The 57,671-nt window shown below is 70.1% G+C and carries 41 protein-coding genes (2 of these 41 cut by a window edge); 27 read left to right on the plus strand and 14 right to left on the minus strand.

Annotated features, from left to right (window positions below; genetic code table 11):
* Both IE136_RS29450 and IE136_RS29455 read left to right on the plus strand, forming a co-directional pair.
* Positions 1–192, plus strand: partial view of a M23 family metallopeptidase gene (locus IE136_RS29450; RefSeq protein ID WP_158991302.1) — the 3' portion only. 591 nt of this gene lie to the left of the window's left edge; only the last 192 of its 783 coding nucleotides appear in the window; its start codon lies beyond the left edge, outside the window; the stop codon is at positions 190–192.
* 188 nt (positions 193–380) lie between these two features.
* Positions 381–1,064, plus strand: a complete 684-nt coding sequence (locus tag IE136_RS29455; RefSeq protein ID WP_158991305.1) for a GntR family transcriptional regulator — start codon at positions 381–383, stop codon at positions 1,062–1,064.
* A 177-nt stretch (positions 1,065–1,241) separates the two neighbouring features.
* Here IE136_RS29455 and IE136_RS29460 read toward each other — a convergent pair whose 3' ends face one another.
* A complete protein-coding gene (locus IE136_RS29460; RefSeq protein WP_158991307.1) occupies positions 1,242–1,523 on the minus strand; it encodes an HPr family phosphocarrier protein in 282 nt (93 codons plus the stop codon).
* Positions 1,524–1,707: 184 nt separating this feature from the next.
* Here IE136_RS29460 and IE136_RS29465 point away from each other — a divergent pair, with 184 nt between their 5' ends.
* The 7 genes from IE136_RS29465 to IE136_RS29495 all read left to right on the plus strand — a co-directional run bounded on the left by IE136_RS29465 (position 1,708) and on the right by IE136_RS29495 (position 12,499).
* Entirely contained in the window at positions 1,708–4,644 is a 2,937-nt protein-coding gene (locus tag IE136_RS29465; protein ID WP_189601838.1) for a bifunctional acetate--CoA ligase family protein/GNAT family N-acetyltransferase, read from the plus strand.
* A gap of 55 nt (positions 4,645–4,699) precedes the next feature.
* Positions 4,700–5,284 (plus strand): DUF5998 family protein, encoded by a 585-nt coding sequence (locus IE136_RS29470; protein ID WP_158991310.1) that lies wholly within the window; start codon positions 4,700–4,702, stop codon positions 5,282–5,284.
* Positions 5,284–6,486 (plus strand): alkaline phosphatase family protein, encoded by a 1,203-nt coding sequence (locus IE136_RS29475; protein ID WP_158991313.1) that lies wholly within the window; start codon positions 5,284–5,286, stop codon positions 6,484–6,486. The genes IE136_RS29470 and IE136_RS29475 overlap by 1 nt, the downstream gene beginning before the upstream one ends.
* A 97-nt stretch (positions 6,487–6,583) precedes the next feature.
* Positions 6,584–7,231, plus strand: coding sequence for a thymidine kinase (locus IE136_RS29480; protein ID WP_158991316.1), 648 nt, complete (start codon positions 6,584–6,586; stop codon positions 7,229–7,231).
* Between the two features lie 157 nt (positions 7,232–7,388).
* On the plus strand, positions 7,389–10,079 hold the full coding sequence (locus IE136_RS29485; protein WP_229819265.1) for a YfhO family protein: 2,691 nt from the start codon (positions 7,389–7,391) through the stop codon (positions 10,077–10,079).
* A 114-nt stretch (positions 10,080–10,193) separates the two neighbouring features.
* Positions 10,194–11,159, plus strand: coding sequence for a glycosyltransferase family 2 protein (locus IE136_RS29490; RefSeq protein WP_158991318.1), 966 nt, complete (start codon positions 10,194–10,196; stop codon positions 11,157–11,159).
* 2 nt (positions 11,160–11,161) lie between these two features.
* Positions 11,162–12,499, plus strand: coding sequence for a polysialyltransferase family glycosyltransferase (locus IE136_RS29495; protein ID WP_158991320.1), 1,338 nt, complete (start codon positions 11,162–11,164; stop codon positions 12,497–12,499).
* Positions 12,500–12,520: 21 nt separating this feature from the next.
* On the opposite strand, the gene IE136_RS29500 is transcribed toward IE136_RS29495, so the two are convergent.
* A complete protein-coding gene (locus IE136_RS29500) occupies positions 12,521–13,294 on the minus strand; it encodes a VOC family protein (protein WP_158991323.1) in 774 nt (257 codons plus the stop codon).
* A 346-nt stretch (positions 13,295–13,640) separates the two neighbouring features.
* Between IE136_RS29500 and IE136_RS29505 the strand changes: the two genes are divergently transcribed.
* The gene (locus tag IE136_RS29505) at positions 13,641–14,468 is read left to right on the plus strand and encodes a sulfurtransferase (RefSeq protein ID WP_189601839.1); all 828 of its coding nucleotides are present in this window, start codon (positions 13,641–13,643) and stop codon (positions 14,466–14,468) included.
* A gap of 93 nt (positions 14,469–14,561) precedes the next feature.
* On the opposite strand, the gene sepH is transcribed toward IE136_RS29505, so the two are convergent.
* The 3 genes from sepH to IE136_RS29520 all read right to left on the minus strand — a co-directional run bounded on the left by sepH (position 14,562) and on the right by IE136_RS29520 (position 19,160).
* Positions 14,562–15,629, minus strand: coding sequence for a septation protein SepH (gene sepH, locus IE136_RS29510; RefSeq protein ID WP_158991328.1), 1,068 nt, complete (start codon positions 15,627–15,629; stop codon positions 14,562–14,564).
* Between the two features lie 998 nt (positions 15,630–16,627).
* Positions 16,628–17,959, minus strand: a complete 1,332-nt coding sequence (locus tag IE136_RS29515) for a D-arabinono-1,4-lactone oxidase (RefSeq protein ID WP_158991332.1) — start codon at positions 17,957–17,959, stop codon at positions 16,628–16,630.
* The gene (locus IE136_RS29520) at positions 17,907–19,160 is read right to left on the minus strand and encodes an MFS transporter (protein WP_158991334.1); all 1,254 of its coding nucleotides are present in this window, start codon (positions 19,158–19,160) and stop codon (positions 17,907–17,909) included. The genes IE136_RS29515 and IE136_RS29520 overlap by 53 nt, the downstream gene beginning before the upstream one ends.
* Positions 19,161–19,308: 148 nt before the next feature.
* Here IE136_RS29520 and IE136_RS29525 point away from each other — a divergent pair, with 148 nt between their 5' ends.
* The gene (locus tag IE136_RS29525) at positions 19,309–20,436 is read left to right on the plus strand and encodes a ferrochelatase (RefSeq protein ID WP_189601840.1); all 1,128 of its coding nucleotides are present in this window, start codon (positions 19,309–19,311) and stop codon (positions 20,434–20,436) included.
* A 30-nt stretch (positions 20,437–20,466) separates the two neighbouring features.
* Entirely contained in the window at positions 20,467–21,300 is an 834-nt protein-coding gene (locus tag IE136_RS29530; protein ID WP_189601861.1) for an inositol monophosphatase family protein, read from the plus strand.
* Between the two features lie 108 nt (positions 21,301–21,408).
* Here the strand turns inward: IE136_RS29530 and IE136_RS29535 are convergent, their stop codons facing one another.
* Complete coding sequence (locus IE136_RS29535; RefSeq protein WP_189601841.1) at positions 21,409–21,582, minus strand: hypothetical protein; 174 nt, start codon at positions 21,580–21,582, stop codon at positions 21,409–21,411.
* Positions 21,583–21,942: 360 nt separating this feature from the next.
* Here IE136_RS29535 and IE136_RS29540 point away from each other — a divergent pair, with 360 nt between their 5' ends.
* The 4 genes from IE136_RS29540 to IE136_RS29555 all read left to right on the plus strand — a co-directional run bounded on the left by IE136_RS29540 (position 21,943) and on the right by IE136_RS29555 (position 25,529).
* Positions 21,943–22,596: a response regulator transcription factor gene (locus tag IE136_RS29540; protein ID WP_158991339.1), complete on the plus strand. Its 654-nt coding sequence runs from the start codon at positions 21,943–21,945 to the stop codon at positions 22,594–22,596.
* A 7-nt stretch (positions 22,597–22,603) separates the two neighbouring features.
* Positions 22,604–23,839 (plus strand): sensor histidine kinase, encoded by a 1,236-nt coding sequence (locus IE136_RS29545; RefSeq protein WP_158991342.1) that lies wholly within the window; start codon positions 22,604–22,606, stop codon positions 23,837–23,839.
* 394 nt (positions 23,840–24,233) lie between these two features.
* Positions 24,234–24,530 carry a DUF4193 domain-containing protein gene (locus IE136_RS29550; protein ID WP_003955561.1) on the plus strand — a complete coding sequence of 99 codons (297 nt, stop codon included), beginning with the start codon at positions 24,234–24,236 and terminating at the stop codon, positions 24,528–24,530.
* A gap of 12 nt (positions 24,531–24,542) precedes the next feature.
* Positions 24,543–25,529 (plus strand): hypothetical protein, encoded by a 987-nt coding sequence (locus IE136_RS29555; RefSeq protein WP_158991345.1) that lies wholly within the window; start codon positions 24,543–24,545, stop codon positions 25,527–25,529.
* Here IE136_RS29555 and IE136_RS29560 read toward each other — a convergent pair.
* On the minus strand, positions 25,526–26,065 hold the full coding sequence (locus IE136_RS29560; RefSeq protein ID WP_158991348.1) for a DUF3093 domain-containing protein: 540 nt from the start codon (positions 26,063–26,065) through the stop codon (positions 25,526–25,528). The two genes, IE136_RS29555 and IE136_RS29560, sit on opposite strands and share 4 nt — an antisense overlap.
* 58 nt (positions 26,066–26,123) lie before the next feature.
* Between IE136_RS29560 and IE136_RS29565 the strand changes: the two genes are divergently transcribed.
* The 8 genes from IE136_RS29565 (at position 26,124) to IE136_RS29600 (ending at position 33,693) form a co-directional block, all read left to right on the plus strand.
* Positions 26,124–26,708: a PaaI family thioesterase gene (locus IE136_RS29565; protein ID WP_189601842.1), complete on the plus strand. Its 585-nt coding sequence runs from the start codon at positions 26,124–26,126 to the stop codon at positions 26,706–26,708.
* Positions 26,708–27,229 (plus strand): dUTP diphosphatase, encoded by a 522-nt coding sequence (gene dut / locus IE136_RS29570; protein ID WP_158991353.1) that lies wholly within the window; start codon positions 26,708–26,710, stop codon positions 27,227–27,229. The genes IE136_RS29565 and dut overlap by 1 nt, the downstream gene beginning before the upstream one ends.
* Position 27,230: 1 nt before the next feature.
* Positions 27,231–27,992, plus strand: a complete 762-nt coding sequence (locus tag IE136_RS29575; RefSeq protein ID WP_158991356.1) for a DUF3710 domain-containing protein — start codon at positions 27,231–27,233, stop codon at positions 27,990–27,992.
* Positions 27,993–28,321: 329 nt separating this feature from the next.
* Positions 28,322–28,990: an ABC transporter ATP-binding protein gene (locus IE136_RS29580; RefSeq protein ID WP_229819290.1), complete on the plus strand. Its 669-nt coding sequence runs from the start codon at positions 28,322–28,324 to the stop codon at positions 28,988–28,990.
* Positions 28,991–29,116: 126 nt separating this feature from the next.
* Positions 29,117–31,666: an ATP-binding protein gene (locus IE136_RS29585; RefSeq protein ID WP_189601843.1), complete on the plus strand. Its 2,550-nt coding sequence runs from the start codon at positions 29,117–29,119 to the stop codon at positions 31,664–31,666.
* 91 nt (positions 31,667–31,757) lie between these two features.
* Entirely contained in the window at positions 31,758–32,444 is a 687-nt protein-coding gene (locus tag IE136_RS29590) for a response regulator (protein ID WP_189601844.1), read from the plus strand.
* 115 nt (positions 32,445–32,559) lie between these two features.
* Positions 32,560–32,958, plus strand: coding sequence for an OB-fold nucleic acid binding domain-containing protein (locus tag IE136_RS29595; RefSeq protein WP_189601845.1), 399 nt, complete (start codon positions 32,560–32,562; stop codon positions 32,956–32,958).
* 3 nt (positions 32,959–32,961) lie between these two features.
* A complete protein-coding gene (locus IE136_RS29600; RefSeq protein WP_158991370.1) occupies positions 32,962–33,693 on the plus strand; it encodes a DUF3159 domain-containing protein in 732 nt (243 codons plus the stop codon).
* A 96-nt stretch (positions 33,694–33,789) separates the two neighbouring features.
* Here IE136_RS29600 and IE136_RS29605 read toward each other — a convergent pair whose 3' ends face one another.
* Both IE136_RS29605 and IE136_RS29610 read right to left on the minus strand, forming a co-directional pair.
* A complete protein-coding gene (locus IE136_RS29605; protein ID WP_158991372.1) occupies positions 33,790–34,473 on the minus strand; it encodes a potassium channel family protein in 684 nt (227 codons plus the stop codon).
* Positions 34,473–35,141, minus strand: a complete 669-nt coding sequence (locus IE136_RS29610) for a potassium channel family protein (RefSeq protein ID WP_158991375.1) — start codon at positions 35,139–35,141, stop codon at positions 34,473–34,475. Before IE136_RS29610 ends, IE136_RS29605 begins: the two co-directional genes overlap by 1 nt.
* A 236-nt stretch (positions 35,142–35,377) precedes the next feature.
* On the opposite strand from IE136_RS29610, the gene IE136_RS29615 reads away from it, so the two are divergent.
* Both IE136_RS29615 and IE136_RS29620 read left to right on the plus strand, forming a co-directional pair.
* A complete protein-coding gene (locus IE136_RS29615) occupies positions 35,378–37,429 on the plus strand; it encodes an APC family permease (protein ID WP_158991377.1) in 2,052 nt (683 codons plus the stop codon).
* 57 nt (positions 37,430–37,486) lie between these two features.
* Entirely contained in the window at positions 37,487–38,815 is a 1,329-nt protein-coding gene (locus IE136_RS29620) for a class I SAM-dependent RNA methyltransferase (RefSeq protein ID WP_189601846.1), read from the plus strand.
* A gap of 283 nt (positions 38,816–39,098) precedes the next feature.
* Here IE136_RS29620 and IE136_RS36060 read toward each other — a convergent pair whose 3' ends face one another.
* Both IE136_RS36060 and IE136_RS29630 read right to left on the minus strand, forming a co-directional pair.
* On the minus strand, positions 39,099–40,094 hold the full coding sequence (locus tag IE136_RS36060; RefSeq protein WP_229819268.1) for a hypothetical protein: 996 nt from the start codon (positions 40,092–40,094) through the stop codon (positions 39,099–39,101).
* Between the two features lie 658 nt (positions 40,095–40,752).
* A complete protein-coding gene (locus IE136_RS29630; RefSeq protein WP_189601847.1) occupies positions 40,753–46,059 on the minus strand; it encodes a sacsin N-terminal ATP-binding-like domain-containing protein in 5,307 nt (1,768 codons plus the stop codon).
* Between the two features lie 415 nt (positions 46,060–46,474).
* Here IE136_RS29630 and IE136_RS36065 point away from each other — a divergent pair, with 415 nt between their 5' ends.
* Positions 46,475–46,795, plus strand: coding sequence for a hypothetical protein (locus IE136_RS36065; protein WP_229819270.1), 321 nt, complete (start codon positions 46,475–46,477; stop codon positions 46,793–46,795).
* 34 nt (positions 46,796–46,829) lie between these two features.
* Here the strand turns inward: IE136_RS36065 and mads8 are convergent, their stop codons facing one another.
* The 3 genes in view from mads8 to mads6 are tightly spaced (each overlapping or abutting the next) and all read right to left on the minus strand, a layout consistent with a single transcriptional unit that may run on beyond the window.
* A complete protein-coding gene (mads8, locus tag IE136_RS29640) occupies positions 46,830–52,436 on the minus strand; it encodes a methylation-associated defense system ATP-binding protein MAD8 (protein WP_189601848.1) in 5,607 nt (1,868 codons plus the stop codon).
* A complete protein-coding gene (gene mads7 / locus IE136_RS29645; protein ID WP_189601849.1) occupies positions 52,436–54,100 on the minus strand; it encodes a methylation-associated defense system protein MAD7 in 1,665 nt (554 codons plus the stop codon). The genes mads8 and mads7 overlap by 1 nt, the downstream gene beginning before the upstream one ends.
* Positions 54,091–57,671, minus strand: partial view of a methylation-associated defense system protein kinase MAD6 gene (gene mads6 / locus IE136_RS29650; protein WP_189601850.1) — the 3' portion only. 745 nt of this gene lie beyond the right edge of the window; 3,581 of the gene's 4,326 nt are visible here — the last part of the coding sequence; its start codon lies off the right edge, out of view; the stop codon is at positions 54,091–54,093. Before mads6 ends, mads7 begins: the two co-directional genes overlap by 10 nt.

Genomic DNA, 57,671 nt, shown 5'->3' on the forward strand with positions numbered 1-57,671 from the left:
CAGTACGGCCACCTGTCGTCCATCAGCGTCTCGGTCGGCCAGTCCGTCACGCCGGGCCAGCAGATCGGCATCTCCGGCTCCACCGGCAACTCGACCGGCCCGCACCTCCACTTCGAGGCCCGCACGAGCGCCGAGTACGGCTCCGACATCAACCCGGTCGCGTACCTGCGCGCCCGCGGCGTGAACGTCTGACCGACGCCCCGCATACGTTCAGAAAAGCCCCGGCTCGTACAGAGCCGGGGCTTTTCGCTGGCCAAAAGATATCCATGGATCGCCGGTAGCCATCGGAAATTCCGCCCTGCTGCAATAGAGTCACCGAAGAGTCGACGAGCAGACGTCAATCGGATGGGTTTTCGCGCGGATCAAGGCGGAGGTCGAACATGCGCATTCCCGCGCACTCGGTATGCACGGCGATCCGGGACGACATCGTCTCCGGCGTCTTCGAGCGCGGCAGCCGGCTGACGGAGGAGCAGCTGGCACGCCGTTACGGAGTCTCCCGCGTCCCCGTCCGCGAGGCGCTGCGCACCCTGGAGTCCGAGGGCTTCGTGACCACCCGCCGGCACGCGGGTGCCCAGGTCGCCGAGCCCACCGAGCAGGAGGCGGCGGACCTGCTGGACGTACGGGCGCTCCTTGAGCCGCTCGGCGCCGCCCGCGCCGCCCAGCGGCGTACCGAGGCCCATCTCAAGGTGCTGCGTGGCCTGGTCAGGCTGGGACAGGAGCGGGCACGGCGTGGGCAGGGCGAGGATCTGCGCTCGCTGGGCGGCTGGTTCCACGAGACGCTGGCCCAGGCCTCCGGCAGCCCGGCGCTCACCGCGCTGCTCACCCAGCTGCGGCACAAGATCGCCTGGATGTACGCGGTCGAGCCCGCCGCCCAGCCCGTGGAGACGTGGGCTGAGCACGGAGCGATCGTGGACGCCGTGGCGCGCGGCGACGCCGAGAGGGCGCGCGCGCTGACGGCGCTGCACGCCGAGCGTTCCCTGGTCCTCCATCGGCTGAAGCGGCCTGAGGGGGGACGTGTGAGGGTTTCGCAACATGTCGTAAACACCGCGGGCGCCCGGAATTAACGGCAGGGCCGTATACAAAGAGAAGTGAATTCGGTGGGTGCATTCGTGCTGCCCGGAATCTGTTCTGCCCGAATTCGGTGCGGGGGAATCATTCCGAAAAGGAAGACGCCGCAGCCGCCGTGATTCTTCGGCGGGTGCGGCGTCTTCGGAATTCTCGGTCGGACGGTCTCGCGGGGATCAGACGGTCTCGGGAAGCTCGTCGAGCCCCTCGGCAACCAGCTTCGCCAGGCGGTCCAGGGCGGCCTCGGCGCCCTCCGCTTCCGAAGCGAGCACGATCTCCTCGCCGCCCTGCGCGCCCAGGCCGAGCACCGCGAGCATCGACGCGGCGTTCACCGGGTTGCCATCGGCCTTCGCGATCGTCATGGGGACGCCGGAAGCCGTGGCCGCACGGACGAAGATGGAGGCGGGGCGGGCGTGCAGGCCCTCGGCCCAGCCGACGTTGACGCGGCGCTCAGCCATGGTGTTGCCCTTCAAGTCTTAGCGGGTTGTCTAGACCAGTCTCTCACGGGTTGAAGAGGTGCTCGTACCCACCTTCGGTCCCGGCGGGACGGCGTGCGGCCTTCCTACCTTGCCCGTACCGTGCGTGGCGCGCACGCCACGCACGACCGGTGCCACTGTCGTACCCCGGCCGTAGGCTTGCCCCATGCAGAGCGCGTCGGAACAGACGGCACAGCCGGAACACGCATACCCCGACCACTGGGAAGCGGACGTGGTCCTCCGTGACGGCGGTACCGCGCGCATCAGGCCCATCACCGCCGATGACGCCGACCGACTGGTCAGCTTCTACGAGCAGGTCTCGGACGAGTCGAAGTACTACCGTTTCTTCGCCCCCTACCCGCGTCTCTCCGCCAAGGACGTCCACCGCTTCACCCATCACGACTTCGTGGACAGGGTGGGGCTCGCGGCGACCATCGGCGGGGAGTTCATCGCGACCGTGCGGTACGACCGCATCAACGCCCAGGGCCTGCCCGCCTCGGCGCCGGCCGACGAGGCCGAGGTGGCCTTCCTGGTCCAGGACGCCCACCAGGGGCGGGGGGTGGCCTCCGCGCTCCTCGAACACATCGCGGCGGTGGCGCGGGAGCGGGACATCAGACGGTTCGCGGCGGAGGTGCTGCCCGCCAACACGAAAATGATCAAGGTATTCACGGACGCCGGGTACACCCAGAAGCGCAGCTTCGAGGACGGCTCCGTACGGCTCCACCTCGACCTGGAGCCGACGGACCGCTCACTCGCCGTCCAGCGGGCGCGGGAACAGCGGGCCGAGGCGCGCTCCGTGCAGCGGCTCCTCGCGCCGCGCTCGGTCGCCGTGATCGGAGCCGGGCGGACCCCCGGCGGCGTCGGCAGGACGGTCCTGCGCAACCTCCTCGACGCCGGATACACCGGACGGACGTACGCGGTGAACCGCGCCTTGGCGGAGGGGACGGCCTCGCTCGACGGGGTGCCCGCCTTCCGCTCGGTGGGGGCCATCGGCGAACCGGTGGACCTGGCGGTCGTGGCCGTGCCCGCCGAACGGGTGCCGGAGGCGGTCGCCGACTGCGGTGAACACGGGGTGCGGGGCCTGGTCGTCCTCTCCGCCGGCTACGCGGAGAGCGGGGCGGAGGGCAGGGAACGGCAGCGCGAACTGGTGCGGCAGGCCCGTTCGTACGGGATGCGGATCATCGGCCCGAACGCCTTCGGGATCATCAACACCACGTCCGGCGTCCGGCTGAACGCCTCGCTCGCCCCGCAGATGCCGACGGCCGGACGGATCGGGCTCTTCACCCAGTCCGGCGCGATCGGCATCGCGCTCCTCGCCGGGCTGCACCGCAGGGGCGCCGGTCTCTCCTCCTTCATCTCGGCCGGCAACCGGGCGGACGTCTCCGGGAACGACCTGCTGCAGCACTGGTACGACGACCCCGAGACGGACGTCGTACTGCTGTACCTGGAGTCGATAGGCAACCCCCGCAAGTTCACCCGGCTGGCCCGGCGCACGGCCGCGGTCAAGCCGGTCGTGGTCGTCAAGGGGGCGCGGCACAGCGGGAGCGCGCCACCCGGACACCGGGTCCCGGTCACCCGGATCCCGCACGCCACCGTCTCCGCGCTGCTCCGGCAGGCCGGGGTCATCCGCGTCGACACGGTCACCGAACTGGTCGACGCGGGCCTGCTCCTCGCCGGCCAGCCGCTGCCGGCCGGGCCGAGGATCGCGATCCTCGGCAACTCCGAGTCGCTCGGGCTGCTGACGTACGACGCCTGTCTCACGGAGGGGCTGCGGCCGCTCCGGCCGCTCGACCTGACGACGGGGGCGAGCCCGGCGGACTTCCGGGCCGCGCTGGCGGCGGCGCTCGTGGACGACGCCTGCGACGCGGTCGTCGTGACGGCGATCCCCTGGGTGGGGGAGAACGGCGCCGTCGAATCCGGCGACGGCGAGGCCCTCGCGGCCTTCCTCCGCGAAGCGGTCGCCTCCACCCCGCCCCCGGCGAAGCCGGTGGTCGTGGTCCACGTCGAGATGGGTGGCCTCGCGGAGGCCCTCTCCGCGGCCACCAGCACCCGCCCGACGCCGCCGCCGGCGCCGCCCGCCCCCGCCCGGCCGGGCCTCGGCGCGCCCGGGCCGACGAGCGGGCCCGCTCCGGCCAGTACTCCCGCGGAGCCCTCCGACCAGGCCGGGGCCCCCGGGGGCGCCCGCGGCGAGTCGGAGCTCGGGCGCTCCGAGGCGGCGCCGGGCGCCGGCGGGGGCAACATTCCGGCCTATCCCGCCGCCGAGCGGGCCGTGCGGGCGCTTGCCGAGGCCGTGCGGTACGGGCAGTGGCGGCGGCAGGCGGCGGAGCCCGGGCGGGTGCCGGAGTACGACGACATCGACGAGGGCGGGGCCGCCGACCAGATCGAGCGGTCGCTCGGCGAGGACGTGGACGCCCGGGGCGTCACCCTCGGCGCCGACGCGGCCGGCGAACTCCTCGCCCGGTACGGGATCACCGTGCTGCCCACCCTCCCCGCCCCGTCACCCGACAGCGCCGTCACGGCCGCCGCCCGCCTCGGCTACCCCGTCGCCCTGAAGACGACCGCGCCCCACCTGCGCCACCGGCCCGACCTCGGAGGAGTACGGCTCGACCTGGCCACGGAGGAACAACTCCGCACCGCCTACGCCGAACTGACCGACACGCTCGGCAAGCCCGAGGAGCTCCAGCCGGTCGTCCAGGCCATGGTGCCGCGCGGCGTCGACACCGTCGTCCGCTCGGCCATCGATCCGGCCGTCGGGGCCGTGCTCTCCTTCGGCCTCGCCGGAGCCGCCTCCGAACTGCTCGGCGACATGTCCCACCGGCTGGTCCCGGCCACCGACCGGGACGCCGCCGAGCTCGTACGGTCCATCCGCACCGCCCCCCTCCTCTTCGGCTGGCGCGGCTCGGCGCCCGTCGACACACCGGCCCTGGAGGAACTGCTGCTGCGGGTCTCCCGGCTCGTCGACGACCATCCGGAGGTCGTCGCCATCACCCTGGAACCCGTCGTCGTCGCGCCCCAGGGCCTCTCCGTCCTCGGCGCCACCGTCCGTCTCGCGCCGCCGCCGCCCCGCACGGACCTCGGCCCACGCCGGCTGCCGAGCTACTGACGCCCCCCGACCAAGCGGCCAGGAGCGCCCCCTCCGACGGATTAGGATGGAGTCCATGGCGAAGACCGGTACGACGACCCAGGGGCTGCGCGCGGCGATCGAGCGCAGCGGCTACTACCCGGCCCTCGTGGCCGAGGCGGTGGAGGCCGCCGTCGGTGGCGAGGCGATCGCGTCGTACCTCGTGCACCAGGAGACCACGTTCGACTCCAACGAGGTCCGCCGTCACGTCACGGTCCTGGTCCTGACGGCCAACCGCTTCATCGTCAGCCACACCGACGAGCAGGCCGCCGACACCAGCTCCCCGACGCCCTACGCCACGACCTCCACGGAGTCGGTCAAGCTCGACCGGATCTCCTCGGTCGTCGTCAGCCGCGTCGTCGCCAACCCGGAGTCCTACACGCCCGGCACCCTGCCCCGCGAGGTCGTCCTCACCATCGGCTGGGGCGCCGTCTCGCGCATCGACCTGGAGCCCGCCGCCTGCGGCGACCCGAACTGCGACGCCGACCACGGCTACACCGGCAACGCCACCGCCGACGACCTCAGCCTGCGCGTCAGCGACGCCGGCGACGGCCCGGACACGGTCCGGCAGACCCTGGCGTTCGCGCAGTCGCTCTCCGAAGCCACCGCGGCGACCCGCTGATGGTCCAGCCCACCACCGTCACCGGCTGGCCCGACGAACCGCTTCCGCTCGCCCTCGACACCGCGCCCGTCCCCGAGTACGGCTCCGGCTCCCTGGCCGACCTCCTGCCGACGCTCGTCGCCGGCCAGGGCGCGGCCGGATGCGACGCCCGGATCGCCGAGCTCACCCCCGCCGACCGGAACTGCGTCTTCCTGATCGACGGCCTGGGCTGGGAGCAGATCAAGGCCCACCCGGACGAGGCGCCGTACCTCACCTCGCTCCTCGCCTCCTCGCGGGGCGGCACGGGCCGGCCGATCACCGCCGGATTCCCCGCCACCACCGCGACCTCGCTCGCCTCGGTCGGCACGGGCCGGGTCCCCGGCGCGCACGGCCTGCCCGGCTACACCGTCCGCAACCCGGAGACCGGCGAGCTGATGAACCAGCTCCGCTGGAAGCCGTGGACGCCGCCCCAGGTCTGGCAGCCGTACCCCACCGTCTTCCAGCTCGCGCACGAGGCCGGGATTCATACCTCCCAGGTGTCCTCGCCGATCTTCCAGGACACCCCGCTCACCAAGATCGCCCTGAGCGGCGGAACGTTTCACGGCCGGCTCTCCGGCGAGGAACGCATGGACTTCTCCGCCGAGCAGCTCGCCGCCGGCGACCGGTCGCTGGTCTACACGTACTACAGCGAGCTCGACGGCGCGGGCCACCGCTTCGGCATCGACTCCGACGCCTGGCGCGGCCAGCTGATGTTCGTCGACCGGCTCGTCCAGCGCCTCGCCGAGCAACTGCCGCCCCGCTCCGCCCTGTACGTCACCGCCGACCACGGCATGGTGGACATCCCCTTCGACGAGCAGTCCCGGATCGACTTCGACGAGGACTGGGAGCTCCGCGCCGGGGTCGCGCTCCTCGGCGGCGAGGGCCGCGCCCGTCATGTCTACGCCGTGCCGGGCGCCGAGACCGACGTCCTGACGTGCTGGCGCGAGGTGCTCGGCGAGCAGTTCTGGGTGGCCAGCCGCGACGAGGCGCTCGCCCTCGGCTGGTTCGGTGACGAGGTCGACGAGCGGGTGTACGGCAGGATCGGTGACGTCGTCGCGGCGGCCCACGACGACGTCGTCATCACCGCGTCGGTCAACGAGCCGCACGAGTCGGCGATGGTCGGCATGCACGGCTCGATGACCCCCGCGGAGCAGTTTGTCCCGCTCCTCGAAGTCCGTTCCTGACCGTCCGACCGTCCGCTCGTCCTGGCCGATCGCTCGTTCTGATCTTCCGCGCGCTCCTCGACCTCTGCCTTCCGACCTGAAAGGTCCGCGACCTCCCATGCCCGAGCTGGTGTTCTTCTCCGGAACGATGGACTGCGGAAAGAGCACCCTCGCTCTTCAGATCGAGCACAACCGGTCCGCCCGCGGGCTGCAGGGCATGATCTTCACGCGGGACGACCGTGCGGGGGTGGGCAAGCTGTCCTCCCGCCTCGGCCTGGTCACGGACGCCGTGGAGGCGGCGGAGGGCTTCGACTTCTACGCGTACCTCGTCGGGCACCTGTCGAAGGGCGGCCGCTGCGACTACGTCATCGCGGACGAGGCACAGTTCCTCTCGCCCGAGCAGATCGACCAGCTCGCCCGGGTCGTCGACGACCTCGAGCTCGACGTCTTCGCCTTCGGGATCACGACGGACTTCCGCTCCAAGCTCTTCCCCGGCTCCCAGCGGCTCGTGGAACTCGCCGACCGAGTCGAGGTCCTCCAGGTCGAGGCGCTGTGCTGGTGCGGAGCCCGTGCGACCCACAACGCGCGCACCGTCGGCGGAGAGATGGTCGTCGAGGGCGCGCAGGTCGTGGTCGGCGACGTGGACGCGGGCGACGAGATCGGCTACGAAGTGCTCTGCCGCCGCCACCACCGACGCCGTATGACGGCCGCCACCGCCCGCGCGGCGGCTCTCTCTCCCGACGTACTCCCGGTCACCCCGATGTGACCTGGTGTTCAGGCGCCTCGTGTTCACCTCGGCGGAACCCGGGGACCTCCTGCTGATCGGATGCGAGTCGCCCGGCTGGGCTGTCATTGCCGTCGGCCCGTGACGTGACCACCGGGCCTCCGCGCATCCGCGCGCCGCGCGACACCCCGGAGGACGTGTGCCCCCTGCTGCCGAGACCGTGCCCGACCGGGGCGAAGGCGCGCGGACCGCGAAGCCCGACGAACACGACGACCCGAAGCCCGACGAACACGACGACGCGAACCCCGAAGGCGCAGGAGCGGACCGGCCGGACCGGGCGGGCCGGGAGCTCGCGCGGCTCCGGCACAGCGCGCGACTGCGCGCCGCCTCCGGGGCAGCCTTCCTGAGCTGCCTCGTGCTCTGCCTCGGCGGGGCGCTGGCCGGCAGTCATCCCTTCGGGCCCACCACCCGCAACATCGTCGACCTCGGCCAGCAGTACCTCCCCTTCCACGCCTACTGGCGCAGCCTGCTGCTCGGCGACGCCGACGGCGATCTGTTCCTCAACTGGAGCTCGGGCTTCGGCTCGAACTTCCTGGGCGACTACGGCACGTACCTGAGCAGCCCGTTCGACCTGATGGTCGTGCTCTTCCCGGCCGACCGGATCGAACTCGCCCTCTACGTCATCACCGCCGCCAAGATCACCGCCGCGGGCGGCGCGATGGCCGCCCTGCTCCTGACCCTGCGCCGCGGCCCCTGGCCGGTGGCCGCCGTCCTGGGAGCGGCGTACGCGCTGTGCGGCTGGACCCTTAACTACGGCGCCACCGTGCCGATGTGGCTCGACGGTCTGCTGGCCTTCCCGCTGCTGTGTCTGGTCGGCGAGTGGGCCAGGGCCGGGCGCCGCCCGGTGCTCGGCCCGCTGGTCGTGGCGGTGGCCTGGTACGCCAACTTCTACACGGCCTACATGGCGACCGTCGGCGCGGCCGTCGTCCTCGTGGTCCGGCTGCTGACGGCCGACGACGCCGGGCGCCGGCGCCTGGCCGGACTGCTGCGCGCCGCCCGGGCGGTCCTCGTGGGCATCGGTCTCGCGGCGCCGCTCGTCGTGGTGATCTTCCTGGCCACCCGGGTCGCGGACCCCACCCCCGAGGTGGCGTTCACCGCCGTCGCCTGGACGGAGGTCTTCGCCCGGCTGCTTCCGGCCACGGCGAGCGTGGCCAGCCCCGCCCTCTTCATCGGCACCCCCGCCCTCGCGCTCGCACTGACCCTGCCCTTCAACGGCGCGGTGGCCCCGCGCGTCCGCGCCGCCTGGACCGCCGCCGTCTGCCTGGTCGCGCTCTCGATGCAGTGGGAGCCCACCCATCTGCTCTGGCACGCCGGGGCCTCGCCCAACGGCATTCCGTACCGTCAGACCTTCGTGCTCTGCGGCCTGTTGCTGATGGCGGCCTGGCTGTCCACCGCCCAGGGGCTGCCCCGGGCACCCGCTCTGCTCGCCGCCGGGGCCCTCCTCGCCGCGATGACGTACGCGGCCCGGGGCAGTGCCGTCGTCGACCGCTGGACCTACCCCGCCTTCGCGGCCGCGCTGACCCTCGCCGTGCTCGCCGCGGCGGCCGTGCTCCTCGCCCGCCGCTGCACCGGGCGTCTCGCGGTCGGCGCGCGGGCCCTGCCCGCCGCGGCCGTGACCCTCCTCGTCGTCGCCCAGGCCGGCGAGACCGCTGTCACGGCGGGCAGGATCGAGGAACAGCAGCTCGGCAAGGTCGCCTGGGCCCCGCGACTCGGACCCTGGCACGAGGACATGGCGAGAGCCACCGCGCGCGAGGACGCCTGGCCGCGCCACCGGACGGACCCCGGCGAGGTGTCGGGCGGCAACGACGTCCTGCTGGTCGGCGGGCAGGGCGCCGACTACTACTCCAGCCTGACCTCGGACACGTACTCCCGTACGCTCTCCGCCCTCGGCTTCGGCTTCTACGCCAAGGGCCGCCACCCCGTCGGCCTCGACCACCCCGTCACCGACGCGCTCTTCTCGATCGGGACCCGGATGCGGTCCCGGCCCTCCGCGCCCGTACGGACCGACGAGCCGCCCGAGGCCACGATCACCACCACCCGGTCCGCCGTGCCGCCGCTCGTCACCGTCCGCCCGGACCTACGGCTGCCCGCGAGCGGCGTCCGCTTCGGCGACTCCGCCTTCGCCAACCAGGAACTTCTGCTCGGCACCCAGGTGTACGCGACACCGGCCGGACTCCGCCGCACGGACGGCCCCGGGAGCGCCACCACGCTGACGGCCTCCTGCCCCGCCGACGCCGGACTCTGGCTCTGGGCCCCGGGATTCAAGGGGACGGCGGCCCTGGCGGGCCGCCCGACCGTGGACTTCGCGGGCGGCCTGCCGTCGGTCCAGGGCCCCATGCGGTCGCTCGGCACCGTCCCGGCGTCCGGCTCCGTACGGATCGAGGTACGCGCCGCCGAGGGCACCCCGGCCCTTCCCAGGCAGCCGGTCGGCTGCCTGGTCCAGGAGAAGCTGGACACGGCGGTACGACGGCTGACGGCGACCGGCGCCACCGCCGTACGGACCACCGGCCACACCCTCACCGCCGAACTCCCGGCCGGAAGCACCGGAACCGCCGTCATCGCCGTCCCCCGGATCTCCGGCTGGAGCTGCGCCGCCGGTGACGCGCCGCACGCTCCCGCCCAGCGGCACCTCGGCCTCCTGGCCGTCCCCCTCGACGGCGAGACGACCACGGTCAGCTGCGCCTTCCGGCCCCCGGGACTGCGGCTCGGCGGCGCCGTCGGCGCCCTCGCGCTGCTCTGTCTGGCGGCGATCGGATTCCGGCACCGGTTTCTCCGCAGGACGACAAGAATTCATCCGCAGTGCACATCGGGCTCGTCCGACGGGAATTGACGATCGATACGCTGCCCCCCTGACCGGCTTTCGTCCGTGTGAACGCTCGGGCGCCACGATCGCTCATAGGCCCGAGCGATCGATTGATCGACTGTGTGAGTGTTGGGATTCCGTGTGCCGAAACTGTCCGTCATCGTGCCTCTCCACAATGTCGGGATCTATGCCCCCGACACCATGCGCAGCCTCGCGAACAACGCGGACCCGGACTTCGAGTTCCTGCTGATCGACGACTGCTCCACGGACGACACACCCTATGTCCTCGACCGCTGGCAGAGCCGGATCCCGAACGCCGCCGTGATCCGCCACGAGACGAACCTCGGGGTGGCCCAGGCGCGCAACACCGGTCTGGACGCCGCGACCGGGGACTACGTCACCTTCCTCGACGGCGACGACTGGTACGCCCCCGGCCACCTGCGGGCCATGGTCGACTCCATCGAGACACTCGGCTGCGACTTCGCCCGTACCGACCATGTGCAGTCGACCGGCAGGTCGCGCAGTATTCGCTACGCGCCCGCCAAAAAGCGCGACGCCGTGATGGATCCGCGGGACGGAATCGCCCCCGCGAGCATGGTGACGATGGTGGACTATCCCTTCGTCCCCTTCGGGATCTACAGCGGCCGCCTTTTCGAGAACGGCGCCTCCCGATTCGAGACGAGATTGCGCACCGCCGAGGACCGGCTCTGGATCTGGCGGCTCCATCTGAAAGCCACCACATTCGCGGCTCTCAGCCTTCACGGCGTCTTCTACCGGCGGGGTGTCACCACGTCTCTCACCCAGATCACCGACCATCGCCAGCTCGACTTCATTCCGTCCTACGACCTTCTCCTCGAAGAGGTGGCGAAAGACGCCGAGGCCGACCGCTTCCTGCCGAAGGCGGTCCGCACCTACTGCGCCATGATCGCCTTTCACATGGGGAAGGCCGACCAGTACGAGCCGGCCGTGACGAAGCGGCTCAGGCAGAACGTGACCGACGCCCTGCGCCGCATGCCGCAGCAGGTGCTCGACGAGACCCTGGCGACGATGGACAGCGCCCGCGCCACGCTGCTCCGGAGCCTGCGCGCCACCGGAAGGACCGCCTGACCATGAACCCGCATCCGCGTATCCCGACGCAGATCTTCCAGGTGTCGACGCTGTACGGAGCGGCCACCCTGGCGGCGGCGCTCGACGCCGGCCGGTTCGGCGCCCCCGAGGACGCCCGACGCATCCTGCTGGTGGCGAACAACGCCGAGATCCCGGAGACGGCGCTGCGGCTCGACGAGATGACCGGATACGGCCGGATCGCCGCCCGCTTCGACGAGGCGATCGACTGGAACGAGGCCATCCACCCCCACCACCCGAGCTCCTGGGCGCCCCGCCCCGAGGAGGCGCCGCTGTGGCAGCGGGTGTTCCGCACGGCGTGGGGCCTGGGCGGCGCACCGGTGGAGCTGATCGTCGAATCCATCCAGGTCAACCCCGCCAAGGCGCTCGCCGCCGTCTTCGCCGAGAGTTCCGTCCAGCTGTATGCCGACGGGCTCATGAGCTACGGGCCGACGCGCGCCGAGCTGCCGCAGTCGATCGCCTGCCGCATCCATCGGCTGCTCCATCTCGACCTGGTGCCGGGGCTGCGTCCGCTGCTCCTGTCCGAGTACGGCGTCGAACCCGAACTCGTACCCGACGCCGCCTTCCGGACCGTGCTCGCGGAGATCGCGGAGGACGCCGAAGGCGACCACGGACTGGCGGACGCGGTCGCGGCCGCCCCGACCGCCCTCCTCCTCGGCCAGTACCTCGCCGCCCTCGGCATCCTCACCGCCGACGAGGAGGAGGAACTGCACGTCCGCATGGTGCGGGGCGCCGCGGCCGCCGGCCACGAGTCGGTGATCTTCAAGCCGCATCCGACCGCGCCCGCCCGCTACTCGCTCGCCCTGAACGAGGCGGCCGATGAGATCGGTGTACGGCTGACCGTCCTGGACGGCCCGTTGCTCGCCGAGACCTTCTACGAGCGCTGCCGGCCGCGGCTCGTCGTGGGCTGCTTCTCGACCGCGATGCTCACGGCGTCCGTGTACTACGACGTCCCGATCGCCCGGGTGGGCACCGAGACGGTCCTGGAGCGGTTGCGGCCCTACGAGAACAGCAACCGCGTGCCGCTGACCGTCGTGGATCACATCGTGCCGGACCTGGAGTCCGGGACGGGTGCCGCCGTGCCCGGAAGCGCTCCGCCGACGCTGACGCCGCTCGTCCGCGCCGTGGGGTACTGCATGCAGCCGAAGCTCCACCCCCTGCTGCGGGACGAGACCGCCCGGTTCCTCGACGCCCGTCAGGGCGACGAGGCCACCGCGCGGTACTTCCCGGCGGAACGCCTGACCGAGCTCGGACTGCCCGGCGGCTCCCCCCGCTCCGCGTCCCGGCTCCGCCGGAGCCTCGCCCGGAGCGGCAAGAGCTGACCGACGTCGGGGGCGGAGGTCTCAGGCGTCCGCCGAACGGACGATCGTGAAGACCGCGCCTTCCGGGTCCGCCACCAGGGCATGGCGGCCCGTCGCGTCCTCGGCGGGCGGCCGCAGCACATGGCCGCCCAGCTCGGTGACGAGGTCGGCGGCCGCGTCCGTGTCGGCGACCTCGAAGTACGTCATCCAGTGAGGCCCCCGGTCACGCGGCAGCGCGGAGCCGACGCCGTGCAGCGACGCCACCGGTTTCCCGTCGACGCGCAGGGTGAGGTAGTCGAAGTCGGCGGAGACGGTCGGCTCCGCCTCGTACCCGAACACCGTCCGGTAGAACTTGCCGACCGCCGACGTCTCGTACGTCAGCAGCTCGTTCCAGACCGGCGTCCCGGGTGCTCCCATCGCCGCGGCGCCCTGGTGCAGCCGGGCCTGCCAGACACCGAAGACGGCCCCGGTGGGGTCCGAACAGATCACCATCCGTCCGGCTTCGCCCGCGTCCAGGGGGCCCACCGCGACCGTGCCGCCGCAAGAGCGGATGGACTCCGCCGTCTCGCCGGCGTCGTCCGAGGCCAGATACGTCGTCCAGGCGACCGGCAGGTGCCGGTCGGGCGGCAGCTGGCCGATGCCCGCCACCTCCCTGCCGTCGAGCAGTGCACGGACGTACGGGCCGAGTTGCTGAGGGCCGGGCAGGAACTCCCAGCCGAAGAGCGCTCCGTAGAACTCCTGCGTCGCGTCAATCCCATGCACCATCAAACTGACCCAACAGGGTGTACCCGGTGTGCGCCGAGTCGCCGCGGTCATCGTCACTCTCTCCTCGGACCATCGTCGTGGCCGTGCGGGGGGACAGGGCATGCGCGCGAGCTCGTGCGAGGCGAGGGAGGCGGGAACACCAGGTCCCCGGGGGGTCCGTGGCGCATCCGTACCCGCCGTCCGGCCGTCGTACGCACACCTCGGTTCGCGTGCCCGGGTCGATGCTCGCACCACCGGGCGCGTCGCGCGCCACGGCCGCGCCGCTTTTTGGCGCGATCCCGCAGGAGGATGCCTGGATCTGTCGGCGGCTTCCCGCCGGTTTCGCGGAGGGATTCCCGTCGGTTCTTCGTCGGCTGTTCGGGCCACCGTCGGCGCGTGCTGCGCGAGGATGGCACTCATGAAGCCCATCATCACCGCAAGCGAACTCGTGAGCGAGCTGGCGGGGGCCAGGCCCCCCGTCCTGCTGGACGTCCGCTGGGAGCTCGGCGGCCCGCCCGGACGGCCCGCGTACGAGGCCGGCCATCTCCCCGGCGCGGTCTACGTCGACCTGGACGCGGAACTGGCCGGTCCGCCCGGCGCCGGTGGGCGGCACCCGCTGCCCGACGTGGCAGCCTTCGGGGCGACCATGCGCCGGGCGGGCGTCTCGGCGGACACACCGGTCGTCGTCTACGACGGCGGGCTCGGCTGGAGCGCGGCCCGCGCCTGGTGGCTGCTGCGCTGGACGGGCCATCAGGACGTACGCGTCCTGGACGGAGGGCTCGCGGTCTGGCCGGGGGAGTTGTCGCAGGAGGTCCCGCGGCCGGAGCCGGGCGACTTCGTCCCCGTACCGGGCGCGCTCGGCCTGCTCGACGCGGACGGGGCGGGGGCGCTGGCCGGCGCGGGGTTGCTGCTGGACGCGCGGGCCGCGGAGCGGTACCGGGGTGACGTGGAGCCGATCGACCTGGTCGGCGGGCACATCCCCGGTGCGGTGTCGGCCCCGACGACGGAGAACGTGGACGGGGAGGGCCGCTTCCTGCCGGCGGAGGCCCTGGCGGCCCGATTCTCCGCGCTCGGCGCCATCGCGGACAAGGAGGTAGCCGTCTACTGCGGCTCGGGCGTCTCCGGCGCCCACGAGGTTCTCGCCCTGGAGCTCGCGGGCATCCCCGCCGCCCTGTACGCGGGCTCCTGGTCGGAGTGGTCCCGCGACCCGGCCCGCCCGGTGGCCAAGGGCCCCGACCCTGAGTAGGCCCCGAACCCGGCGCGACCCGGAGCCCCGCGGAGAGGGGGCCGCACCTTTTTCCGGCGCGGCCCCCTCTCCCGTACGGCCCTACGTACAGCGTCAGTCCTGCTTCTTCCGCCGGGTGCCGAAGACGATCTCGTCCCAGCTCGGGACCGCCGCGCGGCGGCCCGGGCGGACGCCGTCCGCCTCGGCCTGGCGGTCCGTCGTGCCCGTCAGGCGGTCACGGTGGCCGGACACCGCGCGCGGCATCAGGACGTCGGCGTAGGCCGAGCCGGCGCCGGCCGAGGCCGCCGGAGCCGGGGGCTCCTCCGCCTCGGGTTCGTCGCAGGGCTCGGCCGAGACCGGTTCGGTGTTCCGGTCGGGGACGACCATGTCACCGCGGAAGCTCGGTACCGCCTCCAGCAGGCTGGTCAGCGAGTCCCGTTCCTCCTCCGGCTCCGGGGCGGGCGCGGGCGCACGCTCCAGCTGGCGGTCCAGGGCGCGGTCCAGCGGCCGGTCGCGCGGCAGCCGGGCGATCCGCGGCACGAACGGGAAGCTCGGCTCGGGCGCGGCGGCGATGGTGTCGTCGGTCTCGCCGATCAGCGCGCGCGCCTCGTCGTCCACGGCCTGGACGAGCCGCCTGGGCGGGTCGTACGTCCAGCTCGCCGTGTGGACCTCGCCGGCCACGCGGTAGACGAGCAGCACCTCCCAGGTGCCGTCGTCACGGCGCCAGGAGTCCCACTGCACGGTGTCCTTCTCGGCCCCGCGCAGCAGCAGTCGCTCCTGCACGGCCTCGCCGAGCTGTGGTCCGGTGTTCTCTCCGGGCCGGCGTACGGGCGTCTTGCGGGCCCGCTCCGCCATGAACGCCCGCTCCGCGAGCACGGGGCCCTCGAAGCGCCGCACGCGGTCGACGGGGATCCCGGCGAGCTGGGCGACCTCCTCCGCGGAGGCTCCGGCACGTATCCGCGCCTGGATGTCCCGGGGACGGAGGTGGCTCTCCACCTCGATCTCGATCTGACCGAGCCGCGCTCGGTCGTTGCGCACGGCGGCGCGCAGCCGCTCGTCGATCGGAAGGGTGTACTCCGTGCTGTCAGCAGCCTTCAGCACCAGTCGTGTGCCGTCGTTGGAGACGGCCACGACACGCAGTTCGGGCATGGGGACCTCCCGGGTGGTGCCTGCCGACGTCACGTGCGTCGCTGCTTCCGCTAGTCGAGTGTGGCCTGCCCGGGTGCAGCCTGCCACAACCTTGCCGAGTTGCCCGGCGTGTCGGGCATGGACCCTGGTACGCCGTTATGGCACGGTTACCTGTTTCGCAACGCAGCGTGACCGGTGGTCACGCTGTGCAGCAGGCGTCCGTGCGGTGCCGCGGCGCCGCCGGTTCGAGTGCCGCCTTCGGCCCCCTCCCGTAGCCCCGAGCACCCTTGCGGGAGCGCGGACCCAGGGCTCGACACAGTACTCCATTCGGACCACCTGGGTGGACCGGCGCGCCGCCCAACTTCTCCGGAGGCGCGGGAGTTGACTCACCGACGCCCTCACTCTCGCGTGTCACTCTTCACAGAAAAACCAGAAACGGAACTATTCGCTTCGCCCATTTGTCCTTTCTGGGTGCATGGTTGCCCGGAACCGCCCGGTCGCCGATCCCGACCGTACTCAGGTCCTCGCGATCGTGGACGAGTTCGGAGCGGCGTCCACCCACGGGACCCGCGTCCGCGGCTGGAGGCGCTCCGCCGTCGCAGCCGCGCTCGTCTTCCTGGTGTCGATGGGCGGCGTGACCGCGTATGAACTGATCTCCGACCAGGACTTCAGCGGTACGAAGGGGGCCACGACCGTCGGATCGGCCGTCCGGGGCGGCGGCGACGGCACCAGGAACGAACCGTCGACCGACGAGCCGGCGAACGGCGGGACGCCGACGCCGACGCCGGCACCGACGCCGGAGAGCGGGCGACAGGGCGGAGGGCGACGGCCGGTCGGCGCACACCGGGCAGGACACCCAGGACCCCGATCCGGCCCCCTCCCGGCCCACCGGAGGCGACACGGGAACCGAGGACGGAGCCGACCCGACGCGGACGTCGGCGCCCGCCCCCACACCCACCCCGCCCACGCAGACCCCGGTCTCCACGTCGACCTCGACGGGGACCCCTTCCTCCGGCCCCGGTGGACAGGAGAGCCCGCCGGCCGAGTGACCGTCAGTCGCCCAGGACCCGGCGCAGGTAGTCGTTGGCGAACAGCCGGTCCGGATCCAGCCGGTCCCGCACCGTCGTGAACTCGGCGAAGCGCGGATAGGCCTCGGAGAAGTACGCGGCGTCCCGGGTGTGCAGCTTCCCCCAGTGCGGCCGGCCCCCGTGCGCCGTCATGATGCGCTCCACCGCGGTGAAGTACGCGCGGTGGGGCGTTCCCTTGTAGAGGTGCACGGCGATGTACGCGGTCTCCCGGCCCGAGGCCGTGGAGAGCGCGATGTCGTCCGCCGGGGCGGTGCGCACCTCCACCGGGAAGCTCACCTTCAGCGGCGAGCGTTCGATCATCGCCTTCAGCTCGCGCAGCGCCGCGACGGCCGCCTCGCGCGGAAGGGCGTACTCCATCTCCAGGAAGCGCACCCGGCGCGGGGAGGTGAAGACCTTGTACGGGATGTCGGTGTACGTACGGGCGGACAGCGCGCGACTGGAGATCCGGGCGATCGACGGAATGACCGGGGGCACCGCGCGGCCCAGGGAACAGGCGACCTGGAAGAGGCCGTTGGAGAGCAGTTCGTCCTCGATCCAGCCGCTGACCGTGCCGGGCGGGGCGGCGGGGCCAGCGCTGCGGTTGTTGCGCTTGGTGTTGCAGTTGTCCGTGTGGGGGAACCAGTAGAACTCGAAGTGCTCGTTCTCGGCGTGCATCGCGTCGAACTCCGAGGTGACCCGGTCGAAGGTCATCGGCTCCTCGCGCGCGGTGAGCAGGAAGACCGGCTCCACGGCGAAGGTGATCGCGGTGACGACGCCGAGCGCGCCGAGCCCGATCCGGGCGGCGGCGAAGACCTCCGGATGCTCCTTCTCGGAACAGGTCATCAGCCGTCCGTCGGCCGTGACCAGTTCCAGCTCGCGGATCTGGGCGGCGATCGAGGCGGAGTCGCGGCCCGTGCCGTGCGTGCCGGTCGAGGTGGCTCCGGCGACCGTCTGCTCCATGATGTCGCCCATGTTCGTGAGCGACAGGCCCTCCCGGGCCAGCGCCACGTTGAGCCGCTTCAGCGGAGTGCCCGCCTCCACGGTGACGGTCATGGCCTCGCGGTCGACCCGCCGGATCCCCGTCAGCAGGTCCGGTCGGATCAACACGCCGTCCGTGGCGGCGATCGAGGTGAAGGAGTGGCCGGTCCCGACCGTCTTCACCCGCAGCCCGTCCTCCGCGGCCTTCCGCACGGCCTCGGCGAGCTCCTCCGCCGAGGCCGGGCTCACCTCCCGTGCGGGACGGGAAGTGACATTGCCCGCCCAGTTACGCCACGGGCTGCTCGCCGTCCTGGCGTTCGTCGTTGTGGTCCCGCTCACGCTGCCCCTCCCCAGTCGGCACCGGCCTGCGCAGCCGGCGGTACCCCAGGAGCCCCACCGCGACCGCGAGCGCGCCCGAGACGACGGGCACCACGTACCCCGCCTCCGCCCCCGACGCGTCGACGACCCAGCCGGCGGCCGAGGAGCCGAGCGCCACCCCGATGGCGAGCCCGGTCCCTGTCCAGGTCATGCCCTCGGTCAGCTTGGTGCGAGGTACGTGCGCTTCGACGAGGGCCATGGTGGTCACCATCGTCGGTGCGATGGACAGGCCCGCGACAAAGAGCGCCACGGCCAGCAACGGCAGGTTCCCGGCCAGTAGGAGGGGGATCATACTCACGGCCATCGCGCAGACACCCAGGAGCCACCTGCGGGACGGTTCGCCCTTCAGGTGGAGCAGTCCGAAGACGGCGCCGGCCAGGCAGGAGCCCAGCGCATAGACCGCGAGCACCAGGCTCGCGGCGGCCTTGTGGCCCTCCTCCTCGGCGAAGGCCACCGTCACCACGTCCACCGAGCCGAAGATCGCGCCGGTGGCGACGAAGGCGAGCGCGAGCACCCGCAGGCCGGGGGAGCGCAGGGCGGAACCGCCGGTGTGGTCCTCCTTGGGGTGCGGCCGGGGCTCGGTGGCGCGCTGCGAGGTCAGCCAGAAGACGCCGATGGCGAGGAAGACGCCCGCGAACAGCGGGCCGGCCTCGGGGAACCAGACGGTCGACAGGCCGATGGAGATGATCGGGCCGAAGATGAAGCACACCTCGTCGACGATCGACTCCCAGGAGTACGCGGTGTGCAGCTCGCGCGCCGAGCCCCGGTAGATCTCCGCCCAGCGGGCCCGGGTCATGGCGCCGACGCTCGGCACGCAGCCGACGAGAGCCGTGAACACGAAGAGGGTCCAGTCAGGGGCCTCCTGCTGGACGCAGATCAGCAGCCCCGCGCCCGCCGCCAGCGAGACGAGGGTCGCCGGACGCAGCACCCGCCGCTGCCCGTAGCGGTCGACCATCCGGGAGACCTGCGGGCCCATCACGGCCGCCGACATCGCCAGCGCCGCGGACAGGGCGCCCGCCAGGCCGTACCGCCCGGTGACCTGGGAGATCATGGTCACGATGCCGATGCCCATCATGGAGAGCGGCATACGGCCGAAGAAGCCGGCCACCGAGAACGATCGGGTGCCGGGCGCCGCGAAGATCGCGCGATAGGGACTGGGCAAGAGGATCTCCGGGCATCTGCTCACCACGCGTCGGCTCAACACGTGTAATTAATTACTAAAGCCTACGGTGTTGAACTGGATGTGGGCAGCTTCATTTTCGGACGGGCCGCGCCACCGGCTGTCAGCGCCGGGTGGGAGGATCGGTGCCATGTCCGATCAGCACGATCCCGCCCCGTACGACGCCCTCCTGCTGCTCTCCTTCGGCGGCCCGGAGGGGCCGGACGACGTGGTCCCCTTCCTGGAGAACGTCACGCGCGGCCGAGGCATCCCCAAGGAGCGGCTCAAGGAAGTGGGGCAGCACTACTTCCTCTTCGGCGGCGTCAGCCCGATCAACGACCAGAACCGCGCGCTGCTCGACGCGCTGCGCACGGACTTCGAGCGGGCCGGCCTCGATCTGCCGGTCTACTGGGGAAACCGGAACTGGGCGCCGTACCTCACCGACACCCTCCGCGAGATGGTCACCGACGGCAGGCGCCACATCGCCGTCCTCACCACCAGCGCGTACGCCTCCTACTCCGGCTGCCGCCAGTACCGCGAGAACCTCGCCGACGCGCTCGCCGAGCTGGAGGCCGAGGGTCTGCCGCTGCCCCGGGTCGACAAGCTCCGGCACTACTTCAACCACCCCGGCTTCGTCCGGCCCATGGTCGAAGGTGTCCTCGCCTCGCTGGCCGAGCTCGACGAGCCGGTCCGCGCCGGCGCGCACCTCGCCTTCACCACCCACTCCATCCCCGACTCGGCGGCCGACACCTCCGGTCCCGTCGGTGAGCACGGCGACGGCGGCGCCTATGTGAAGCAGCACCTGGACGTGGCCCGCTTGATCGTCGACGCGGTCCGTGAGGAGACCGGCGCCGACCACCCCTGGAAGCTCGTCTACCAGTCCCGCAGCGGCGCCCCCCACATCCCGTGGCTGGAGCCGGACATCTGCGACCACCTGGAGGAGCTGCACGCGGCCGGGGCCCCGGCCGCCGTCATGGTCCCGATCGGCTTCGTCTCCGACCACATGGAGGTCCTCTACGACCTCGACACGGAAGCCACCGCCAAGGCCGCCGAGCTGAAACTTCCGGTGCGTCGCTCGGCGACCGTCGGCGCCGACCCCCGCTTCGCGGCGGCCGTGCGCGACCTCGTCCTGGAGCGCGCCGCCCGCGAGCGCGGAACCAAGGTCGAGCGGTGCGCGCTGGGCGCCCTTGGGGCCTCCCACGACCTCTGCCCGATCGGCTGCTGCCCCGCCAGGGTGGAGCGCCCGGCGGCGGCCGGTGCCGACAGTCCGTACGCCTAAGGAGCGCCTGTGACCGAGCCCGTGAACCCCCTGTCGGCCGATTCCCCGCCGACCCTCCCTCGGTCGGCCGACCCGCTGGGGGCCGAGCTGCTCGCCCTCGCCCTGGAAGCCGGGCGCAGGGCCGGCGCGCTGCTGCGCGACGGGCGGCCGGACGACCTGGCCGTGGCCAGGACCAAGTCCAGCCCGATCGACGTCGTCACGGAGATGGACATCGCCGCCGAGAAGCTGATCACCGGCTTCCTCGCCGAGCACCGTCCCGACGACGGCTTCCTCGGCGAGGAGGGCGCATCCAGCCCCGGTTCCAGCGGCGTCCGCTGGGTGATCGACCCGCTCGACGGCACCGTGAACTATCTCTACGGCCTGCCGACCTGGGCCGTCTCCATCGCCGCCGAGCGCGACGGCGAGACGCTCGTCGGGGTGGTCGAGGCGCCGATGCGCCGCGAGACGTACCACGCGGTGCTCGGCGGCGGCGCGTACGCCGGCGAGCGCCGGCTCACCGTGCGTGCGCCGGCCCCGCTGGACCAGGCCCTGATCTCCACCGGGTTCGCCTACGTCCAGACCCGCCGGGCCCGTCAGGCCGAGGTCGCCCGGCACCTTGTGCCCCGAGTGCGCGACATCCGCCGCGGCGGCTCCGCCGCCATCGACCTGTGCGACGTCGCCGCGGGCCGCCTCGACGGCTACTACGAACGCGGACTCAACCCGTGGGACCTGGCGGCGGGCGACCTGATCGCCCGGGAGGCGGGCGCCCTGACGGGTGGGCGGCCCGGTGAGCGCCCCTCGGGCGAGCTGGTGGTCGCGGCCCCGCCCGGCGTCTTCGAGCCGCTCCAGGAGCTTCTGGAGGAGTCGGGCGCCTGGCACGACTGACGGCCGCGCGCGGGGCGGCGGACGTCTCGCCGCCTTCGCCGGGACGGAGCGGCCCGGACACCGAAGGGGCCCCGACGCCGACGGCATCGGGGCCCCTCACGTCAGGGGTCAGGCGCTGGCGGCGCCGACCTCCACGCCGTGCTCGGCGGCCAGGCGGTGCAGGTCGTCGAGCTCGGCCTGCTCGACGTCCGCGAGGAAGTCGTCGCCCGTCTCGCGCGCCCGTGTGAGGTCGGTCTGCGCCGTCCTGATGCGCTGCAGGAGTCCTGCGGTGAAAGCGTCCATCGTGCGCCCCCTCGTCATGGGTCGGTGGCACGGGGGTGTGCCGAGGGTGGATCGATCACTCACTGCAACCTCTGGGGGGACAGAGCGGCTCGTGGCGTGCACGAAACAGAGCGTGATCGCGGGGTGTGCAGACGTCCTCCCCGGGAGGTTCCTCACAGAAACCTCAACTGGCCCGTGATCCAGGTGAATTCTTCCCACGCCCCGACCCTCCCCTACCCGCGTGCCGTCGGCCGCACGCCGCCTTACAGCCGGTTTACGCGCGTACGGGGCAGGATGGACGCGCACAGTCCGTGCTCAGGAACCGCCCTCGTCCACGCCGAGAACAGGCGAGGACGAGGGCTCGCAGGAAGGAATTACGACGTGCGCGTACTCGTCGTCGAGGACGAGCAGCTGCTCGCCGATGCGGTGGCCACCGGACTGCGCCGGGAGGCCATGGCCGTCGACGTCGTGTACGACGGCGCCGCCGCCCTGGAACGCGTCGGGGTGAACGACTACGACGTGGTCGTCCTCGACCGGGACCTCCCCCTGGTCCACGGCGACGACGTCTGCCGCAAGATCGTCGAACTCGGCATGCCCACCCGCGTCCTGATGCTCACCGCCTCCGGCGACGTCAGCGACCGCGTCGAGGGCCTGGAGCTCGGAGCCGACGACTACCTCCCCAAGCCCTTCGCCTTCACCGAGCTCACCGCGCGCGTGCGGGCCCTCGGCCGGCGCACCACCGTGCCGCTGCCGCCCGTCCTGGAGCGCGCCGGCATCAAGCTCGACCCCAACCGCCGCGAGGTCTTCCGCGACGGCAAGGAGGTCCAGCTCGCGCCGAAGGAGTTCGCGGTCCTGGAGGTGCTGATGCGCAGCGAGGGCGCGGTCGTCTCGGCCGAGCAGCTCCTGGAGAAGGCCTGGGACGAGAACACCGACCCGTTCACCAACGTCGTACGGGTCACGGTGATGACCCTGCGCCGCAAGCTGGGCGAGCCGCCCGTCATCGTCACCGTCCCCGGCTCCGGCTACCGGATCTGATCCCCCGGTGGCCGCGACTCCCGCGCCCCCTCAGGCGCCTCCGAAGCCCACCTGGGACCCCAGGGACCCCGTCAGGCCCCTGCTGCGCCCGACGATCCGCATACGGCTCACGCTGCTGTACGGCGGGATGTTCCTGATCGCCGGCATCCTGCTGCTGTCGATCATCTACCTCTTCACCGCGCAGGCGCTGGGCGACAGCGCCTCGGAACTGCCCTTCAAGGTGGTCAGCGGCACGGTCCAGCCCACCACGTCCTGGTGCAGGCTGCCCGCCTCGGGCACCGGCGACCAGCTCCACCAGGCCGTCTCGGCCTGTCTCCAGTACCAGCGTGACCTGGCGCTCGACGACCTGCTGCGCCGCTCGCTCTTCGCCCTCCTCGGACTGAGCATCATCGCCTTCGCCTTCGGGTACGCCATGGCGGGCCGCGTCCTGTCGCCGCTGGGCCGGATCACCCGTACCGCCCGCCAGGTGGCCGGGTCGGACCTCGCCCGGCGCATCGAGCTGGACGGCCCCGACGACGAGCTGAAGGAGCTGGCCGACACCTTCGACGAGATGCTCGACCGGCTGGAGCGGGCCTTCACCGCCCAGCAGCGGTTCGTGGCGAACGCCTCGCACGAGCTGCGCACCCCGCTGGCGATCAACCGCACCCTCCTGGAGGTCCACCTCTCGGACCCCGGGGCGCCCGTGGAGCTGCAGCAGCTCGGCAAGACGCTGCTCGCCACCAACGAGCGCAGTGAGCAGCTCGTGGAAGGCCTGCTGCTGCTCGCCCGGAGCGACAACCAGATCGTCGAGCGGAAGCCCGTCGACCTCGCCGAGGTCGCCTCGCGCGCCATCGACCAGCTGCACGGTGAGGCCGAGGCCAAGGGCGTGGAGATCCGCGGTGAGCGGGCGCCCGCGGTCGTCCAGGGCAACGGCGTCCTCCTGGAGCGGATCGCGCTGAACCTGGTCCAGAACGCCGTCCGGTACAACGTCCCGGAGGACGGCTGGGTGGAGGTCACCACCGAGACCGAGCACGGCCAGGCGGTCCTGGTGGTCTCGAACACGGGTCCCGTGGTTCCCGCGTACGAGATCGACAACCTCTTCGAGCCGTTCAGAAGGCTGCGGCAGGAGCGGACCGGCAGCGACAGGGGCGTGGGTCTCGGCCTGTCGATCGCCCGCTCCGTCGCGCGGGCCCACGGCGGCCGTATCATCGCGGAGCCTCGCGAAGGCGGTGGTCTCGTGATGCGTGTCACTCTCCCGATCTGACACACTTCGGGTACCAGCCGGTTCCGTTCGCTTTGCGCGGAATCTTCGGGCCCGTTCCTGAGACGGCCATGTGTGATCGATCACAGGAACGTGCATCCGTCTCTCTACTCTCCGTGATCGAGAATTCCATCGGAAAACCAGGAAAAGTCCGGGTTTCCGGGGGTCCGGATGGCGGGAAGTACACGGGGTGGCGCCCGTGAAGGACGGTAGAGGGACCGTGTACGGTCCCGTTCGCCACCCAAAGCCGGTCACTCATGAGAGAGCGGATTGGGTGTCGATTGAGTAACAGACCTTGATGTGAGGCAAAATCTCCGCCTCGGGTCGGGCACAAGTCCGGCCTCTCACGCGTTACGTGCGCTGGAGACACCGCAACCACCCAGAGGGGGAGAGCGACATGGCAACGGATTACGACACCCCACGCAAGACCGATGACGACGTCGATTCCGACAGCCTTGAGGAACTGAAGGCCCGCCGGAACGACAAGTCGACCTCGACGGTCGACGTCGACGAGTTCGAGGCCGCCGAAGGTCTTGAGCTGCCGGGCGCCGATCTGTCGAACGAGGAGCTCGCCGTACGGGTCCTGCCCAAGCAGGCCGACGAGTTCACCTGCATGAGCTGCTTCCTCGTGCACCACCGCAGCCAGCTGGCTCGGGAGAAGAACGGTCAGCCGATCTGCCGCGACTGCGACTGAGATCGGTCGGCCGTGGCAGGCGACACACCGTCTCGGAAGCGGCGCTTCCGGCTCGCAGGTGAGCCGGAGGCGCATCAGGGCGGTCCAGGCCCGACCGAGGGTGCCCACGAGGCTCCCGGAGCCGAGCACACCGCCCCCCTGCCCTCCCTCGGCGCACGTGACGACGAGCGAGGCCCCTCGGCCTCGCTCGAGGCGGCCACGGCGTCGGATCAGGCGGAACGGGAGGCCCCGCACGGCGGGCGCCGTCGCGGCGCCGTCCAGCGCGCCGTCGGCCCGGCGCGCGCACAGTTCGACCGCATGAAACTCGACCGCGCGCGGATCGACGCCGTCAAACGCGGCGTGAAGCGTGGCGGCGAGAGCGCCAAAGCCGGGCTCGGTCATCTCGCCGACCGACTCATCGAGATCGCCCCCCGGGTACCGGTCCGGGATCTGGCGACCCTGCGCAGGCAGTTCCCGGGGCTCGGCCCCGAGCAGATCGCCGACAAACTCGTCGCCGGCGCCGCCAACGCCAGCTCGACCGTCGGCGCGGGCGTCGGAGCCGCCGCGATGCTCCCCGTGCCACCCGCGATGCCGGCCGAGCTCGCGGCGGAGATCACCGGAGTCGCGGCGATCGAGCTCAAGCTCGTCGCCGAACTGCACGAGGTGTACGGAGTGCGGCCGCCCGGCACGCTCGCCCAGCGCTCCACGGCCTATCTCACCGCCTGGACCGAGGAACGGGGCATCGACCCCACCCGCCCCACCACCGTCAACGCGGCGCTCGGCGGTCAGCTCAAGCGTGAACTGCGCCAGCAGATCATGAAGCGCATGGTGCGCAATCTGCCCAGCCTGATGCCGTTCATGGTCGGGGCCGCGGTCGGAGCGCTGATGAACCGTCGCGACACCAAGAAGCTCGCCGACCTCGTCCGCAAGGATCTGCGCCGTCGCCAGGTCCCCTGGGACGCTTTGGAGGGGCTGCCCCCGCTGGAGCAGCCCGAGAACCCCAAGGAGATCGGCTTCTAGGCCGTCGGCTTCCGGGCCTGCGTAACCACGCCCCGCGCGTCCGCGCTTTCCGCGCCCGGGCTCTGCGCGTCCGCCCGGGCCGCCTCCAGGGCGGCCACCAGGCCCTCCGGGTCACGGCTGGACAGATAGACGTACGGCGTCGGATCAGCCGGGTCCGTCACCTCGACGCGGACGGCGCCGGGGACGTAGCTGCGCAGCAGCATGAACGCGCGCGGGTCGGCCTTGAACGTGCGCCAGGCGCGCGCCTCCTCCGCGTCCAGCGCCTCGGGCGCCCCCAGCGCCGACACCGGGATCCGCGCGTCGCCCGCGACCAGCGAACCCGCCACGACCCGGATGCGCGCGGAACCGTACGAAGAGACGACCACGGCCGCCAGCGCGCCGGCCGCGATCACACCGCCGAACATCGGAACCGTCCCCAGCGGGAACATCACCAGACCGCCGGACAGCCCCAGCAGAGCCGTGATGACCCACCAGGAGCGGGGAGCGGTCAGACGTTCGTCGAAGCGCGGCGCGGAGGACGGTACGGAAGGCTGCATGCGTCCAAGCTTGGCACGGCGCGACCTGCCCCTACCCGCGCGGGTAAGGTCTGCGGCTGTGACTGCAACATCTGCCGCCCTCACCCCGCCGGCCGACGCCATACCGCCGGTACGTCACCCCGACGCGCCCGCCCCCGGCGAGCTGCTCGGCGCGCACTATGAGCACTGCTTCGGGTGCGGCGGCGGACAGCCCCACGGGCTCCATCTGGAGGCCCGGGCCGGCGAGGGCGTGACGGTCACCGCCGAGTTCACCGTGACCCCCGACCATCAGGGCGCCCCCGGCCTCGCGCATGGCGGCGTCCTCGCCACCGCGCTCGACGAGACCCTCGGCTCCCTGAACTGGCTGCTGCGGGTCATCGCCGTCACCGGCCGGCTCGAGACCGACTTCGCGCGGCCCGTCCCGGTCGGCACCGTCCTGCACCTGGAGGCCGAGGTCACCGCCGTGCACGGGCGCAAGATCTACTCGACCGTCACCGGCCGGATCGGCGGGCCCGACGGCCCCGTCGCCGTCCGCGCCGACGCCCTCTTCATCGAGGTCAAGGTCGACCACTTCATCGACAACGGACGTCCGGAGGAGATCCAGGCGGCCATGTCCGACCCCGACCAGGTCCGGCGCGCCCGCGCCTTCGAGGTGAACCCCTGATGCGCAACCCTGTCGACGTACTCATCCGCCGCGTGGACCCGGACGTACCGATCCCGGCCTACGGCCATCCCGGCGACGCCGGTGCGGATCTGGTGACCACCGAGGCGACGGTCCTGGCCCCCGGTGAGCGGGCCGTGCTGCCCACCGGGGTCTCCATCGCGCTCCCCGACGGCTACGCGGCCTTCGTGCACCCGCGCTCGGGGCTGGCCGCTCGCTGCGGAGTCGCGCTCGTGAATGCCCCGGGGACGGTGGATGCCGGGTACCGTGGAGAGATCAAGGTGATCGTGGTCAATCTGGACCCGCGCGAGAGCGTGCGGTTCGAACGGTTCGACCGGATTGCCCAACTTGTCGTCCAGCAGGTCGAGAAGGTCCGCTTCCACGAGGTGGCGGAGCTTCCCGGCTCGGCGCGGGCCGAGGGGGGCTTCGGTTCCACCGGCGGTCATGCCGCCGTGGACGGCACAGACGGCACAACGGGTGGGAATCGATACGCTTCGGTCGTATCCGACCGGGAAGGACAGTGACGTGTTCGGACGTCGCAAGAAGAGCGGTGCCGCTGAGGACGCAGCGGGCGAGGCCGAGCAGGTCGTCGACGCGGTCGACACTGACGACACGGCCGGTGCGCCGCGTCGGGTGAACCTTCCGCCGGCGCCGCGGCCCGACGGACCGTGGGACATCTCCGAGGTCTCCAGGCCGGAGGACGGCCGGGTCGACCTGGGCGGCATGTTCGTGCCCGGAGTCGAGGGCATGGAACTGCGGGTCGAGGTGGCGGGCGACGCGATCGTCGCGGCCACCGTCGTCCTGCGCGACAGCGCCGTGCAGCTGCAGGCGTTCGCCGCACCGAAGAAGGAAGGCATCTGGGGAGAGGTCCGCGAGGAGATCGCCAGCGGCATCACCCAGCAGGGTGGTGTCATCGACGAGGTCGAGGGCCCGCTGGGCTGGGAGCTGCGGGCCCAGGTCCCGGTGCAGCTGCCCGACGGCACCGGCGGCGTACAGCTGGTGCGTTTCGTGGGCGTCGACGGGCCCCGCTGGTTCCTGCGCGGAGTGATCTCCGGCCAGGGCGCGGTACAGCCGGAGGCGGCCGGTCTTCTGGAGCAGATCGTCCGGGACACCGTCGTGGTCCGTGGCGAGGGCCCCATGGCCCCGCGCGACCCGATCGTCCTCAAGCTCCCGAACGATGCCCAGATGGTGCCCGACGGCGTCCAGCAGGAGGAGCAGGAAGGCTCGCGCTTCTCCGGAGGCATGGGCCAGCTCCAGCGCGGACCGGAGATCACCGAGGTCCGCTGACACAGGTTTTCCGACCATGACCGGTGGGCCGCCACCCCGTGCCTCAGGCACGGGAGGCGGCCCACCGGCCGTTTGCGAAACGGGATCTTCCGGCGGCACGATCTTCTTGGCGGCCCGATCTCACGCGCCTGCTTTCACGCGCCTGCTTTCACGCGCCTGCTTTCAAGCGCCCGATCTCGCGCGGCCGATCTTCCGGCGTTCCCTGGCACCACCGCCCCCGGGCGGCACATACTGACGGGCGCACAGGTTCGACGGCGGGGGAGACCAGGGTGAGTGAGAGCAGCGCGCGTTCCGGCACGGTGGTGGTCGAGGACCCGTCCGGCGGGCCCATGGTCCGCGTCGAGAACCTGCACCGCTCGTACGGTACGGGCGCGGCGGCCGTCCACGCCCTGCGCGGGGTCTCCTTCGACATCCCCCGTGGTGAGCTCGTCGCGCTCAAGGGCCGCTCGGGCTCCGGCAAGACCACCCTGCTCAACCTCGTCGGCGGCCTCGACAGCCCCGACGACGGCCGGATCACCATCGACGGCACGGATCTCGCGGAGCTCGGCGAGAACAGGCTCCTGGAGCTGCGACGGGACCGCATCGGCTTCATCTTCCAGTCCTTCGGACTCATCCCGATCCTGACCGCGGCGGAGAACGTCGGCGTACCCATGCGGCTGCGCAAGGCGGACCCCGAGGAGCGGGAGGAGCGCGTCGCCCTGCTCCTCGCCCTGGTCGGCCTCGCCGACCACGCGGCCCAGCGCCCCGGCGAGCTCTCGGGCGGTCAGCAGCAGCGCGTCGCCATCGCCCGCGCCCTCGCCAACAAGCCCGCCCTGCTGATCGCCGACGAGCCGACGGGCCAGCTCGACGCGGAGACCGGGCTCGCCGTGATGGAACTCCTGCGCGCGGTGGTCCGCAGCGAGGGCGTCACGGCCCTCGTCGCCACCCACGACGCGCAGCTCCTCGGCCTCGCGGACCGGGTGCTGGAGCTGAGCGACGGCGAGATCATCGAACACTGACCGGCGGCGCCCGCCGTCGTGCTCCTCGTGTCCCGGAGACGAGCCGGCATCAGGATCCTGTCAAGACGCTCCACGGCCCTCACCCCACGCACGGGATGTCCGATTCGCTGGACGTAAAGTCATGCCATGGGACGCGGCAAGCTACGGATCTACCTCGGCGCGGCGCCGGGCGTCGGCAAGACGTACGCGATGCTCTCCGAGGGCCACCGGCGTGTCGAGCGCGGTACGGACTGTGTCGTCGCCTTCGTCGAGCACCACGACCGTCCCCGCACGGAGGTCATGCTGCACGGCCTGGAGCAGGTCCCGCGACGCACCCTCGCCCACCGGGGCGCCACCTTCACCGAGATGGACGTGGACGCGGTCCTGGCCCGCCGCCCGGCCGTCGCGCTCGTCGACGAACTCGCCCACACCAACGTGCCCGGCTCCCGCAACGGCAAGCGCTGGCAGGACATCGAGGAACTGCTCGCCGCCGGCATGGACGTCATATCCACCGTCAACATCCAGCATCTCGAATCGCTCGGCGACGTCGTCGAGTCGATCACGGGCGTGCGGCAGAAGGAGACCGTCCCCGACGAGGTCGTCCGCCGCGCCGACCAGATCGAGCTGGTCGACATGTCGCCCGAGGCGCTGCGCCGCCGGATGGCGCACGGCAACATCTACAAACCCGACCGGATCGACGCCTCCCTCTCCCACTACTTCCGGCCGGGGAACCTCACCGCGCTGCGCGAGCTCGCCCTGCTGTGGACGGCCGACCGGGTCGACGAGTACCTCCGGCAGTACCGCGGCGAGCACAACATCCGCTCCACCTGGCAGGCCCGGGAACGGATCGTCGTCGGGCTCACCGGCGGACCGGAGGGCCGTACCCTCATCCGGCGCGCCACCCGGCTCGCCGAGAAGGGCGCGGGCGGCGAGGTGCTCGCCGTCTACATCGCCCGCAGCGACGGCCTCACCGCGGCCTCCCCCAAGGAGCTCGCCCTCCAGCGGACGCTCGTCGAAGATCTCGGCGGAACGTTCCACCACGTCATAGGCGACGACATCCCCTCCGGCCTGCTGGAATTCGCCCGGGGCGTCAACGCGACCCAGGTCGTCCTCGGCTCCAGCCGGCGCAAGACCTGGCAGTACATCCTCGGCCCCGGCGTCGGCCAGACCGTCGCCCGCGAGTCGGGCCCGGACCTCGACGTCCACATCGTCACCCACGAGGAAGTGGCCAAGGGGCGCGGACTGCCCGTCTCCCGAGGCGCCCGGCTCGGCCGCTCCCGGATCATCTGGGGCTGGCTCGCCGGAGTCGTCGGACCCGGACTGCTCACCCTGCTCCTCACCCATGTCGGCGCCGACCTCGGTCTCGCCAACGACATGCTGCTCTTCCTGGCGCTCACCGTCGCCTCCGCCCTGCTCGGCGGACTCCTCCCCGCGCTGGCCTCGGCCGCGTTCGGCTCCTTCCTGCTGAACTGGTTCTTCACCCCGCCCCTGCACCGGCTGTCCATCGCCGACCCCAAGAACATCGTCGCCATCGCCGTGTTCTTCGGCGTCGCCGCGGCGGTGGCCTCCGTGGTCGACCTCGCGGCCCGGCGCACCCACCAAGCGGCCCGGCTGCGCGCCGAGTCCGAGGTGCTGTCCTATCTCGCCGGAGGCGTGCTGCGCGGGGAGTCGAGCCTGGACGCCCTCCTGGAGCGGGTCCGGGAGACCTTCTCCATGGAGTCGGTGGCCCTGCTGGAGCGCGCGAGCGACGTGGAGCCGTGGACCTGCGCGGCGAGCGTCGGCACGCGCCCCGTCGCCAGGCCCGAGGACGCGGACGTGGACATGCCCGTCGGCGAGGACCTGGCGCTCGCGCTGACGGGCCGGGTGCTGCCGGCCGAGGACCGGCGAGTGCTGGGCGCCTTCGCCGCCCAGGCGGCGGTGGCACTGGACCGGCAGCGGCTCGTCGGCGAGGCGGAGGAGGCCCGCAAACTGGCCGAGGGCAACAAGATCCGTACGTCTCTGCTGGCCGCGGTCAGCCATGACCTGCGTACCCCGCTCGCCGGGATCAAGGCGGCCGTCTCCTCCCTGCGCTCGGACGACGTCGACTGGTCCGAGGAGGACCGGGCCGAACTCCTCGCCGGGATCGAGGAGGGCTCCGACCGGCTCGACCAGCTCGTGGGGAACCTGCTGGACATGTCCCGGCTCCAGACCGGCACCGTCACCCCGCTGATCCGCGCCATCGACCTGGACGAGGTCGTGCCCATGGCGCTCGGCGGCGTCCCCGACGGCAGTGCCGAGCTGGACGTCCCCGAGCGCCTGCCGATGGTCGAGGTCGACAAGGGCCTCCTGGAACGGGCCGTCGCCAACATCGTCGAGAACGCGGTGAAGTACAGCCCGCCCGGCGTGCCCGTGGTCGTCGCCGCGAGCGCCCTCGGCGACCGGGTCGAGGTGCGGGTCGTCGATCGCGGCCCGGGAGTGCCCGAGGAGAGCAAGGACGGCATCTTCGAACCGTTCCAGCGCTTCGGGGACGCGCCGCGCGGCTCCGGCGTCGGACTCGGCCTCGCGGTCGCCCGCGGCTTCGTGGAGGCCATGGGCGGCACCATCACCGCGGAGGACACCCCCGGCGGCGGGCTGACCATGACCCTCACCCTCAAGGCCGTGACCAGGCAGCTGCCACCGGCCCCCGCACTGCCCGCCCATGCCGCCACCCGACTTTGATGACCCCGACAACCGCGATGACCCCGACGCCGGACCGCCGGAAGGTCTGTCGGGAGACAGACGAAGACAGACAGAGAGAAGGACGCCTTCGATGACCCGGGTCCTCGTCGTCGACGACGAACCGCAGATCGTCCGCGCGCTGGTGATCAACCTCAAGGCGCGGAAGTACGAGGTGGACTCCGCGCCCGACGGCGCCACCGCCCTTCGGCTGGCCGCCGAGCGCCATCCCGACGTGATCGTCCTCGACCTCGGACTGCCCGACGTCGACGGCGTCGAGGTCATCAAGGGGCTGCGCGGTTGGACCCGGGTGCCGATCCTGGTGCTCTCGGCCCGGCAGACCTCCGACGAGAAGGTCGAGGCGCTCGACGCGGGCGCCGACGACTACGTCACCAAGCCCTTCGGGATGGACGAGCTCCTGGCCCGGCTGCGCGCCGCGGTCCGCAGGGCCGAGCCGGTCGGCGGCGGCGAGGACGGCGCGGTGATGGTGGAGACCGAGGGCTTCACGGTCGACCTCGCCGCGAAGAAGGTCCACCGCGACGGGCGCGACGTCCGCCTCACCCCCACCGAATGGCACCTCCTCGAAGTGCTGGTCCGCAACAGCGGGCGCCTCGTCAGCCAGAAGCAGCTCCTCCAGGAGGTCTGGGGCCCTTCGTACGGCACCGAGACGAACTATCTGCGGGTGTACATGGCGCAGCTGCGGCGCAAGCTGGAGGCCGACCCCTCGCACCCGCGGCACTTCGTCACCGAGCCGGGCATGGGCTACCGCTTCGAGCACTGATCGGACTGCCCGGGACTGCCTCGGCAGCGGCCTCGTCGGCGTCGCCCGGAGGGACCCCGTCGGGGTTGTCCGGAGCGCCCGTTTCCCTTTCGGCGGTGGCCGGTACGCTTTCTGTATGAGTGCTGCACCGCGTACAGAGAAGCCGGCCGGACGGTTCCGCCGGATGCTCGACCGGCTGTCCACCTCTCAGGAGGAACTGGAGTCCGTAGAGCTCCAGGAGGACACCGAGGCGTCCGGGTGCACGCGCATCTGCGACTGCTCCGACCGCCAGATAGTCAAGGTGACTGGTACCTTGCGCACGGTCACTCTGCGTCCGCGGGCCGGTGTTCCGGCCCTCGAGGCCGAGCTGTTCGACGGCACGGCCCCGCTGGACGTGGTGTGGCTGGGCCGGCGTTCCATCGTGGGCATCGAGCCCGGCCGCAAAATGATCGCCTCCGGCCGGATCTCCATGAGCCACGGCCGGCGGGTCCTCTTCAACCCCAAATACGAGCTCCGACCGCTCGGACAGGAGTAGCCGGTGACGTCTCTCGACAAGCCGACGACGACGGATCAGGACGCCCAGGCCTCGAAGGAGGTCACCGAGGCCGCGCTCTTCGAAGCCTTCGGCGGCGTACGAGGCATGGTCGAGACGGTCCTGCCCGGCCTGCTGTTCGTCACGATCTTCACGATCAACAAGGACCTGCACCTCTCGGCGATCGCCGCGCTGGCCGTCTCGCTGGTCCTCGTCGCCGTCCGGCTGGTCCGCCGGGACACCGTCAAGCACGCGTTCAGCGGGGTCTTCGGCGTGGCGTTCGGTGTCGTCTTCGCGATGATGACCGGCAACGCCAAGGACTTCTACCTGCCGGGCATGCTCTACACCCTCGGGCTCGCCCTCGCGTACATCATCACCACGCTCGCGGGCGTCCCGCTGATCGGGCTGATGCTGGGCCCGGTCTTCAAGGAGAACCTCTCCTGGCGGACCCGCAACCCCGGCCGTAAGAAGGCGTACGCGAAGGCGAGCTGGGCGTGGGGCCTGATCCTGCTCGGCAAGTGCGCGATCCTCTTCCCGATGTACTGGTGGGCCGACACGACCAAGTTCGGCTGGGTCCTGGTCGCGCTCAAGATCCCACCCTTCCTGCTCGCGGTGTACCTGACCTGGGTCTTCCTGGCGAAGGCCCCGCCGCCGATCGACGTCTTCGCCGAGATGGAGGCGGAGGAGGAGGCCGAGAAGGCCCGCAAGGCGGCCGCGGCCCAGCAGCCGGAGGCGTAGCTCCAGGACGTACGTACGGCCGGTACTACGGTACGGATACGGGAAGGGCCCGGGACCTCGCGAGGTCCCGGGCCCTTCCCGTATCCGCTGAACCTGTCAGCTCGCGGACGAGCCCTCCGGCCGGCGGACCGACAGCAGGTCCTCCAGCTGCTCCTCGCGCGCCTGGGCGGCCACGAAGAGGAGCTCGTCGCCCGCCTCCAAGGTCTCCTCCGGGCTCGGGGTCAGGACCCGCGAGCCGCGGATGATCGTCACCAGCGAGGTGTCCTGCGGCCAGGCCACGTCGCCCACCTGCGTCCCCGCGATCGCCGACTCCGGCGGAAGCGTCAGCTCCACGAGGTTCGCGTCACCGTGGCTGAAGCGCAGCAGCCGGACCAGGTCGCCGACGCTCACCGCCTCCTCCACCAGCGCGGACATCAGGCGCGGCGTCGACACGGCGACGTCCACGCCCCACGACTCGTTGAAGAGCCACTCGTTCTTGGGGTTGTTCACGCGGGCGACCACGCGCGGCACGCCGTACTCCGTCTTCGCCAGCAGCGAGACGACCAGGTTCACCTTGTCGTCGCCGGTGGCCGCGATCACCACGTTGCAGCGCTGCAGCGCCGCCTCGTCCAGCGACGTGATCTCACAGGCGTCGGCCAGCAGCCACTCCGCCTGCGGCACCCGCTCCACCGAGATGGCGGTCGGCGCCTTGTCGATCAGGAGGATCTCGTGCCCGTTCTCCAGGAGCTCGCCGGCGATGGAACGGCCCACCGCACCCGCGCCCGCAATAGCGACACGCATCAGTGACCGCCCTCCTCAGGCCCCTCGGCGAAGGCCGCCTCGACCTTCGCGATCTCGTCCGTACGCATCATCACGTGCACGAGGTCGCCCTCCTGCAGCACCGTCTGCGAGGACGGGATGATCGCCTCGCCCAGCCGGGTGAGGAACGCCACGCGCACGCCCGTCTCGTCCTGCAGCCTGCTGACCTTGTGCCCGATCCACGCCGAGGACGTGTGCACCTCGGCGAGCTGCACACCGCCGCTCGGGTCGGTCCACAGGGGCTCCGCGCCGGAGGGCAGCAGCCGCCGGAGCATCTGGTCGGCGGTCCAGCGGACCGTGGCGACGGTCGGGATGCCGAGCCGCTGGTAGACCTCGGCGCGCCGGGGGTCGTAGATCCGCGCGGCCACGTTCTCGATGCCGAACATCTCGCGCGCGACCCGCGCCGCGATGATGTTGGAGTTGTCGCCGCTGCTGACGGCGGCGAAGGCACCCGCCTCCTCGATCCCGGCCTCACGCAGCGTGTCCTGGTCGAAGCCGACGCCGGTCACGCGGCGACCGCCGAAGCCGGAGCCCAGACGGCGGAAAGCCGTCGGGTCCTGGTCCACGACGGCCACGGTGTGCCCCTGCTGCTCCAGGGTCTGCGCGAGAGCGGCTCCCACTCGCCCGCAGCCCATGATGACGATGTGCACGTCCCCTTACCCCGCACTCCTGATCGTCTTGCTGACCTGCGAAAACACCCTGCTCACAACTTTCCTCACCCGATTTGGCCCGGGCCGTGGCGGGCAGCGCCCTGCCGGGCTGCCCGATCCGAGCTTATGCGGCAACCCCGGGCGGGACCTCATCCGAGGTGACGGTCAGGGAGATTCCGTGCCGATAGGGGGTGGTGGTGAGCATGGCTCTTTTCGAACGCTTACGATCCTCTGTTGTGTCCAAACTGACCGACCTGCCCAAACGGATCCTCATCGGACGGGCTCTGCGGAGTGACAAGCTCGGGGAAACCCTCCTCCCGAAGCGGATCGCTCTCCCCGTCTTCGCCTCCGACCCGCTGTCCTCGGTGGCGTACGCACCCGGTGAGGTGCTGCTCGTCCTCTCCATCGCGGGTCTGTCGGCCTACCACTTCAGCCCGTGGATCGCGCTGGCCGTCGTGGTCCTGATGTTCACCGTCGTGGCCTCGTACCGGCAGAACGTCCACGCCTATCCGAGCGGCGGCGGCGACTACGAGGTCGCCAACACCAACCTCGGGCCCAAGGCCGGACTCACCGTCGCCAGCGCCCTGCTCGTCGACTACGTCCTGACCGTCGCCGTCTCCATCTCCTCCGGGATCGAGAACCTCGGCTCGGCCATCCCGTTCGTCGTCGAGCACAAGGTCTTCTGCGCGGTCGGCGTCATCGTGCTGCTGACGCTGATGAACCTGCGCGGGGTGAAGGAGTCGGGCAGCCTCTTCGCCATCCCGACGTACGTCTTCGTCGCCGGCGTCTTCATCATGATCGCCTGGGGCGCGTACCAGGGCATCGTCCTCGACGAGACCATGAAGGCCCCCACCGCCGACTTCGAGATCAAGGCCGAACAGGAGGGCCTGGCGGGCTTCGCGCTGCTCTTCCTCCTGCTGCGCGCCTTCTCCTCCGGCTGCGCCGCCCTCACCGGCGTCGAGGCGATCTCCAACGGCGTGCCCGCCTTCCGCAAGCCGAAGTCGAAGAACGCGGCGACCACCCTCGCCCTCATGGGCGGCCTGGCCGTCACCATGTTCTGCGGCATCATCTTCCTGGCGATGGCCACCGACGTCCGGATGGCCGAGCACCCCGCCGTCGACCTGCTGCGCGACGGCGTCCCCGTCGGCGAGAGCTATGTCCAGGACCCGGTCATCTCGCAGGTCGCGGCCGCCGTCTTCGGCGACGGCACCTTCCTCTTCGTCGTCCTCGCCGCGGCCACGGCGCTCGTCCTCTTCCTGGCCGCCAACACGGCGTACAACGGCTTCCCGCTCCTCGGCTCGATCCTCGCCCAGGACCGCTACCTGCCCCGCCAGCTGCACACCCGCGGCGACCGGCTCGCCTTCTCCAACGGCATCGTGCTCCTCGCCGGCGCCGCCGTGCTCCTGGTCTGGGTCTACGGGGCCGACTCGACGAAGCTCATCCAGCTGTACATCGTCGGCGTCTTCGTCTCCTTCACCCTCAGCCAGACCGGCATGGTCCGGCACTGGAACCGGCACCTGAAGACGGAGAAGGACCCGGCGCAGCGCCGCCGCATGATCCGCTCCCGCGCGATCAACACCTTCGGTGCCTTCTTCACCGGCCTCGTCCTCGTCGTCGTCCTCGCCACCAAGTTCACCCACGGCGCCTGGGTCGCCCTGCTCGGCATGGTGATCTTCTACGGGACGATGACCGCGATCCGCCGGCACTACGACTCGGTGTCGGCGGAGATCGCGGCCGCCGAGGAGCGTCCCGACGAGTACGTACGCCCCTCGCGCGTCCGCTCCGTCGTCCTCGTCTCCAAGCTCCACAAGCCGACGCTGCGCGCGCTCGCCTACGCCAAGCTGCTGCACGCCAACGAGCTGGAGGCGCTGAGCGTCAACGTCGACCCGGCCGAGACCAAGGCGCTCAAGGCCGAGTGGGAGCGGCGGGGCATCAACGTTCCGCTCAAGATCCTCGACTCGCCGTACCGGGAGATCACCCGGCCGGTCATCGAGTACGTCAAGAACATCCGCCGCGAGAGCCCGCGCGACGCGGTCTCCGTCTACATCCCCGAGTACGTCGTCGGCCACTGGTACGAGCATCTGCTCCACAACCAGAGCGCGCTGCGGCTCAAGGGGCGGCTGCTGTTCACCCCGGGCGTGATGGTCACCTCCGTGCCGTACCAGCTGCGGTCCTCCGAGGCCGCCAAGAAGCGGGAGCGGAAGCGTCAGGAGTGGAACGCGCCGGGCTCGGTGCGCCGCGGTCCGGTCGAGAAGCGCCCGAAGGAAGCGGCCGGCAAGGACACGTAGACTGGTGGGCTGCCGCTACGGCAGCCCACCTCTCTCTTTCTCTGGAGTCACCCCGTCATGCAGAACGCACCTGTTTCTTCGTTGGTCGGGGCAGAGTACGAGGTCGAGGTCGGCCCCGTGGCCCACGGCGGCCATTGCATCGCGCGTACGGAGGCGGGCCGGGTTCTCTTCGTCCGCCACGCGCTGCCGGGCGAGCGGGTCGTCGCCCGGGTCACCGAGGGCGAGGAGACCTCCCGCTTCCTGCGCGCGGACGCCGTCACCGTGCTCGAAGCCTCCAAGGACCGGGTGGAGGCCCCCTGCCCCTTCGCGGGCCCCGGGAAGTGCGGCGGCTGCGACTGGCAGCACGCCAAGCCGGGCGCGCAGCGCCGTCTCAAGGGCGAGGTCATCGCCGAGCAGCTCCAGCGGCTGGCCGGTCTGACCCCCGAGGAGGCGGGCTGGGACGGCACCGTCATGCCGGCCGAGGGCGACAAGCTCCCGGCGGGCGAGGTCCCGCAGTGGCGCACCCGCGTCCAGTACGCCGTCGACGCCGAGGGCCACGCGGGTCTGCGCAAGCACCGGTCGCACGACGTCGAGGTCATCGACCACTGCATGATCGCGGCCGAGGGCGTCAGCGAGCTGGGCATCGAGAAGCGCACCTGGGAGGGCATGGCCTCGGTCGAGGCCATCGCCGCCTCGGGTTCGGGCGACCGCCAAGTCATTCTGGCGCCCAAGCCGGGCGCCCGCCTCCCTCTGGTCGAGCTGGACAAGCCGGTCTCCGTCCTCCGCGTCGACGAGCACGACGGCGGGGTGCACCGCGTCCACGGCCGTCCCTTCGTCCGCGAGCGCGCCGACGACCGCACGTACCGCGTCGGCAACGGCGGCTTCTGGCAGGTCCACCCGAAGGCGGCGCAGACGCTCGTCCTCGCCGTCATGCAGGGCCTGCTGCCCCGCAAGGGCGACACCGCCCTCGACCTCTACTGCGGTGTCGGCCTCTTCGCCGGCGCGATCGCCGACCGCGTCGGCGACGAGGGCGCGGTCCTCGGCATCGAGTCCGGCAAGCGCGCGGTGGAGGACGCCCGCCACAACCTCCAGGACTACGACCGCGTCCGCATCGAACAGGGCAAGGTCGAGACGGTCCTCCCGCGCACCCGCATCACCGAGGTCGACCTGATCGTCCTCGACCCCCCGCGCGCGGGCGCCGGCAAGCAGACGGTCAAGCACCTCGCGGGCCTGGGAGCGCGCCGCATCGCCTACGTCGCCTGCGACCCGGCGGCCCTGGCCCGCGACATCGCCTACTTCAAGGAGGGCGGCTACCGGGTCCGGACGCTGCGGGCGTTCGACCTGTTCCCGATGACCCAGCATGTCGAGTGCGTCGCGATCCTTGAGCCTGCTGAAAAGGGCCGCTGACCTGCCGTTTCTCCGAGTGTGCGTTATGGGCGTTACATGCGTTAGGTGCGATATCTTGACGCATATTCGACGCACGTGACGCACGTTTGACGCACGAACGGCACGGTTCCTGATGGGTCGTCATGCGGGCCTGGTGGCCACCGAGTGGAGCCCTCAGCTGTCTGGTCTTAGGCACCTTGAGGTGGCTGGGGCACTGGCTGCTGAGCTGTCGGGTGCCCCAGCCCCACCCGTCTCTCGGTAGTGACGGTCCGTGAGGCTAGGTGGGGGTCCGGTCCGTGTTGACTCAGGGGCCGTATGGGCTCCAGTGCCCGAGAAAGGGCCTGAGATCGTCGGCTCGTGGTTCGGGGATGTCGGGCAGCTGGGGCGGTGTGTTCAGCGGGTCGAGGCGTTCCACACGTGCTGTCGCCCAGCCGATCCATGCTTCGGCTTGGGTCCTGGCCTGGCCTGGGGGCATGGTCTCGACCCGGGTGCGTACGGCGATCACGTACTCCGTCAGTCGGATGGCTTGGCGCCATGCCGTTTCCTGTGCTTCGAAGTGCCTGAAGCGGTACGCCTCGGCGTACTGGACACGTGCTTCCTCCATTGCGGCTTCCCAGCGGACGCGCTTCTGACGGGCCGCCTCGATCTCGTCGAGACGTTTGCGTTCGGAGGCTTCGCCGCGAAGCGTGACCTCCTGCGTGATTTCGGCGAGCTGATCTTCGAGGGAGCGTGCGGGGGTGTCGGACCATTCGCTCGCCCGGTGCGGCTGGCCGCCCCTGAGGACGAAGCGGAGGCGTTCGGACGGGGTGTAGTCGAAGCGGGGGATCCTGATCCAGGAGTTCTTCTTGGCCTCGGCGAGTTCCTTCTCGGTGGCGACGTGCTCAGTCCGGTCCTGCTCCTGGAGGACGAGGAACTCCACGGTCTGGCCCTGCGCGGTGATGGTGAAGTGGGGAGACGCCCTGCGGCGGCGATGGGGCGGCGGCGCGCAGCCGGTCTGCCCTGCCGCACTGGAGTGTCCTGCGTTCCCGGTGGCAGTGATCAGCGCCTGGATAAGTCTGAGGGCGCGACCTTGGACCGGCTTGGCCAGGCCCAGCGGCTGGGGTTCGTTCTGCATGGCCCGTACCACGCTGTGCGGCCGCGTGAGCCGCGAGGGGACAGGGACGGGTACGAGGGCCACGAGGCGCCAGGCGGGGACGTCGACGAGCTTGATCTCGTACCCACCACGGCACCAGCCCCCGTACAGCTCCTTTGTCTCCGGGATCCTTCGGATCTGCGCGCTGCGGCGACGCGGGCGTGCCACTTCTCCAACTCTGGACCGGTGCCGCTCTTGACGATCCGGCCGCCCGCTCCTACGAGCTCTTGCAGCAGCTGCTCCGAGAACGTCATGCGAGGCTGTGTGGAAGGACGTGGCAATCGAGCGGGGGTAGGAATTTCCTGCGCTTGGATTGGCGGGGGTTGCGGAGGGGCTGCCTGGGTCTTCCGCAGGCGAGATTCGTGGGGAGGGGTATGTGCCGTGCGCTAGGTAATGCAGGCCGGCACTCGTCAGGGTGACGCTCCACTGCCCGCCCTTCCGGGAGACCGTGACCAACCCCCGGTTCTGCAGTGCCTGGCACGTGGTCTTGTAGGCGCTGGTTTCCCACACGCCGGCAGGGCACCCGGCTCCCACCCACTGCAGTACCGAGAGCTGCCGCTCATTGACCTGCCGTTCCAATGGCCCGCCTTCCAATTGAGGTCGACATTCGACGGACGGATGTAGTCAGTTTTGGCTGTCAGCGACTGGTGCTTCGCGTGGCGTCTTCTCCTTTCTGACGTCAGCAGAAGACGCCACCCCCCGGGTCTAGTTGATCGTGTCCGGAGGGCGGGCCGGGTGTGAATGGACGGCGGCATGGGCGGTAGGCCATTCCATCGCCCATTCCGGCTATGAGTTCTTCTGGTCCTTCCGCATCGTGACGACCGTTCTACGGGACCGGGCGGGATGTTCCACGGGTGGGGGAGAACTGGTAGCGCAGCCCCCGTCCTACTACCAGGAACCGGTCACGTCCCGCCAACGCGAAGGGGTTCGGCAGCTCGAACACCTGTCGCCGGTCTGGATCAAGGGCAGAGGTGATCAGCAAGATCCGATAGCGAGTTCCGCGCGCGTGCTCCCGTGCTGCCCTCTCCTCGGAGATACCCAGCTCGAACTCCATCCGCTCGGTGTGGGACTCGCTGGTCGCCTTCACCTCGTATAGGCGCGTGGTGCCGCGGTAAGCGACCTCGAAGTCGTAGCCGTGGCCGTCGGACGCTGCCGCGTCCTCATTGAGGACCGCGGCGTAGCCCGAGACCCAGTGGACCTCGGCGTACCGGCGCTCCAGCCAAGCGCGTGCGGAGACCTCGCCCACCAAGCCGATGGCCGCCTTCTGCTCCTCGCCGAGCTGCGCCCTGTGCGCGACGACGATCCTGGGTGTCCGAGATTCTGGTGTGCGGCGGGGTTGCGGAACAGCTGCCATCGTGCCGAGCCGCACCTTCCCGGACTGCGCGAGGAAGGTCTCGTCGACCGTCCGGGCCGCCAGGTCGGCGATGGCTGTGAAGTGGTCGCGCCCCACGACGATCTCCTCCTCACCGATCTTGATCGTGGGCTGGACGGATCTGCCGGATCCGATGAAGCCTGACGAGGGTGTGGACGGTTGTGCGACGTCGCGAGCGGTGAGACCTAGAGCAGCGAGGTCGGCGCTGTGCGGCATGCCCACAGGCCAGCCCACTCCGCGGGCCACCTCACTCAGGAGCCGCTCGTTGCTCAGGAGGAAAAGGTCGGCCAGTCCGGAACCTTGCAGCGCGGTCCGCGCCGCCATTAGCGGGGTGCTGTTCCAGCCGGCTGGCACGGGAGCGTGGTGACTTCGGCACCAGGCGGGCACCAGTTTCGTCAGCACGGAGACCAAGCGGTCGAGCGCTGCCGTGTTGAGACGGCGTAGCTCGTCGACGGGCTCGAGATTGCCCGCGCGCTCCAGGTCGTCGTCGGCGCCGTGCGACCGCAGCCAGTGGGCGACGCGTTCTCGCATCTGCTCCTCGGGTGGGGAGGCGAAGCGGGGTAGCCAGTCCGGGTCGGGAGCCAGGTCCTCTAGATGGCGGGCGGCAGCGTACGCGGCCACGTCGGCTCCTCCCGCGGCCTGAGGTGCGTACCGCTCGCGCAGCCGGTCCAGAACGGCATCGGCGTGGACGCGGACGAACTCGCTGAACGTCCGCTCGTGGAGGTCCGGGTCGCAGACGGGCTTATAGGGGGCTCCGAGCGCGGCGAGTGCCTCGTTGAACGCCTTGTAGTCCAGCGCCAGGGCCTCCCGAAGTTCGGCAGGCGTCGTGGAGGTGCGGGCCACGGCGAGCAGTTCGGTGGCGGGGAGCGGCAGGGCGCAGGGGAATCGGCCGAGGACGGCGATCAGTTCCTCCTCGTTCGTGGCTTCGTCCAGGGCCTCGGAAACCGTGTCGGCGCGGTCGGTGCCGGCCAGGCAGACCAGGACGGGGCGCAGTTGTCGGACCATGTGGGGCAGGTCGTTCGTGAGGCTGCGCCGTATTTCCGAGATTCTGGACTCGTTGGTGTCGAGTGCCAGCGCGAGTGTGTGGTCGTCGATGTAGTCCGGCATCGCGCCGCCGGAGTGCCGCTGCAGCTTGACGAGAACGAGCTCCAGGGCGTCCTGCAGCGACGGCTGGTGGAGGAGTTGAGTGACCGCCGACGTGGACGCCTGCAGTTCTTCCCAACCACCGTCGCCATCGCGGTCGACGTCCCAGACAACGACGGTTGGGTGGTCGGGATCGGGCAGCGGCAGGCTACGGGTCGTCGGCGGAGGCTCCACACGCTCACCGGCGATCAGGATCTCGATCTCCTCGGCGCGGATGATGCGGATCGCACGCAACTGATCGAGGAGGAAGTGCACGGTGCGTTCGCTACGGCGCACGAACGCACCGGACTTGAGCTCCACCACCAGAGCTACCACCAGGACCAGCCACTCCCGGGCTTCAGTGAGCAGGGGATGGTCGTCCGATGGGCTGATCGGCTCCTTGGCGCGGTCGTTCACCTGAACCCGTGTGTCGGACAGCCGGACCACGGGCGTCCCGCTCGACTCGAGCCTCTTCGCGATCCTCGCGCCGTCATCGGATCCGGCGATCAGGACAGGATGACCCGCGAGTTCGACGAGACTCTCCTTCAGCGGGTCGGCTTCGTCGCAGACGTAGACCGGATTTTCCCGAGAGGAAGGCGTGAGGCTGGTCAGAGCGTGCTTCTGGACCACTGCCAGCTGCGCCGGCTTTCCGGCGGGCCAAGGCCAGCGCTCGCTATCCGCTACGTGGGACCACGCCCTCCCGTAGTGCTTCTTGAACGAGACGTTGAGGTGGTCGGGTACTCCACCCGTGGCGACGATCGCGCCGAGGTCTCGAACGGCAGCTCCTGCGTGCTCGGATTCGTCCCAGAACCGCAGACCGCATCGGCGTAGACGTTCGAGCACCGGCTTGTCGGCCAGAGCCCGACGGATCGAGAGGGGGAGTGAGGGAACGAATGCCGGAAGTTCGCCCTCGGTGCTGAACCACGCACGGTTCGGCGGGACGAAGGTCGGACCGTCGGCGTCTCTGGCCTCTACCGGGAGCCAGGGCATGGAACGCAGGAAGGATGCGAGTGGGCTCGGCCATGTATGGGGGTCCCGATTCCGGTCGTGGTGCGGCCGGTGAAGGGGGACGGTGAAGGCTGTGTCCGCCCAGGTGCGAAGACCGATGAGCAACAACTCCGCGAACTCTCGGCGGGCGGCCGTGCCCAGCTCCGTGACCTCGACGGCGCCTGGCACATGGGCCAGCTGGCGGCGGAACTCGTATGGTGTCCATGGGTGGGCGAAGTCGCTCCAGGTACGGTGGACGTCCTTCGACCAGGCCCGTCCGAGCTCGTCGCCGAGCGACAGCCTCCGGGCTACGACTCCCGGTGCCATGTCCCGGCCGTTGGTCGGCCTCAGTCTGCCGCCGACCAAGGAGAGAGGCAGGCCGTCGCCCACCCCGACCGCCTTCAGGAATTCCACGTAGGCCGTGAGGTCGTTGACGGGAACGGGCCAGACGTCCGGGTTGCTGAGCCAGCGTTGACGCAGGGTCGCCAGTGACGGAATCGAATCGCCGCCCGCCTCCAAGAACTTCGCCAGTCGTCGCCCGCCCTCGGTGCGCCAAGCGGGGGAGAAGAGGCAACTGGTCGCCTTGATCCAGCCGCCTTCACCAGCGGGCAAACGGAGGCCTGTCCGGGGCAGCCGTCCGCGCTCGGCCTCGGTGAGGGAGGGGAAGATCCGGAAGGCGAAAACCAGGGCGTCTCGGCACAGGGCGTCCGAGGGGCTCTTGGCGAGGAGATCCCTCAGAGCTTCGAAGACCCGGTCGGTCCGGTACGGGCGTACCAGCCGATGGGCTTCCAGGAAGGTGCGTCCGGGGCGTCCCCAGGCGATGGCGGGGTGCGTGAAGGCCATGCGGCGGCGTAGGGCTTTCAGCGCCTTCGGCACCTTGGTGGCGCCGTTACCGCCTTCGTCCTCAGGAAGGAAGAAGACGGACTGCTCGTTCTTGCCGGCCGTTTCCGTGCCACCGAGCGCAGGCCAGAGCCGGCCGTCCTGATCGAGGATGATCCGCCGGCCGTGAAGGTGTTCGGGATGGTCGGCGAACGCTTGTGCAAGGTCGTCGTAGAAGTCTGCCCACAGGGGGACCGGTTGTTCTCCTCCAGCGGGCTGCAACCGTTCGGCGAGGCGTTCCACCCACGCTGCGCTCGTCTGCGGCATCGGGTGCATGAGCGTTCCGAGAAGGTCCCGGTGGAGTTTGATGAGACGGCCCCGTCGGAGTGGCCCGACGGAAGAATCGAGGAGGCGCCCGCCGGCCTGGCTCAGCGCCTCGGCGGTGAGGACCGTCCAGGGACGCCTTCCGTCAGGCCACGCATAGGAACTCCGAAGCGTGCCCCACGAGTCTGCCCCGACGAGGGGAACGATCGGCTCGTCTGCCAGCTTTCCGGCAAGGGCCTTGTCGATCCGGGCCGGGTCGTCCCAGCACACGAGGTCCAGGACGAGGTCCCGGACCGCGGAATACGGTCCCTGGGAACGTAGTGCCGACATCAGCTGGAGGCATAGTTGCGCCATTTGGTCCAGCAGGAACGCGTTCAGGGCCACGGTCTCGCTGATATGAAGTCGGGCCAACTTGGTGAAGAACGGGGCGTGAGCATGGCCGCGGAAGGGGGCACGGGCCGCATCCGACATCGGGAGGAAGGTGTACAACAGACCCTGTTCCAGGTCTTTGTCCAGCCGGAGCGCGACTCCGACCCAGGCTTCGCCGTCCCACTTCAGCCACTTGGCGTCGATCTCGCGTGCCTCGACGCTCCCTTCGATCACCCGTCGCAGCTCCTCAGGGGCAAGCGTGCGGCGGGCCAGCAGATAGCGTCCGCCTTCAGCGAGGTCAACCTCCTCGACCCACCGTGACTCCTCTCGGGCAACCAGCTTGGACGGGGCTACGGAGCGGGCCAGCACACGGCGACCGTCCCGATCCCCATCGCCCTGGACGTCCAGGATCAGCTCACCGACCCGGTCCAGGAAGAGCAGGAGCGGCGCTTCACCGCTGATTGCTTCCGTGGCCTGCGTGATCGCGGCTTCCGCCGCGTGCTTGTTGCGCAGTGGCAGGCGTACGACGGTGGAGAATCCCTCTGCGGCCAGGGACGTGAGTGTGGCATCGGTGACATCGGCCGGAACCGGAAGAGCCAGCGGCGAGATGTCGTCGATTACCCGGTCGGCCAGCTCTGGGTCGTCCACCAGCTCGCGCACGTCCTCAGGACGCGCGAACCGGAAGCAGAAGCCGTCGAACTCCACGGATGACGGGGAGGCCTTGGAGTAGACCTCGGGCCAGTCCGTCAGCTGGAGCACACTGCGGAACCCGAGCCCCTTGTTGCCGATGCCTTCTCCGGCGCCCTTGTCCGACAGGGCGAGTTCTGTGATCGCGCGGAAGTTGCTGTCGGTGAACCCTGCGCCCTCGTTGGCGACATACAGGACACCGTTCTCGCCCGCTTGCAGGCATACCAGGACTGCGATCCTTCCAGCGCTGCACTCGGCCAGCGCATCGTGCCCGTTCTGGATGAGCTCCAATACGGCGCGGCCCTCGTACTCCTGGGCCGTGTCCTCGCTGACCGACTTCAGGCTCTCGGCGAATCGCCAGTCGTCGCCTGCCTGGTCGTAGATCTCGATGCGCCGCCGGGTCAGCGTCGTGATGATCTCCTGGAAGGCCGTGCTGGCCTCCCCGTCTCTCATGGTTGAGATGGCTTATCCCCCCTCTGTGTCACGCACACAACCGGTGCGTGACAGGAACCATGGCGTTCTCCCGAATCCTCTTGCAGCAAGGCTCACTCTTTCCGGCCAACTTGGCGGTGACTCATAGGTTGGTCGAAGGCAGCCGTGTGGCGGCTCCTGATCAGAAACCATCCGGTGAGAGGCGGCGCGAGAAGGCTCAAAGAGACGCTTCAAGCGACCTGGCTGTCAGTGGCGGATGCTAATGCGGTAGGCGCTCTGCGACCTACTGGACGAGGACTGCGCTCGGGTCTCGAACCCTGAGTACGTCCTCTCCCTCTCTGGCTCACCTCCGGGCCCGTGGGCCGGAGAGCGCTCTTGGACGGCATGGTCGAAGAGTTGCTCCTCAGCCACCGCTGGCTTCGACCACCCGGACAACGTGTCCTTCGGCGTAGGACGAGTCTCCACCGCCTACGTCGGCTGTTCCGGCGTCGCCTACGCCTCCCATTCCCGCGAGCACAGCCTCGCCAGCGACGAGCTGGTCACCTGCGAACTGACCGTCCAGGCTCTGTGGTGCTTCAGCCGCCAGACCCACCAGATGATTGAGGACGGACAGGACCCGTCCATGCCTGAGCAGTACGGTTGGCGCTTCCTGTGCGCCGCCTACTCCTGGCTCACCACCGCCCGAGCCGAGGCGGCGTTATCTTTCGCCGCGCGCATTGGAAGGAAGCCTGGCTGTATCCACCAGTCGGAGGGCTGAGCCGTATCCATTGAGCGGTGTGCGCCAACGCGCATCACCTACCGCCTCCCGCAGTCTTGGTCCCACCTCCGTGCATCGTCACCCGGGGGCGGCACCGGATGCGCAAGGCACCGCTGGTGAATGCAGGGTCGGTCGCCTTGCTCGACCACACGTACGCCTCGCCAGGTTGGAGCTGAGCCATCTGCTCTGAGCGCAGCCCAGCGAAGGCGGTGTTGGCCTTCTGGAGGTGCTTCAACCAGGCCGGCGAGGTGAATTTGTGCAGAATGACATGGTCGGAGAGTTCGATCAGGGAGATCGGCACGGAAGGAGGATCCTGGCTGGCGACCAGGATGCTCATTCCCTTGTGTCGCATCTCGCGGACCGTCTCGACTAGACCGGCGACGAGGTCGGGGCTGTCGATGTATTTGTGGGCCTCGTCGAATACGACCAACTTGTTGAAGTGCTCCTCTTCGCCTTGGGCCTCGGCGAAGAGTTGCATGAGGACGACGAAGAGGCCGAGGGCCTCGTCCTTCTCGATGTACTCGTCGCGAAGGTCCACGATGATCAGGCGGCCGGGGCGGATCAGCTTGGTGAGGTGGGCGCTGTCGTCGATGTAATCCTCGGCGAGGTTCAGTCGCTCCTGGGCGAGCTGCTTGACGTGGTCCGGCATACCGGAGTTGGCAACTCCTTGCCGAATAACGTCGAGACTCAGGTTGTTGCGGTTCGCCCGCATGATGCGGGTGAGCTGCCGGATGTACGTCGACTGGTTACCGACAGCGCCCATGAGGAAGCGCCAGTGGGATACCTGGAGTTCGCTAGAGGAGAAGGCCAGTGGCTGAACCTCGATACCAGGGAACTCCTGCCGCCGGACGGCCACTTGATCGGCGGGGGCGAGCAGCAGGACGTCCGTCAGGGCCTGGGGTTCGGCCCCGTAGCGCTCCTTGAGTACGTCGAGCTGTGCGCTGTCGTCGTTCGGCCGAGCCATGGAGGTGAATTCCGGGGCGTAATCCATGGTCCGGCTGTAATGGAACACCACGGTCGCCAGGGGGTGGGGGAGTGCATTGATAGGCGGGGTGGGCAATGTGGCCATCTCGATGATGCTGCCCAGGGTGTAGCTCTTGCCGCCTCCCTGCACGCCGAAGAGGCTGATGGTGTGGGTCTCATAAAGGTCGACAGCGACTTTCCGGCCAGCCACTTCGCCGAGCACGCCGTGCTGCGAGGACGGACGAGTGACGCCGAGGAAGATTTTGGGGAGTGTTCCTTGCAAAGTCTTGGCCGGAGTAACGGGGGTGGGCTGGGCGTCGATGGTCGGAGCATTGTGGAAGCCGCGCTGGTCGAGGACGGCGTCCAGGGGGGCCTGGTCACGGAGGGCGGGTACGGGAGCAGCTGCTTCGATACCAGGTGTGGACTCTTCCGAATCCGGGTTGTTGGTATGACCCCGCCGTTCAGCGGGGGTGGGTGCGGAAGCATCGTCTGCCTCGGGTGACGCGCCAACCTCGTCGACGACGGGCACCGCCTCCCCTTCGCTTGCCGGACCGTCCTTCGACTCCGGAATGCTTGCCATGTCAGGTGCACGGAATGCCGCGTCGGGGAGGCGCGGAACCGAGAGCTGTAGCAGCGCCAATGTGGGAGCGGTGGCCGCAGCATCCGCCTCCGGAGCGTCCCCGTTCGGCTCCTCGACCAGCGCGTCCGCAGGGACATTCGACCGCACGGTGGGGATCGCGTTGATCAGTTCCGTGATCAGGTCGTTGCCGATCCGGTGGTACCCCACCCCGTCCTCGTGTTCGCGATCGGTGCCGCTTCGTGCGAGATCGAAGATCAGCCCACTGCGGGTGAACTCGAGGCGATAGCCGTCATCGAGACTGTCGAGGAGGGAGTGTGCGGCAGTCCGGGGCATGTGGCCCACGGTGCCGTGGCGTACCGCCCGCTCCAGATAGAAGCGGAGCATTGAGGCTAGGACAAGGTTCTTAACCGGGCGGTCCACCCGGTCTGGAGTGGAGCGAGCCGGGTCGAAGGATTCGGCGAGGATGGTCTCGCTCTGTCGTAGTTGCTGGGCGACCTTCGTCTTCAGGCGCTGGTAGGCGCCAATGTCGTCGAGCGCCGTATAGCACTTGACCTCGACGAGTCGGCAGGTGATCGTCCGCCGTTGTGCGTCGAGGTGGAACAGGGCGAGGTCGCTGCGCTGGAAGGAGAGGGCTTCGCCGAGTTCGCGGGACTGGCGGCGGGCTTCGGTGTAGAGCTCAGGATGGGCGTCGAGCGGGACGACGACCTGGTTATGAAGCGCGCCCTGGTAGTCCAGGTAGAGGCGGGCCAGGGAGAGGCCGAGGACCTCGGTGCGCTGGTTGGGGGCGGTTGAGGCCAGCTTGAAGGCGAGGTTCCCGGAGAGCAGCCGTAGTTGCTCGAAGAAGCTATTGAGGTGCCGCTGCTCTACGTCGAGGCCGTGCTGCTCGGCGGTGGGGCCGAGCAGGTTGCGGAGTTCGTCGACCGAGTTCGAACTGACCATGATCTGGTGACCGAGGCTGCTGTCGAGCGACGGTGCATAGTCGATGACGTATTCAGGCCGGTCATGTCGGCCGGCGTGATCGAAGTACTCCAGACCGAGGGTGCGGTCGATGGTCACGACCCAGTCGCCGATCCTGTGGGCCTGGTAGAGGAGGGCTCGGTCTTCGTTATCGAGGGAGAGGACGGTGCAGGGCACGTTGCGCGGCGCCTGTCCTGCGGTGGCGACGTTGGCGGCGGCGCCGGCGAGCAGGCCGGGCAGGCGGCTGAGCAGGGTGGCGAGGTCCTCGGCGTCCTGCGTTGGCAGAGCGGTCCCGTGACGTGGCACAGTCCGCCAGACGATCTGCTGGTCGGTGTCCTCGTAGGTGGCGGACGTCGCCTGGACGAGTCCGTGGACCGGAGCGTGCGCGATGTCATGACGCCCGACGGAGCTGTGCTGTTCGCCGCCGAAGGCGTCGATGAGGATGGTCAGATGGGCGTCGAACTCGCTGGACAGTTCGTTGAACTCCTTCACGGAGCGCACGGAGTAGACGAGTTTCGCGTTCCGGGTGCCGCCCGTGGTGTGTAGGAAGGCCTCTGCTTCGGCAGAGGAGATCTGGGTCTGGGCGCTGAGCAGCTCGCCCAGGGCGGCCCCGGTCTCCGGGGCTTCCGGGTCGGTGACGCACAGCCGGATGTCGTACGTGAGATCGCGGGTGGTGGGACGTCGCTGGAGTTCGAGGAGTGCGTCGGCGACGATCTCGGCTCGGCCAGCATTGACGACGTTCATGACGAGGGTGCGGACGTACGGGTGGAGGCGGATGTACCGTTCCATGCGGTCGGCCAGTGCCGTCCCAGACAGCGCACCGGCTCCGCTGGCGACGCGGGAAGCTGCGGTCGGCAGGTGTAGTGCGGCGGCGAGCTGGCCCAGCAGGCCTCGGGGATCGGCGGTCTCACTGGGGAGGTAGGCCCCCCAATACGGGGTGAGGTTGTCCACAGCGGCCATGAGGCGTCCGTCCTGGCGGGGGACGGCGAAGGGGAACCCCAGCGGCGAAAGCGCCTCGAGCAGGGAGTCGCGTGCGGCGATAACGTGCCGCTTGTCCGAGCCGTCGAGCCGCTCAGTCCACTCCAGGCCCATGGCTGACCAGCTGGCCAGCCAGAGCGCACGCAGCGGGTGAGTGGGGGAGACGAGTAGAACGGTGTCGCGACGGCCGAGGCCGTCGGTGAGTGTGGCGGCCACGCAGTCGATCTGTTGGAGCCGGGCCAGCGCCACGAGCGCGGCCCCCCGCGCATCGTCGCCGGCCCGTTCTGTTTGAAGCGACTGGGCTTCCACCAGTTCGGCGTACGCCTCGGCGTAGGTCACGAGTTCATCGCGTACGCGCTCGAAGTCGACAGCCTCGCTGACCAGGAGCTCGGCCTGCCCCTCCGCGTCGTCACGCCGACCGCTCATGGCGGCGAAGTAGGCGCTGCGAGCGAGGAGGAAGGCGTCGTACGTCTCGGCCGCACGTCCGCTGAGCGCCTCAGCCAGGTCGCCGTCGTTGCTTCCGGACATCTCGGTCGTGCCGTTGGGGCGGAGTACGAGGCGGCGCAGCGAAGTGTCCTCGGGGCGCGCGAGCAGATCCTGCTGGACCTGTACGAGCAGTGGGGAGAGCCGGATTTCAGCGCTTCCCGCTGGACGGATTCTGGCGTTCAGGGCACGCTGCGGGCTGCGAGGTGACGACGGCTTCCACCTGATGTCGGTCAGCGTGACACGGGACGGGTCTTCCCCGCCGACGAGAGCGTCGAATTGCAGGGACCGGAGTGCCTGCGCGACTCCGTCGTAGCGGCCGGCGCTGCGCTCGGGTGGCTCCTCGGTCTCGGCGTCGGGGATGACGTAGAAGCGCTCGCTCTCACCACCGGGCAAGCCATGGGCGCCGGGGGCGACGTCGAGCGGGTCGCCCGAGCCGTCAAGCGGGGTGACGCGGATGTAGTGCCACCCCTCCTCCCAGTCGATCTTGTTCAGTTTGCGCAGTGGTGCCTTGTACTCGGGCTTGGCCCGCGTTCCCCTTGCGACGTGGGCGATCCGCCCGATCGGGCCGCCACCCTCCGAGACGATTTCCACTCGGAAGCGTTCGAGCCCGTCCACCTTGAGCGGAGAGGGCTGGACCGTGAAACGGGCCGTCAGCTCGCGAACGCCCTTTTCGCCGGCGAGGAGGTACGGCTGGCCCACCATTGCCTGGAGCGCCGGATAGGTGTGCTGTTCCTCGACGTTGTCGCCAGCGGCAGGCAGGTCGAGCTCGCGGACGTCGACGGAAATGGTGGCCCGTCGCCGCTCGTCGATGCGCCAGTTCCCGAAGGAGAGCCCCCAGTTCTCCCGGTCAACGACGATGCGGCGCGTCCATGCCACCGGGTCCTCAAGGCCGCAACGGGTGGCGAACCCGGCGAGCTTGATGGCGAAGTCCGCGTCGTTAAGACCGAGATCGAGAACCCGCTGGCGTTCCGAGCGATTCGACGAGGTCAGCTTGTCGACCAGCCCCCGGTTACGCTCCGCCCGGTCCTTGACCAGAGTGGGGTCGGTGTAGAGCTCGAAGTCGGGGATGAGTCCGAAGTGGTAGACCGCTGCGCCGGCGACCTGCTCACGGAAGCCGTTGATCTGTAGCGTCAGCAGGTAGGTTGCGATCGCGCGATCGCTCAGCCGGCGGTCGGTGTTGCGGCGGAGAGCGGCGAGCAGCTCGTCCACTCCCAGACGCAGGCGGTTCGGTACCTGCTGCAGTAGGTGGTCGGCAAGCTGGCCGTATGCGTCGCCGAGCGGAACTTCCTCGAAGGTCGCGATACCGAAGGAGTCCTCGGCGCTTACCCGGGTGCCTGGCGGAACGAAGACGAGGAGCGGCCCGGGCAGTACGCCTTCGCCTTCGGTGCGGTTACGGAGCTCGACCAGTTTGGTGCTGGTGACGGTCACATCGTGGAACGGGCGGTCAGGGTTCAGGTCCTCCGCGGTTCCGAGGAGGCACACGGTGGCAGCCGGACCGAGCGCCCCGCGCAGTCGGCGCACCAAGGGCGCCGCAAGATGGGCCTCGACCTCGGTGACGCGCATGCAGTGGCCGGCGCTTCGCTCCCCCACCAGTGTGGCGAGCCGCGGCACGAGGACGCTTTCCAGAGCGTCGCGGAGGTCCTTGGCTGTGATCTCCGTCAGTCCGGTGGCGCTCATCAGGCCCCTGCTCCCGTCGTTGCTTCGGTCCCGATGGTGTACCGGGGGGTGATGGTCTGCGTCAGATAGGCGTCGGACATGTCCTGGTAGTAGCCGATCTCCCGGAGTCGGTCCAGGAACGCCTTCGCGTTCGAGCGCAGCGCCGCCTGGTCGTCCAGGTGCGCGCCGGAGAAGCCATCGGTGTCCGGCAGCTGGTCGATATAGAGCCCGTACCGGTCGCGCAACAGGCCAAGGAACTCGTCCACTCGCATCGGCGCGGTCCTGAGGTTCCCTGTCCCGTCGTCGCCCTCCCGGAGCAGCGACACCTGGAGGAGCACTTCGAGGAGGCGGGCGTCGAGAACGAACCGGCGCGCAGTGCCGCTGCCGGCGGAACGTCCGCCACGGGGCTGCGCGAGCAAAGCGCCGGGCCGGTGCTTGAGGAGCATCGAATCGAGGCAGTCGATGAAGTAGCTGCGGTAGTAGCGCCCTCGGTAGTGCATCAGCATCTCGATGTACTCGTCGAACGGAGAGAGCTCGAGCTGCGTTATCTGCTTCAGCTCGGCGGGCAGGTCTTCCTCCTCGTCCCGTACGCGGTTGACCCGCTGCAGAAAGAAGGCATCGCGGTCCTTGGTGTACGACTTGCCGAGCCGTTGCAAGGCTTCTTCCGGGGTGAAGTAGTTCCGGCCGGCCGGATAGCTGAGATGGGTGGTCTTGAGCGCCAGGTGTTCGGAGAACTCGTCGAGCTTCTTCACCCGGTAGGTGGCCTGGATGAAACGCGAGATCTGCCGGTACCAGATTTCCGCGCTGTGCTCTGCGAGCGCTGCGGCCGGGGTGCCGGGAACCCCTTCGACATCGAGGAAGAGCCGCACCCGGTACGGGCAGCGGTCCGCGGTCTCTTCGCCCTGGTGTCCTGCGCGGCAGGCGGCGGATCCCGCGCCGGCCTCGACCACCGTCGGCAGCAGCTTCAACATCCGCAGGTGGTACAGGGACAGGTGAAAGGCGAAGAGGATCTTCAGGTAGTCCACGAGGACGGTGCGGGGCATGTGGTCCTGGTGGTACAGCAGCCGCATGACGTCCTGACACAGCTGCTGTGCCGGTTCGGTGCACAGCGGAGGATAGGGCTTGCGTGGCTTGCTGGTGTCGGGGCGGTCCTGCATCTGCTTGCCGGCTTGCTGGACGAGGTGCAGCAGGGCCTGTGTCTCCACGTCGGTGCCCGGGCCTGGAGTGATCTCGCCGGTGGAACGGTCCACGTCCGAGAAGAAGAACTCACGGAGCTGCTTCAGCGCCCCCTCGTTCTCCGCGAGCATCTCGTACAGCTGCTCGTCGGCTCCGTACGGGCGGGACTTGCGGCTGTTGCGGAAGCGGTAGGTGAAGCCGTGCAGCGGCCGTGGGCTGGCCACGGCCTCGGTCGCCTTTCCCCGGTTCACCAGGTCCAGCAGGTGGGTGGACGTCCAGCGCGTGGTGGTCTCCCGGTCAAAACTTTCGAAGACCTCTGGGTGCTGCAGGAACAGCTTGACGAACACGTTCACGTCGAGAGTGTTCGCCCGGCTGATCTTGCTGGGCATTCCGCCGTGCCACAGGCGGGCCAGGAGCGCGGTGAGGACGCGGTCCATGTCCAGCGCCTTGTAGTCGATCCGGCTGATGCCCGGGTGATGGAACGTGCCCAGGGATGCGGTCAGCGCCATGTCGTCTCCTCCACCCCGGCGGCGCGCGGACTGGCCACGTCACCGTGGTCGGCCGATGCCGTCAGTTCTTCCATGTGCAATACGGAGTCCTTGGTGCGGTGGATCCGCCGTAGGTCATGGCCGTGCGTGGTGAGAATGACTTCCTGGTACGGGACGGCTGCGAGCCGGTTCTTGAAGACGGCAAGAGCGAGCTGCTGCCCCTGCAGATCGGCGACCGAGGGCCGGTAACCGCGCTCGAAGCGCCGCAGTAGCTCGAACAGGTCGAGTCTGATGTCCAGTTCGGCCGTGCCGCCCTCGTTGTTGTTGGCCGGATCCTGGTAGCTGAGACGCAGCGAGGTGCGTCCGGACTCGATGTACGGGGAGGCCGGTGCGGCTCCGGGTTCCAGGCGGAAGCCCTCGGCAGGGAACCGGCGGAAGCTGCGGATGGTGCCGCCGGGCACGTCCCGAACTTTCAGCGCGAGGGCGTCCCCGATGCGTTCCGGGGCGACGAGCCCTTCACCACGGTTAAGCGCCCGCAGGATGGCGTCCCGTTCCTCGGTGCCCGCGTCCGTGGCCTGGGACAGCAGCTCCATGAACTGCAGCACCGAGGGATAGGGGAGCATTCGCTCGGCCCGCTCCTCGTCGTGGAGCTCGAAATAGAGCAGCCGACGGACCGTGTCCACGTACCGGCGGTGGGCGGCGGCCTGAGAAGCGCGTTCGTTGGCCGATCGGCCCAGCAGCGCGAACTCCTGGCGGAGCAGGACGCGGTCGCGGTCTCCACGCCCGTCGACGGTGACCAACGCCCGGTCCTCAAGGAGTCCGACGTAATCGAGCCGTCGGTCCAGTTGCGGCAGGGGCACTGCCGCAACGTCGGCCTCGCGCAGCAGAGAGAGCAACCGATCCCGTTCCCGTGGCGATCCGTCTGGGGCAGGCGGGGATCCGAGGTGGGCGGAGAAGTAGAAGCTGTCCAGGACCTGCTGGGCCTCTCCGGCCGCGTACAGCTGGTGGATCTCGGCGCAGTCGCGGCCAGAGGTGAGGGTGTAGGCGAGGGCGGAGCGCAGGTCGCGCAGGGTGATGTGGAGCTTCCCGCGCAGCTGGGTCAGCTCGTAGACGCGCCGTAGGCGCCGCTTGGCTTGGGGTCCGGCGGCGGGGTGCTGGAAGGTCTGGGCGTTATGCCGGGCGTAGCAGACGGCGGCGAGGTCGCAGCTCTCGCAGTCCTCCCAGAAGCGGTCGTTCGTCATGCGGTCGAGCATCCGCTCCAGGAGCGACTCCCCGTCCTGGGGCTCCCCGTCAGCATCGAGTGGACGAGCAGTGACATCACGCGCGTTGAGGTTGACGACGGCGACCGACTGCCCGATGGCGTTTCCTGCGAGACCGAGGTTCGCCAGCTTGGCCAAGTGCGGGAAGCGACTGTGGTGGTGGCTGAGGAAGTCGATTAGCCGTCCCTCGTTGATGGCGATCAGCCGGGTCTCGCCCTGGACCTGCCAGGACGACTCGTCGGTTCCGGCGAACGGCGCGAAGAACTCTTCCAGGACGTCGTCGCCGCTGGTCTCGCCCTCGTCCTGGCTCCCGTCGTGATTGGTACGGAAGCGGTGCCCGGCCAGCGTGAAATCGGTGCCGTTGGGGCGAGCAGACTCGAACTCGGCTCCCAGGTCACGGGCGTGCCTCTCGAAGCTTTCCAGGAAGGCGGTCTTGCCGTCGCCCGCATTGCCAGTAACCACGACCAGCGCGTGCCGTCCCTCACGAAGGGCGGGGACGAGTTCTCGGTCCAGCGCTGTCTCGACGTACACGGACATGGTGTGCGGGTCGAGGCCACGGGTGCCCCGGTTACTGCGCCGACTCTGGCTGTAGAGCGTCTGGAGGTGCGCGACGAACGAGTTGCTGTTCGGCTCGGGCGGGCCGCCCTGGACGTCGCCTCCTGCGGCCGGGGGCTCGGGCTGCTGCTGACCGAGCGTCGGTTGCGGTGCCGGCGCGGGGGCGACGCGCACAGACTCCAACGTCTCCAGCGCGTTGAGGAGCTCCTCTGCGGTGTTGAACCGCGCACCTCGATAGGGAGAGACCGTACGCAGCAGGATTTCGGCGAAACCGGGCGACAAGTCACCGAACCCGCTGAACTCGGTGCGCGGGTCCAGCGGACGTACGCCCGGTGACGGCTGACCGACGCCCTCCCAGGGATACTGCCCGCCGGTCAGTGCCTCGTACAGGGTGACGCCGAGACCGAACAAGTCACGATCGGTGTACCCCGGACCGTCGGCGGGGACCTGGTCTAGGTCGGGCGGGGTGTAACGCGGGCTGGTGTAGGTGTGCCCCTCGGAAGAGTCCGCAGTCTTCGCAATCCCGAAATCGATCAGCTTGACGCCGTCGTCAGTCCACAGCAGATTGCTCGGCTTGATGTCGCAGTGCCACACCCCTCGCTCATGGATGTGACGCAACCCGCGAGCTGTGTCGATCGCGAGCCGCAGGACGTCGGCCGCGCCCATCCGCCCGCCCCGGATTACCTCGGCGACGTCCTTGCCATCGACGAACTCGAAGACCAGGTACGGATACTCGTCCGGTGGCATGAGCCGGTCCGCGTCGACCATCGCCACCACGTTGGGGTGCCGCGCATCCTGCAGTCGCTGCAACACGTCCGCCTCGCGGCGCAGGCGCTCCAGGACGGAGTCCCGGTCCCGCAGGACCAGCTTCACCGCCCGGTCGACACTTCTTATCGTGTCGTACACCCGGTAGGCCACACCGAACGAACCGGGACGGCCGAGCCGGTTGCGCACCAAGTACTTCGTGCCGAGCTGGAAATCGGCCGGAAGCTCGCGATAGAACTCCGGGCCTCGCGGAATATCCGATGTCTGTTGCGCAGTGGCAGCGGCCGAAGCCCCAGGGCTGGAGGACGAGCCGATGCGTTTGGCCGGGGCGTTCCGTGCGCCCATGACGAGGTCGAGTCGCCGCAGTGCCTCGACGGCTGTGGGTCGGTCCGCCGGATCCGTCGTGCACAGCTTCTGCAGCCAGTGGGCCAGTTCCACGCGTACGTGAGCTGCTTCGAGCGCGCTGGCCGGCAGCCGTCCGGCAGCGCCAGCCTGCTCGGTGGCAGAGGAGAAGGGCAGCTCGCCGGTGAGAAGCTGGTAGCCGATGACGCCGACGGCGTAGATGTCGGCCTCCATGCCCATCGCCGACGGGTCGGTGTGGCACTCGGGCGCCAGATACGCGCGGTCGGCGATCTGGTGAGCTTCCAGTCCCACGGTGTGAGCGCGCCGCTGCGCGGTCTTCGCGTACTCGAAGCCGGTGAGCATCGCCCGGCCGTCTTGGGTGATCAGGACCGTTGACGGGTTCAGCTCGCGGTGCGCGATGCGTCGGTGGTGCGTGTGCGCGAGACCCATCAGGATGTGTCGCATCGTGCGCAGCTTCGCGTCGGCAGTCAATGGGTCGGCAGCCCCGGTCAGGTGCAGCGCCAGCGCGTGTCCTGGCACGTCGTCGTAGACCGTGACGAAGACGCCCTCGTCGTCATCGGGGAAGAAGTCCCGGACACCGACAACGTTCGGGTGCGAGGGCAGCTTGCCGAGCGCCTCGTATGCGATGCCGATCCGCTTCTGCTGCAGCA

It is taken from the genome of Streptomyces lateritius, from assembly GCF_014649715.1.
GTDB classification, from domain to species: Bacteria; Actinomycetota; Actinomycetes; order Streptomycetales; family Streptomycetaceae; genus Streptomyces; species Streptomyces lateritius.

Bases quoted from the DNA above. Each gene is read 5' to 3' on its own strand.
- IE136_RS29500 (WP_158991323.1), bottom strand. From the start codon at position 13,294: ATGACCGCGGCGACTCGGCGCACACCGGGTACACCCTGTTGGGTCAGT.
- IE136_RS29560 (WP_158991348.1), bottom strand. From the start codon at position 26,065: ATGCAGCCTTCCGTACCGTCCTCCGCGCCGCGCTTCGACGAACGTCTG.
- IE136_RS29620 (WP_189601846.1), top strand. From the start codon at position 37,487: ATGCAGAACGCACCTGTTTCTTCGTTGGTCGGGGCAGAGTACGAGGTC.
- IE136_RS29470 (WP_158991310.1), top strand. From the start codon at position 4,700: ATGGCGAAGACCGGTACGACGACCCAGGGGCTGCGCGCGGCGATCGAG.
- IE136_RS29455 (WP_158991305.1), top strand. From the start codon at position 381: ATGCGCATTCCCGCGCACTCGGTATGCACGGCGATCCGGGACGACATC.
- mads7 (WP_189601849.1), bottom strand. From the start codon at position 54,100: ATGGCGCTGACCGCATCCCTGGGCACGTTCCATCACCCGGGCATCAGC.
- IE136_RS29605 (WP_158991372.1), bottom strand. From the start codon at position 34,473: ATGCGTGTCGCTATTGCGGGCGCGGGTGCGGTGGGCCGTTCCATCGCC.
- IE136_RS29550 (WP_003955561.1), top strand. From the start codon at position 24,234: ATGGCAACGGATTACGACACCCCACGCAAGACCGATGACGACGTCGAT.
- mads8 (WP_189601848.1), bottom strand. From the start codon at position 52,436: ATGAGCGCCACCGGACTGACGGAGATCACAGCCAAGGACCTCCGCGAC.
- IE136_RS29590 (WP_189601844.1), top strand. From the start codon at position 31,758: ATGACCCGGGTCCTCGTCGTCGACGACGAACCGCAGATCGTCCGCGCG.
- IE136_RS29580 (WP_229819290.1), top strand. From the start codon at position 28,322: ATGGTCCGCGTCGAGAACCTGCACCGCTCGTACGGTACGGGCGCGGCG.
- IE136_RS29495 (WP_158991320.1), top strand. From the start codon at position 11,162: ATGAACCCGCATCCGCGTATCCCGACGCAGATCTTCCAGGTGTCGACG.
- dut (WP_158991353.1), top strand. From the start codon at position 26,708: ATGCGCAACCCTGTCGACGTACTCATCCGCCGCGTGGACCCGGACGTA.
- IE136_RS29535 (WP_189601841.1), bottom strand. From the start codon at position 21,582: ATGGACGCTTTCACCGCAGGACTCCTGCAGCGCATCAGGACGGCGCAG.
- IE136_RS29525 (WP_189601840.1), top strand. From the start codon at position 19,309: ATGTCCGATCAGCACGATCCCGCCCCGTACGACGCCCTCCTGCTGCTC.
- IE136_RS29595 (WP_189601845.1), top strand. From the start codon at position 32,560: ATGAGTGCTGCACCGCGTACAGAGAAGCCGGCCGGACGGTTCCGCCGG.
- IE136_RS29585 (WP_189601843.1), top strand. From the start codon at position 29,117: ATGGGACGCGGCAAGCTACGGATCTACCTCGGCGCGGCGCCGGGCGTC.
- IE136_RS29465 (WP_189601838.1), top strand. From the start codon at position 1,708: ATGCAGAGCGCGTCGGAACAGACGGCACAGCCGGAACACGCATACCCC.
- IE136_RS29475 (WP_158991313.1), top strand. From the start codon at position 5,284: ATGGTCCAGCCCACCACCGTCACCGGCTGGCCCGACGAACCGCTTCCG.
- IE136_RS29505 (WP_189601839.1), top strand. From the start codon at position 13,641: ATGAAGCCCATCATCACCGCAAGCGAACTCGTGAGCGAGCTGGCGGGG.
- IE136_RS29480 (WP_158991316.1), top strand. From the start codon at position 6,584: ATGCCCGAGCTGGTGTTCTTCTCCGGAACGATGGACTGCGGAAAGAGC.
- IE136_RS29460 (WP_158991307.1), bottom strand. From the start codon at position 1,523: ATGGCTGAGCGCCGCGTCAACGTCGGCTGGGCCGAGGGCCTGCACGCC.
- IE136_RS29630 (WP_189601847.1), bottom strand. From the start codon at position 46,059: ATGAGAGACGGGGAGGCCAGCACGGCCTTCCAGGAGATCATCACGACG.